We start from the raw sequence: 57,135 nt of genomic DNA, 5'->3' as shown, positions 1-57,135 counted from the left end.
GTTCGGCGCAGGGCCCCCGGCCGACCACGACCCCGGTCGTCGACGGGCGGACCCCCAACGGCCTCAGGATCCCGCCACGGTTCTCCTTCGAGCACCTGGTCGCTTCGCCGCGCTTCCTCCTCCAGCACCAGCTGCTGCACCAGCCCGGCGCGCGCCCGCAGGAGTACGGCGAGCAGGTGGAGGACATCCTCGCGCTCCTGCGCGGCGACTACCGTTCGGCGGAGGGGCTCGAAGCCCACGCCGTCCCCGGGGAGGGCGCCGACGTGCAGGTGTGGATCCTCGGCAGCAGCGGCGGCCCGAGCGCCGACGTCGCCGGCCGCAACGGCCTGCGGTTCGCGACCAATTACCACGTCAGCCCGGCCACCGTACTGGAGGCGGCCGAGGGCTACCGCGCCGCGTTCCAGCCGTCGGACGACCTCGAGAAGCCGTACGTCAGCGTCTCCGCGGACGTCGTCGTCGCCGAGGACGACGAGACCGCCCGCGAGCTGGCCACCGGCTACGGCCTGTGGGTCCGCAGCATCCGCACGGGCGAGGGCGCGATCCCCTTCCCGACACCGGACGAGGCCCTCGACCACGCCTGGACGGAGGAGGACCTGACGCTGGTCGCCGACCGGGTCGACACCCAGTTCATCGGCTCCGCGAGCCGGGTCGCCGACCAGCTCGAACAACTCCAGGAGGCGACGGGCGCGGACGAGCTGATCATCACCACCATCACCCACGCCCATGCCGACCGGGTCCGCTCCTACCGCCTGCTCGCGGAGGAGTGGCACCGCCGCTGAGCCGAGCGCCCTCCTGGACACGAGCGCCGTTCGCCCGGACAGGGCGGACGGCGCTTCGTCGTCGTACCTTCGACCGCCGTACCCCTTGACGCTCCGCCGCAGCCCTTCGATACTGGCGGCCAAATCGATTTGGCCAAATCGATTTGGCTCTCCGTCCAGGGCCGGATCGCGGCTGAAATCCGAGCGTGCACCGACGCCCGAACGGAGCCCGAACGTGTTCCCTCCCCGCAAGACCCAGCCCCAGCGCCGGCCCCAGCCCGGCCCGGACCAGGAACCGCCTGCCCCGGCCCTCGCGCCCGACCCCGAGCACGCGCCCGAGTCGGCCCCCGACCCCGAGTCCGGGCCCGAGTCCGGGCCCGAGTCCGGGCCCGAGTCCGGGCCCGCTACCCCGTCCGATCCCGAGCGTGCGTCCGCCCCCTCGCGTGCGTCCGACCCCGAGCGTGCGTCCGCCCCCGCCCCCGCAGCCGCAGGCGCCGGTGTTGCCGCGCCGCAGCCTCACCCCGTCGACGAGTCCCGCCCCCTCGGCCGGATCCTGCTCTTCGGGATCCAGCACGTCCTCGTCATGGCCGCCACCCCCATCTCGGCGATCTTCCTGATGAGCGCGACCCTCCGCCTCGACCCCGGTCTGACCGTCAACCTGCTCTCCGCGGCCTTCGTACTCTCCGGAGTCGGATCCCTGATCCAGTCGCTCGGCCCCTGGAAGTTCGGCCCCCGACTGCCCTTCGTGATGCTTCCGGGCGGTGCGCCGCTCATCCTCTTCCTCGCCATCGCCGAACAGCACGGAGTGCGCACGGCCACCGGCGCCGTGATCCTCACCGCCGCCTTCTACTTCGTCGTGCTGCCGGTCTTCTCACGGCTGCTGGCCTTCTTCCCGGCCCTCGTCATCGGCACGATGATCGTCATCGTCGGCATCAACCTGGTGAAGGTCGGCGCCGTCCTCGTCACCGGACGCCCGGGCCAACCCGGTTTCGCCGACCCCCTCAACCTCGGCCTCGGCATGGCCACCATCGGCTTCACGGTCGCCTTCTACCTGCTCTTCAGCGGCATCCTGCGCCAACTGGCCGTCATGCTCGGCCTCCTCGCCGGCACCGCGCTCGCCGCGGTCCTCGGCGCCGTCGACCTCGGCCGCGCCGCCGACGGCGGTCTGCTCACCCTGCCGCAGCTGATGCCCTTCGGCTCACCCCAGTTCAACCTGGTCGCCGCCCTGCCGCTGATGCTCTACAGCCTCGCGTCCATGGCGGAGGCCACCGGTCAGACGGTCATCAACGCGGAAGCCGTCGGGAAGAAGATCGACAAGCGCACCGACGTCCCCAAGACCGTCCGGGGTGACGCGCTCACGTCGCTCTTCGGCGGCTTCTTCGGCCTTCCGCTCATGGTCACCAGCGGCGAGAACATCGGGATCGTCCGCGTCACCGGGGTACGCAGCCGTTACGTGACCGCCGCGGCCGGTGCCGTCCTCGTCGCCATCGGCTTCCTGGCACCCGTCGTCCGTGCGATCAGCGTCATCCCGTCCGCCGTCGTCGGCGGCACCGCGATGGTCGTCTTCGCCGTCATCACCGTGCTCGGCGTGCAGATGCTCGGCCGCTCCGACCTCGACAAGCACACGAGCACCTTCGTCTGTGCCGTCGCGCTCGCGCTCGGCCTGCTGCCGATCCTCGTTCCCGGCGTGTACGGCGGCTTCCCGCCGAACGTCCGCATCCTCCTCGAAAGCGGCGTCGCCGTCGGCGCGTTCGTCGCCGCCGTCCTCAACATCCTCTTCCACCACGTCCGTCCGAGCGTCACGGCCCGCATGGCCGGCGCCCCCCGGACCACCCCGACCTCGGTGAGCGCCACCAGCCCCACCGCCTCCAGCGCCACCCCCCGTACGGAAAGCGACCGATGAACCCGCTCACGCGCGACCTCCTCCACGGCTCCGGCCCGCTCCTCCTCGTACCGGACGCCGTCCTGCTGCCCGAAGGACCGGCGGACGGCCACGCGGCCGTCGTCGCCGACGGTGTCTTCCGGGCCGTTGGGGCCGCGGAGGAGCTGATACGCACGCATCAGCATCTCCACCCCGTCCGCCTGCCCGGCCACCTCCTCATGCCCGGCTTCGTCGATGCCCACCACCACCTCACCCAGAGCTTCGGTTCCGCGCTCGCCTTCGGCGAACCGTCGGAGATCTTCCGCAGGGTGTGGGTGCCGCTCGAGGGCGCGCTGGACGAGGAATCCGCGTACGTGGCAGCCAAGTTGGCCGCGTACGAGGCCCTGCGCGGCGGCTTCACCACCGTCGCCGACGCCGGAACCCGCGCCGACGTGGACGTCGACGTGGTCGCGTCCGCCGCACGCGACGCCGGCATCCGCTGCGTGCTGGGGCTCGTCTGCAACGACGCCGAGAACGAGAACCCGTCCGTCCTGGACAGCGCCGAGAAGCACCTCGCGCGCTACGACGGCGACCCGCTCGTCCACCCCTCCCTCGCCGTCTCCATCCCCGAGGCCGCCACCGAGGAGACCCTCCGCCGCACCGCCCGCCTCGCCGCCGAGGCCGGGGCCGTCGTCCAGATCCACGTCAACGAGCACCTCGCCGGCGTCGAACGCTCCCTCGTACGACATGGACGGCGCCCCCTGGAACACCTCCACCACATCGGTGCGCTGGGACCGCAGTTGCTCGCCGCGCACGCCACCCTCCTCACCCCGCGCGAGCTCACCCTGCTCGCCGACACCGGCACGGCGGTCAGCTACAACCCCGTCGCCAGCGCCTGGAAGGGCAACGCCGTCGCTCCCGCCACCGCCATGGCCGAACGCGGTGTCCGCTTCGGACTCGGCACGGACGGCACCCGGGGGGACGGGTTCCGGCTCGCCGAGGCGGCGGAGTTCGCCCAGCGGCTCGCGTACGGACTGGTCACCGGCGACTCGTCCTGCGGCGCCGGCTGGACCTGGCTCGAGCACGCAACCCGCGGCGGCGCCGACGCCGTCGGTCTCGGCGCGCGGACCGGCACGATCGCCGAGGGCCTCGCCGCCGACTTCCTCCTCGTCGACGTCACCAACCCCGAACTCGCGCTCTCCTGGGACCTGCCCTGGGAGCTGGTTCGACGCGGCAACCGCGACCAGATCAGCGCCGTGTTCGTGGCGGGCCGCCTGCGTCTGTGGTGCGGCCGGCCCGTCGACTGGGACGGTCCCGCCCTCGTGGGCCGAGCGGCCGAACTGGCCCGCGCCGCCGTGGGACGGGCCGCCATCACCCGCGTACACCCCACCTCCACGACGGCACGGGAACGGAGCGCGGCACGGTGACCGCCGAGACACTGGCGGTGCTCGCCGTCACGGTCGCCGTCGCCGCGTTCGTCCAGGGCGGCAGCGGGCTGGGCTTCGCCCTGATCGTCGCTCCCGTGGCCGGCATCCTCGACCCCGGCCTGCTCCCGGTGTTCGTCCTGGCGTCGATGATCCCGCTCAACGCGTACGTCGTGTGGCGCGAACGGACCTCGCTCGATCTGCGCGGCGCGAGCTGGATCACGGCCGCGCGCCTCGCCGCCACGCCCGGCGGTCTGGCACTGCTCTGGCTGATACCCGACCGGAGCCTCGGCCTCTTCGTGGGCGTCGCCACCGTGCTGGCCGCCGTGGCGAGCCTGGCCGCACCCGCGTTCACACCGGGCCGCGCCGCCTATGTGGGCGCGGGTGCGGTGACCGGTCTCACGGAGACCGCGACGGGCGTCGGTGGCCCGCCGCTGGCGCTGGTCTACCAGCACCGGCCCCCGGCCGAGCTGCGTTCCACCGTCGCCGCCTGCTTCCTCGTGGGTGAAGTCGCCTCGCTGCTGCTGCTGTTCGCCACGGGTGAGGGGGAGCCCGCGGACCTCGGCTGGGCGGCGGCCCTGCTGCCCGCGATCGCCGCCGGGGCGTGGCTGAGCAAACTCGTGCACCACCGCCTGGACGCGCGGCGGATGCGCCTCTTCGTACTGGTCTTCGCCCTGGTCTCGGGGGTGGTCCTCATGCTCGGCATCTGAACCGGCCCGTACGGGTCGAAGCCGCGTGGGTGAAGCGTCCGGGCCATCGTGGCGCGGCGTGACCCGGCCAGGTGCGGCGACGGGGGGCGGCGACGGGGTGGCAGTACGACGAGGTGTCCGACCTGCTCCGTCACCTGTGGCTGCGCGGCATCGCCTTCGATCCGGCGGCGCCCTCCGACGTGCTGATACGTCTGGTGGATCCAGCGGCCGGTGAGGCCGGCCTGCTGATGCCGGAGGGCCGCGACCTGCCCGACGCCGTCGTCGACGAGGCCCTCCGCCACCCGGCCAGGGGGATCCGCCGCGCGCTCGCCGGCAACGTGCGCGTCGCCCCCTTGCGACTCGCCCCCTTGGCGACGGACCCGTCGGGCATCGTCCGCACGCGGCTCGCCTGCGGCCCCCACCCCGCCTGGCCGGGGCCAGCCCGGCGACGGAATGCCGGCCGTCGTCACCGTCCTTCGGTGTTCCGCAGCGACGAGGCCCGGGCGATCACCCGCGGTTCGGGCACCGTCGCCACAGCCTGCCCCACCTCGGCGGAGTCGCCGTGCAGTCGGGCGAGAAGCAGCTCGACGGCCCCGGCCGCCGCCCGGTCCAGGTGCAGGTCGACGGCGGTCAGCGGCGGTTCGCAGGTGCGGGCGCGCAGGCCGTCGTACCGGGTGACGACCATGACGTCGTCCGGTATGGAGCGCCCGCTGTCCCGGACCGCCCGCACCGCGCCCACCGCGAAGACGTCCACCAGCGCGCAGACCGCGTCGATCCCGGGGTGCTCGGCGAGCAGGGCCGCACACCGGTCGTACCCGGCCTGTTCGCCGCCGGACTCCGGCGCGGTCGCCACGATCGGCGCCCAGCCCTCCTCCTCGGCGACCCGTGCGAAGGCGGCGCGGGCGTCGACCGACGAGTGCCGCGAACCGGAGCCGACGATGAGCGCCGGCTGCCGCGCCCCCTGCTCGCGCAGATGGGCGAGGAGCAGTTCCGCGACGAGCCCGCCGCGCAGATCGACGTACGGCACGTCCTGGTCCGGTGACACGGGCCTGCCGAGCGCGACGTACGGCAGTCCGCGCTCCTTCAGGGTCGCCACGGCCACGTCGTCCACGTCGGGCTCCACGACGATCGCCCCGTCGATGTCGACGGAGTAGAGGGCGGAGCCGGACTGCACGGGAGGCACGAGCACCAGCGCGTAGTCGTGCACGAGGGCGCTCTCGGCCGCGGCCGCCGCGACCTCCATGTAGAAGCCGAGCCGGGACGGGCCTCCGGCCACCGCGAACGGCATGGACGAGGCGAGCGCGATGGCCTTCGCCTCCCCGCGCCTCAGCCGCTGCGCCCGCAGGTTGGGCCGGTAACCGAGGTCCGTGGCAACCTGCTTGATGCGCTCCCGCGTCCGCGGGTCGACCTTGCCGATCCCGTTGAGGGCGTGCGAGACCGTCGTGCGCGACACCCCGGCGACCCGCGCGACGTCGGCGATCGTCGGCGGTCTCGGACCGGCACCGGAAGAGGGCATGTGCGCGAACGCTCCTCGCGTGATGAGGACGGGTGACCCCACCATCTTCGCCGAACAGCGGGTGGCGGTGCCGATCACCCAGCGGACTGGGGAGTATGGGCGGGGCTCACGGGGCTTACAGGGCTTACAGGGCTCACGGGGCTCACGGGGCTCACGGGGCTCACGGGGCTCACGGGGCTTACAGGGGTCACAGGGCTCATGGGGCTCATGGGGTGAGGATGCGCCGGAGCCAGCGGAGCCGGGCCTCGCCCGCGTCCCCGCTGACCGCCGCCGCCGGCGCGAGGGCGTCGAAACCGTGGAAGGCTCCGGGCCATACGTGCAGTTCGGCCTGGCCGCCGGCGCGCCAGATCGCGTCGGCGTAGGCCACGCCCTCGTCCCTGAACGTCTCGACCGACCCGACGTCGATGTACGCCGGGGGCAGCCCGGACAGATCCGTGGCGCGGGCCGGAGCCGCGTACGGAGGCAGGTCCGCATCCCCGTACCGGTCGCCGAGCACCGCCTGCCACGCGGTGGCGTTGGAGGTCCGGTCCCAGATGTCGACGCCGGCCATCTGCCGGCTGGAGAAGGTGTCGTCACGGTCGTCGAGCATCGGACACAGCAGTAGTTGCCCGATCAAAGCGGGCCCGCCCCGGTCACGGATCAGCAGGGCGAGCGCCGCGGCGAGCCCGCCTCCCGCACTCTTCCCTCCGACGATGACACGGTCCGCGTCGATGTCCAGATCGGCCGCGTGCTCGGCAGCCCAGACCAACCCGGCGTAACAGTCCTCCACCGGTCCGGGGTACCGCGCCTGCGGTGCCAGCCGGTACTCGACGGAGACGACGGCCAACTCCAGCGCGAGCGCCCAGTCGTCCAGCAGCCCCGGAAGCACGGACCAGGCGTTGCCCATGACCATCCCGCCACCGTGCATGTAGTACAGCAGCGGCAGCGGTCGCGTGATCCCCGCGGGCCGTGCGCTGACGAGCGTGACGTCCGGCCCGCCGCCCGCCCCCGGGACACGCAGCTCTTCCACCTCGAAGCGGCCGTCGGCCCGGAGCTCCCGGACCGTCGGCCTGGGCCGCGTCGCGGCGTCCTGCTCCTGGTGGGCGGCGAGGTTCTCCGGGGTCAGGGGCTCCCTCCAGGCGTCCCCCAAAGCCGCCAGCACCGTACTCAGTTCGGGGTCGAAGGGGGGCGCTCCCGGGGTAGGGGGTTCTGGCGTGAGGTCCATGCGGGGCAGTCAATCACCTGGTGCCGTCGTCCACCGGCTCCAGCTTCTCCCGTGTCTCCCGCGTCTCCGGAGCCTGCGCCGGGGCTTCGGCCGTCACTTCGGCGTGGGCCGGCTCGATGGCCCGAGCCTTGTGGCGGCGGCCGGTGACGTAGGTGGCGATCGGCTCGGTGTAGCGGGCGGTGAGCGGGCCGAGGACGACCAGGACGAGGACGTACGCGGTCGCGAGAGGGCCGAGGGCCGGTTCGATGCCCGCCGTCACCGCGAGACCGGCGATGACGATGGAGAACTCACCCCGCGCGACCAGGGTCCCGCCGGCCCGCCAGCGGCCCTTCACCGAGATCCCGGCCCGCCGGGCGGCCCAGTAACCGGTGGCGATCTTCGTCGCCGCCGTGACCACGGCCAGGGCCAGCGCGGGCAGGATCACCGGCGGGATGCTCGCCGGGTCGGTGTGCAGACCGAAGAAGACGAAGAACACCGCCGCGAACAGATCCCGCAGCGGGCTGAGCAGATTGTGCGCGCCCTCCGCGACCTCCCCGGAGAGGGCGATGCCGACGAGGAAGGCGCCGACGGCGGCCGAGACCTGGAGCTGCTGGGCGATGCCGGCGACCAGCAGCGTCAGACCGAGGACGACGAGGAGGAGCTTCTCGGGGTCGTCGCTGGAGACGAAGCGGGAGATGACCCGTCCGAAGCGGACGGCGAGGAAGAGGACCGTACCGGCGACACCGAGGGCGATGGCGAGGGTCAGGCTTCCGGCGGCGAGACTCACGCCGGCGAGCAGCGCGGTGAGGATCGGCAGGTAGACGGCCATGGCCAGGTCTTCCAGGACCAGGATGCTCAGGATGGCCGGCGTCTCCCGGTTGCCGAGGCGGCCCAGATCGCCCATCACCTTGGCGATGACACCGGAGGACGAGATCCATGTGACGCCGGCCAGGACGACGGCGGCGACCGGGCCCCACCCCAGCAGAAGGGCCATGCCCGCGCCCGGCAGGGCGTTGAGGGCGAAGTCCACCAGGCCCGCCGGGTACTGCGTCTTGAGGTTGGTCACCAGATCGCTGGCGGTGTACTCCAGTCCCAGCATCAGCAGCAGGAGGATCACGCCGATCTCGGCGCCGATCGCGACGAACTCCTCACTGGTCCCGAGCGGCAGCAGACCGCCCTCGCCGAAGGCGAGGCCGGCCAGGAGGTAGAGGGGTATCGGGGAGAACTGGAAGCGTCCGGCGAACCGGCCCAGCAGGCCGAGCGCGAGAATGATCGCGCCGAACTCGATCAGGAAGATGGCGGAGGAGTGCACGGCGCTCACTCCCGGCCGAGGATCGAGGCGGCCGCCTCGACACCCTCGCGGGTGCCGATCACGATGAGCGTGTCGCCGCCCGCCAGCCGGAAGTCCGGCGCGGGGGAGGGGATGGCATCGGCCCGGCGCAGGACCGCGACGATGGAAGCCCCCGTCTCGGTGCGCATCCGGGTCTCGCCCAGGACGTGCCCGTTCCACTGTGAGTGCGCCGACAGTTCTATTCGCTCGGCGACCAGCCCCAGGTCCGTGGTCGAGAGCAGATTGGGGCTGTGGTGGGACGGCATCAGCGCGTCGATCAACGCCTCCGCCTCCTTGGCTGTCAGCTTGGCCGACAGCGCGCACTCGTCCGGATCGTCCCTGCGGTAGGCGTTCAGCGTCCGGCTGCCGTCCCGGTGGGCGATGACCGAAAGCCGGCGGTGCTCACGGGTGGTCAGGTCGTAGCGGACCCCGATTCCGGGGAGCGGGGTGTTGCTCATGCGTGGAACGGGCATCGAAAATCTCCCCATGTGTGTGCGTTCACCGGAATTGGGAGCGAACGTCATCCGCCTCCGGAAGTCACCTTATCGACACGTGTTCCGCTCGATCCGGTGGTGAAGGGGACGCCGGAGCCGACCAGTTGCGGGGCCAGGTGGCCTGCGAACCGGCTTGTCGCGCATCGCCGACCGTGGTGCATCATTCTTCAGGGCCCCGACGGAGGGGCGGTGCGTGAGGAGGCGCTGCATGATCGAATGGATGCGGATCCGCTCCCGTACGCGCCCTGTGCCGGACCCGGCCGCGACCTCCTCGATCTGGGCCGTGTCGGCGCTCCTGGCCTTCGCCCTGGTCATCGCGTTCAACTTCCTCGACGGACACGGGGACCCCGTCCTCGACCTCATCGCGCTGTCCGTCGCCGTGGCCGCCGTCAGCACGGGAGCCCGGCTCACCGCCGCCCCGGGCACCGCCCTGCTCTGCTGGCTCATCCTGAACGTCTTCGCCACCGCGCCCATCGGGCAGCTCACCTGGGAAGCCGCCTACGATCTCGGACGCATGGCCTGCCTCCTGATCGCGGCGAGCACGGGAACGGTCATCGCCCGGCTCGTCCACGCCCGCGCGGCGCATCGCCGGCTGACCCCCTGGACCGGACCGCCCGGCTCCTGACGGGAGACCGGCGGGCGGCACCGGCCCACACCGACGGTGCGCCCGGCCTCTCCGGCTCCGGCTCTACGCGGGCCCGGGCGCCGTCCTCTCCACGGTCGCCCCGGCCTTCCCGGCGTCTCCCGCCCTGGCCCCTCCCGTCCCGGGCAGTCGCCGGCCGTACGCCGCACAGTAGAATCGCCGGTCGTGAGGGCGCACCGAGCTGCCCGCCGAGGGTCCGACTTCCGCAGGAGAGAGCGTGCGCGAGCCACTGACGCCGACCGCGCCCGCCTGTCCGCGGTGACGCTCCACCCCCGGGCCTGGGGCCTGAGCAGCCCCGGGACCTGAGCAGCCCCGGGACCTGAGCAGCCCCGGCTCCGTCGCCGTCCCGGATCCGTCCTCACCCCTTCGACTTCCGGTCCGCCGCCGCGTGGGCCGATCGCGGAGTGCCGACCCGGCCCTTCCGCTCCCGAACGCCCCGCCCCGCCGAGTGGGCGTGCCCGAGTACGACAGGTCCCCGCTTCCTTGTCCTCATCCGTTGTGTCCCCGGCCAGGTGGTCGCGCGGCCTGCGTCCGGCATGGCTGACCGATCCGAAGGTCTGGCGTACCGAGGTGCTGGCCGGTCTTGTCGTCGGGCTGGCGCTGATCCCCGAGGCGATCGCGTTCTCGATCATCGCCGGGGTCGACCCGGCGATCGGCCTCTTCGCCTCCTTCACCATGGCCGTGACCATCGCGATCTTCGGCGGCCGCCGGGCGATGATCTCCGCGGCGACCGGAGCCGTCGCGCTCGTCATCGCGCCGCTCAACCGGGAGCACGGCCTGGGGTACCTGATCGCCGCCGTCATCCTGGCCGGCGTTTTCCAGGTGATCCTCGGTGTACTCGGCGTGGCGAAGCTGATGCGGTTCATCCCGCGCTCGGTGATGGTCGGCTTCGTCAACTCGCTGTCCATCCTGGTCTTCATGGCCCAGGTGCCCGAGCTGCGGAACGTCCCCTGGGCCGTGTACCCGCTCGTCGCCGCCGGCCTGCTCCTGATGGTGTTCTTCCCGAAGATCACGACGGTGGTCCCGGCCCCGCTCGTCTCCATCGCCGTCCTGACCGCCCTCACGGTCGCCGCCGGGATCGCCGTTCCGACCGTCGGCGACAAGGGCGCCCTGCCGTCCTCGCTGCCGGTGCCCGGTCTGCCCGACGTGCCGTTCACGACGGACACGCTCGTCCTCGTCGCGCCGTACGCCTTCGCCATGGCGCTCGTCGGCCTGATGGAGTCGCTGATGACGGCCAAGCTCGTCGACGACATCACGGACACCCACTCCAGCAAGACGCGCGAGTCGATCGGTCAGGGCATCGCCAACATCGTCACCGGCTTCTTCGGCGGCATGGGCGGCTGCGCCATGATCGGCCAGACGATGATCAACGTGAAGGTCTCGGGCGCCCGCACCCGTCTGTCCACGTTCCTGGCCGGTGTGTTCCTGATGGTGCTGTGCATCGTCTTCGGCCCGGTCGTCTCCGACATCCCCATGGCGGCTCTGGTCGCCGTCATGATCATGGTGTGCTTCGCGACCTTCGACTGGCACTCCGTCGCGCCGAAGACCCTGAGGCGGATGCCCGTCGGGGAGATCGCCGTCATGGTGATCACCGTGCTGTGCGTCGTCGTCACGCACAACCTCGCCGTGGGTGTGGTCGCCGGCTCGGTCACCGCCATGGTGATCTTCGCCAGGAGGGTCGCCCACCACGCCGAGGTCACCGCCGTGAAGGATCCCGACGGTACGACGGTGGTCTACCGGGTGGCCGGCGAGCTGTTCTTCGCCTCCGCCAACGAACTCGTCGGGCGCTTCGACTACGCCGGCGACCCGGACAGGGTCGTCGTCGACCTCTCCGCGGCCCACGTCTGGGACGCCTCGTCCGTGGCCGTCCTCGACACGATCGAGGCGAAGTACGCCCAGCGCGGCAAGACCGTGGAGATCGCGGGCCTGAACGCCCCGAGCGCGGACCTCCACGCCAGACTCACCGGCGAACTCACCGGTCACTGACGAGTGCCGCGCCGCCGGGGCCGGGCGGGGCGGACCGGGCCGCGCCCGGGCGGGGCGGGCCGGGCCGGAGCGGGCCGGGGCGCGCGGGGAGTGGCGCGCCCCCGGACACGGTCAGGCGACCGCCTCGGTGCGGGCGGCGGCGGCATCCACTGCGTCACCCAGCAGCAGCCCGCCGCGTAGACGGCCCCGGGATCACGGTGCGACGGCGTAGACGATCAGGTTGTCCACCGGGTGGCCGGCCGCGTCGAACGCGCCGTCGCACGTGATCAGTCGCAGCGCGCGCTTCTTCGTGGACCCGTAGACCCTCCTGGTGGGGAAGGCGTCCTTGTCGACGGTCTCGGTGCCGGTGACCGTGAAGCGCACGGTGCCGCCCCGGCTGTCGCGTACGTCGACGGTCGCACCCTTGCGTATCCGCTTGAGGTCGTGGAACACGGCCCGGCCGAAGCGGGTGTCGTTGTGACCGATGATCACCGCGGCGCCGGGCTCTCCCGGACGGGGGTTCCCGGCGTACCAGCCCGCCGTCATTCCCTTGTCCGCCGGCGGCACTTCGACGGTGCCGTCCTGGTTGAGGCCGAGCCTCATCAGCTCGCTGTCGATGCCGAGGGAGGGGATGGACACGCGGGTCGGCACCGTCCTCGTGCCGGTGGCTCGGGTCGGGTGAATCGGGTCGGGCTCGGCGGCGGGGGCGGCGGCGCGCGAGGGCGTCGCCGCTGCCGGGGGCGTGCCCTCGACGCCGTCGGTGGCGCAGGCGCCGACGGTCGTGGTCAGGACGGCGCACAGCAGCAGGGGCCGGGCACGCGTCCGCCAGGCGCGTGCGCGTCGGCCGGCGGCGCGGGTCGTTCGGGTCATGGGTGCTCCCGCGACGCGGAGTCGTGGTGCCGCCGTCGCCGACGGCACCACGAACGCGTCGGTCGTCAGTCGTTGCGGTGGGCAGCGCCTCGGCGGCGCAGCATGACGATGCCGGCGCCCGCGAGGAGCGCCGCACCGGCGGCCGAGCCGGCGACGGCGGTGGTGACGTCCTCACCCGTCCGGCCTGCGGGACGCTCACCGGCGGCGACGCCGCCGCGCGGCGCCGCGACCGGGCTGGGGGTCCGCTCGGCGACGGGGCGGGGTTGGCCGTCGGCGCGCTCACCGGCGGCGACACCGCCGCGCGGCGCCGCCACCTCGCTCGGCGTCCGGTCCGGGACGGGACGCGGAGTGACGGAGCCGGACTCGGGCGTGGTGTCGGGGGCGCTCGCCGACGGGGCGGCGGACGGCGCCGACGGCGCCACGGACGGACTGTCGTCCGCGAACGCCGACGTCGCGGGCAGGATCACCCCGCCGATCACGGCGGTGGTGAAGGCTGCGGCGCGCAGGCTGCGACGGCGCCGGGACGGACTGCGGTGAGACGGCATGGCTGTGGCTCCCCTTCGGTACGGAAACGGCCGGCGCCCTCACCTCTGTTCGCTCGGGCGCCCGGTGATCGCCATGCTCACGGGAACGTGTCAGAAAGCTGTCAGCTCCCTGTGGCTTTGCCGTCAGAGCTTCGCGACCCGGTCCGAGCGGCCCGCCCCCTCCCGTACATCCGCCGGAAGGCGCAGCGTGAACGTCGAGCCGACGCCCTCGGTCGAAGCGGCGGTGGCCGAACCGCCGTGGGCCTCGGTGAGTTTGCGTACGATCGCGAGGCCCAGTCCGCTGCCGCCGGTGCGCCGGCTGCGCGACCTCTCCGCGCGCCAGAACCGGTCGAACACGTACGGCAGATCGTCGGAGGCGATCCCGCTGCCCGTGTCGGCGACCTCCACGACGACCTCCGCCACCGACCCGTCGCGGGCACCGTAGCGCCCCTCGTCAGCCGCGCCACCCGCGCCACCCGCGCCACCCGTCCGATCCTCGCCGTACGCGCGCAGGTCGACGCGTCCGCCGCGTGGGGTGTGGCGTACCGCGTTCGAGACCAGGTTGCCGATGACCTGCCGCAGCCGTACCGGGTCCGCGGTCAGCGCGGGCGTCGGCCCGGACGCCTCGACGCCCAGGGTGACACCGGCGCGCTCGGCCTCGGCCTGGTGGGCGGCGGCGACCTGGCCGAGGAGCTCCACCACGTCGACGGGCTCCCGGTGCAGCCGCAGTGCACCGGCGTCCGCCTGCGCGAGGTCCTGAAGATCGTCGATGATGTGCTGAAGCTGTACGGCCTCCTCCAGGAGCGAGGCGATCAGTGCCGGATCGGTGTCGGCCACACCGTCCTGCGCGGCCTCCAGCCACCCCCGGATATTGCTCAGTGGCGTACGCAGTTCATGGGCGACATCGCTGACCATCGCCTTGCGCTGTGCCTCCAGACGGGCCCGATGCTCCGTCAGTTCATTGAAAGCTGCGGCGAGTTGACCTATCTCATGGTCGGCGGGCACCGCGATGGGGGCGGCTTCGCCACCTTCCTTCATGCGCTGCGCCGCACCGGTGAGCGCGCGCAGCGGACGGACGAGCCGGCGTCCGGTGAGGATCGAGACGCCGATGGTGAGGGCGAGGACGAGGGCCGCCACGCCCGCGATACGGGCGGTGCTCGCGGCGGAGAGGTCGAAGCCGGGGACGCTGCCCCGGTCGGGGTCGCCGATGAACAGCAGCGCCGGCTGGGCGACGTACGAGCTCAGCTGCTCGCGCCGTGCCGTGTTCACGCAGGAGCCGATGGCCTCGTCGGCCGATCGGTCGATCTCGCTCGGCGCGGGAACCGGTGCGGCATCGGGCACGGGCACCGTCGGACGCCCGGGCTCGGCCACCGGCCACGCCGGGCGCCGTGGTCCGTCGTACCAGGTCAGATCCGCGTTCAGGGTGATGGCCGGACGGTCCTGGCGGCTCAAGCAGGCGTTGGCGAGCTTGGTGAGGGTTTCGAGGGCCTTGGCCTCCGTCGCCGTGGGGGTGTCGAGACTGGCGGTGGAGCAGTCGTCCGACTCCACGAAGCCGGTGGAGGCGGTGCCTTGACTGACGCGGGGGCGCCCCGACGGGCCGTCCGCCACCTCGGCGTTCTGGCCCTGGCGGTGCAGACAGGTCACCAGGCGATCCGCCTTCGCACGCAGCTCACGGCGTTCCGCGGGCGGCAGCCGGAAGGGGCCGACGGCCCGCGCGTCGATGCGATCCGTCGACGCCTTCGCGTCGTCGCGCGCGCTCACGGCGCCGGAGAGCGCGCTGTCCACGGACAGCGGATCGACGACCGCCGAGGGCCGGGTGGGCAGCTGCGGACCCGAGCTGCCGGCCGAGTCGGCGAGGGGCCCGCGGTCGTGGGTGGTGACGGCGACACGGCGCCCGAACCGGGAGGCCAGTTCCTCGACCTCCTGGTCCACACCGTCCCACCGCGGGTGGGTCGCCGCGTACCCGAGCAGGGCGTCGTAGATACGGGCGTCGTCGGCGAGGGCCTGACCCTGTTCCTGCTTCAGCGCCCCCGAGGTGGTCTGGGAGGCAAGCCATGCCGTCGCCGCGACCGAGCAGGCCGCGACCAGGGCGAAGACCCCGAGGAAGCGCCCGAGCAGGCTCTTGCGCAGCGGCAGCCGCGAGCGCGCCCCGCGGTCACGACGACGCACGCCGTGCGCCCTTCGCGGGGTCGGTCAGCTTGTATCCGACGCCGAAGACGGTGAGCAGGCGGGCCGGAGTACGAGGCTCGGGCTCGATCTTCCTGCGCAGGTTCATGATGTGCATGTCCACGGTGCGATCGCTGACGTAGCGGTCGAAGCCGTGCAGTTCCTCGAGGAGCCGTGGCCGGGTGAAGACACGGTCCGGCTCGGCGGCCATCGCGGCGATGATCCGGAACTCCCCGGGCGTGCACTCCACGGGCGCCCCGTCGACGGTCACCTCGTGCCGGTCGGCGTCGACCCGCAGCGTGCCCACGGACAGCACCCGCCCGTCGTCGGCGGCGTCAGGCGTCCCGGCCCGGCCCGTGCGGCGCAGCAGCGTCCGCACGCGTGCCATCAGTTCGCGCGGGCTGTACGGCTTCGTCATGTAGTCGTCGGCGCCGAGGTCGAGACCGAGCAGCAGGTCGTCCTCGGTGGACCGCGCGGTGAGCATCAGGACGGGCAGCTCCCGGGCTTCGCCGCGCAGCACCCGTACGACGTCCAGCCCGTCGGTGCGCGGCATCATCACGTCGAGCACCAGCAGATCGGGCTCCCGCTCCCGGACCCTGTCCAGCGCCGCCCGACCGTCGGCCACGACCGTGACCGAGTGCCCTTCGCGTTCGAGATAGCGCCTGACCAGCTCGGCCTGCTTCTCGTCGTCCTCTGCAACCATCACGTCAGCGCACACGCGGCCGATCGTAGGCGATCCGTTCGAAGCATCCGTACGAAGGCGAGGCAGGAACGAATGCCGTGCGCGCTACCGGTTGATCAGCGGCAGCGCGGGAAACGGGTGGTCCTGCCAGATCAGGCGGGAGGACTCCTCCGGGTAGGCGGTGACAGCGGACTCGGTGCCGAAGAGCTGAACGAGTCGCCGCTCGGTGTCGTACGGCGGCCAGCCGGGGTCGCCATGGGCGGCGAACGACGTCCATGCGGCGCGCATGCGCTCCGACAGGGCCTCCGCTTCCGGGGAGGGTGCTTCACCGATGAGCATGGCGGGCTGGCCGCGGTCCAGGTTGCCGAAGACGAGCGGTACGTCGAGGCCGTGGCAGGCGCCGAGCGCACCGCCCATGCCAGGGGCGGGCCAGGTCAGTTCGTAGACGTGCGCGCGACCGCCGGCGACGGTCTGGGCCTCGGCGAGGTGGAGCGTGGGCATGCGGAACAGCCAGTCGGAGTGCACCAGTTCGTACAGCGTCTCGGGGCCGGCCTCCGGGAAGGCTTCGCGATACCGGCGGGCGCCGTCCGGGCTCGGGGCGAGGAGACGGAGGGCGGCTGCCGCCTGATCCTCGCTCACCGCGCCGAGCAGGCCGCTGATCGCCGCGAAGAGACGGTGCTCGTCGCGGGTGTGGCCGACGAGGAGCTCGACGTCGCGGCCGGCGCCGACGGCCAGGGCCTGCCACGGTGTGACGGGCAGGATGTCGCCGTCCACGACAGGGGAGACGGGGATCGTTCTGTACGCGGGCTGCCCCCAGCGTTCGGCCCACCGGTCCATCGTGGCGCCGAGTGCGTCGCTCGCGGCGGGCAGCTCGTGCGGGGGAACGCCGGACAGATCGGTCACCGTGGGCCGTAGCCCCAGTTCGGCGGCGCAGGCCGTGGCGATGTCCGCGGCGAGGCCGGGCGAGAAGAACGTGCCCTGCGCACTCTGCACGACGGCCCGGTGGAAGAGCCCGGCCGCCCGGTCCATCGCAAGCAGCGCGGCGATCGACCCCCCACCCGCCGACTGGCCGAAGACCGTGACCCGCTCGGGGTCGCCGCCGAAGGCTCGGATGTTGTCGCGCACCCATTCCAGAGCGGCGACCTGGTCGAGCAGCCCCCGGTTGGGCGGAGCCCCCTCGATCTGGCCGAAGCCCTCGATGCCGACACGGTAGTTGAAGGTCACCACGACCACGTCGCCGTCCCGGGCGAGGCGGCCGCCGTCGTACTCGGGGAGTCCGGACATGCCGAACACGAAGGCGCCGCCCTGGATCCAGACCATCACGGGCAGCCCGGCGCCCGCCGTCGGTTCGGGCGACCAGACGTTGACCGTCAGCCAGTCGTCCCCCGGCGCGTCCTGCGACAGCGCGTCCATGCCGAACATGCCGGCCTGCGGGGGCGGCGGCCCGTACGCGACAGCCTCCCGCACCTCGCTCCGGCCCCTTACCGGCCGCGGCGCGGCGAACCGCAGCGCGCCGACCGGCGGCTCGGCGAACGGGATGCCCAGGAAAACCGCCATTCCCGCCTCCCAGCTGCCCCGCAGCACCCCGCCCGCCGCGCGGACTTCGGGCCGGGATGCGGAGGCGGGCGGGGGCGCAGAGGCAGAGGCGGAGGCGGAGGCGGAGGAGGATCGGGACGGCTCGGGCGGCCCGGACGCGGCAGTGGTCATCACGACTTCCCCAGCTGGGTGGAGCGGGCTCGCAGCGAGCGCGGACTCTTCCGATGATCCGCCGCGTCCGGACGGCACGCGAATCATTTTCACCCCAGGCCCCGTCGCCCCCTAGGTCCCCTACCCCCAAACCCCGTTTCCCGCGGGTCCCGTACCCCCAGGCCCCGTTCCCCACAGGCAGTAGCCTGCGAGCCGGTCGAGGCGTCCTCGGCCGCTCGCGTACCAGGTGAAGGACGGGGGTCGTTCCCATGGCCGGCAGGACCCGCACGCTCGCTCAGGTGTACCGGCACTTCGGTGAGGTCGAAGCAGCCAAGGCATCGCCGCTGTACGAGCGCGTCGCCGTCGCCCTCAGCGAGTCCGACGACGCGCTGCGCGCGATCGAGGCGGCGCCCGCGCGCAAGCGGAACCCCACGCTGATCCTCGCCGCGCTGCACGACCTGGCCCTCGCCGGCCGCGCCCCGGAGCTGGCCGCGGCCTACGCCGCCGCGGACGGCGATGCCGCCGCCGACGCGGCGATCGACACGCTGCTGCGTATGACGGACGCCATCGTGGCCGTCGCCACCTGCCGTCAGCCACGGCCCGATGAGACGGGTCGCGGGGCTGTGCTGTACCCGGCCATCGCCGAGGTGGCACGTCGGGCGGGCGCGCACCAGGTGGGGCTGATCGACGTGGGCTGTTCGGCCGGGCTGAATCTCACCGTCGATCGCGTCGGGATCAGGTACGGCAACGGGCAGTCGCTGGGTGATCCGTCCTCGCCCGTGCAGGTGTCGGCTTCGATCGTGGGAGACCGGGCCCTCCCGACGCGGGCGCTGCCCGAGGTCGTCGCCCGGGTCGGCATCGACGTCGATCCGGTCGACGTCACGGACGCGGATGACGCCCGGTGGTTGCGTGCCTGCGTGTGGCCGGATCAGCCGGAGCGGATCGCGAGGCTGGAGGCGGAGACGGCGCTGGCCGCGTCGGCGCCTCCGCTGCTGTTGCGAGGTGACGCGATCGAGCTGATGCGCGACGCCTTCGCGCACGTGCCGGCGGACGCCCTGCCCGTCGTCACGACGACGTGGGCGCTGTCGCGCTTCCCGCTCGAGAGCCGCCTGCGCTTCCTGCACCGCCTCGACGAGGAGGCGGCCGGCCGGGCGGTGGCCTGGGTGCCGGCGGAGGGCGTGGGCGTGGCGCCGACGATCCCGACGCTGGGCGATCGCCGCGCATCGGGCCACAGCATCATCGGCCTGGCGCTGTTCGACGGGCCGACCCTGCGCACCGAAGCCGTCGGGCGCTGCTGGTCGCAGGGCCGCCTGCTGTCGTGGCTGGGTGACTCCTAGGGCCTCTCGTTCGGATCTTGCCGGGCTCGCGTGCCCTGGTGCCGCACCTCGCCGCGTTGTCGTCGGTCGGCATGGTCCCCCGTAGCCCTACGGGCACGGGAGGTGCCCCCACCGCCATGCCTCCCTCCTCCGCCTTGCGAGGGGAGGTCCTGGCGCCGGGTGCCGACCCGGTCGCCCCACTGCGGGAATCGGGAACGCGGTGGGGCGATCGGAGGCCGGCCTCGTCACAGGGACGGGGTCACCAGGAGGACTTCGTCACGCCGGGGAGGAAGCCGGCGTGTGCCTGCTGCCTGGCGCGGACCCGGGAGAGCCCGAACCTGCGCAGGTAGCCGCGCGGGCGGCCGTCCACGGCGTCGCGGTTGCGTACCCGCGTGGCGCTGGCGTCACGCGGCTGACGGCGCAGCTCCGCGAGCGCGGTCTCCCGTTCCGTCGCGGTGGAGGACGGGCGGCGGATGACCGCCTTGAGCTCGGCCCGGCGGGCCGCGTACCGCTCGACGATCACCTTGCGCTTCTCGTTCTGCGCGATCTTGCTCCTCTTCGCCATCAGACCTTCACTCCCCGCGCGCGGATCCTGGCCACCGCGGCCTCGACGCCGATCACGTCCACCGTCTTGATCGCCCTGGCGCTCAGCGTCAGACGGACGTGCTTCCCCTCGCTCGCCAGCCAGTAGCGCTTGCGCTGGATGTTCGGGTCGAAGCGGCGCGAGGTGCGCCGGTGCGAGTGGGAGATGGAGTTGCCGAATCCCGGCTTGGCGCCGGTCAGCTGGCAGTGGGCGGACATGAGTGGTGCACCTCTCTCGATGAGCTGAGCATCGATGCGCATCGCGTATCGATAATGAAAACCATTGCCATATACTAGCCTCATGGCACGCAACGAGATCCGCCCGATCATCAAGCTCCGCTCCACCGCCGGAACCGGGTTCACCTATGTCACCCGCAAGAACCGGCGCAACGACCCCGATCGGCTGGTGCTCCGCAAGTACGACCCCGTCGCCGGCCGTCACGTCGACTTCCGCGAGGAGCGCTGACGGCCCCCGTCATCCCCGCATCCACCCCGTCCCACCCCGGCCCTGACCGACCCCGAAAGATCCCGCCATGAAGCCTGGAATCCACCCCGCCTACGGGCCCGTCGTCTTCCGCGACTCCGCCTCCGGCACCGCGTTCCTCACCCGGTCCACCATGACCAGCGACAAGACCGTCGAATGGGAGGACGGCGCGACGTACCCCGTCGTCGACGTCGAGATCTCCTCCGCGAGCCACCCCTTCTACACGGGCACCGCGCGCGTCATGGACACCGCCGGACGGGTCGAACGCTTCGAGCGCCGTTACGGAGCCCGTTGATGGACCACGCACACCAGCTCCCCGTCGTGATCGTCGCCGGGCTCCACGCCGACGCCCGTAAGGAGGTGGTCGAACACCTCCTGCGGGCCGTCCCGGCGAGCGCGGCGCTGCACCACGACCTGACCGGAGCGGCCGACGGCACCGTGCTCCGTACCGTCCGCGACGCCTCGGGCACCCTCTCCCGAGGCGAGACACCGCTGGTCAACGACTGTGCCTGCTGCGCACTGCGCGAGGACCTCGTCCCGGAGCTGCACCGCATGGCGGACAGCGGGGCGACCCGTCTCGCCGTCGTCGAGCTGTGGGACTCCGTCGAACCCAAGGCCATGGCGGAGGTCGTCGCCGCGCACGGCGGGGGCCGCCTGACGGTGGCGAGCGTGATGACCGCCGTGGACCCCGCGCTCGTCCTGCCGTACCTGGCCAACGGCGACGACCTCGCCGAGACCGGCCTCGCCGCCGCCCCCACCGACCGGCGCACCGTCGGCGACACATGGGCCCGCCAACTGGAGTACGCGCCCGTCCTCGCCCTCGTCGACAGCGAGGAGGCCGACGAGGAGGACCGCGCCCTCCTCGCCCAACTGCACCCCACCGCACGTCGGGTACGGGCCGATTCCGTCGAACTCGCCCGCGCGGCGTTCGCCGGCTTCGACGTCGAGGCCGCCGCGGCCGCGCAGCACCCCGCGTGCGCACTCCTGCCCCAGGAAGCGGACGAGGCGGGCGTCGCCACGTTCGTCTGGCACCGCCGACGGCCGTTCCACCCCGAACGCCTCTACCAGGCACTCGAGGACCTGTGCTGCGCCGCTGCCCGCAGCCGCGGTCGCTTCTGGCTGGCCGACCGCCCGGACACGCTGCTCGCCTGGGACGCGGCCGGCGGCGCCCTGTGCGTGGAGAGCGCGGGGCCGTGGCTGGCCTCGTTGCCCGACGCGGCCTGGGAGATGGTCCCGCCGGTACGCCGGGCAGCCGCAGCGCTGGACTGGCACCCCGACCACGGCGACTGCTGCCAGCACCTGGTCTTCACGTCACCCGGCCTCGACCGGGACGGCCTGGAGCGGCTCCTCGACTCCTGCCTGCTGACGGACGCGGAGTACGCGTCGGGCCGAGAGGCCTGGAAGCGTCTGCCCGCGGCCTTCGACTCCCTCCTGGACGCGGCCTGACCCCGTACGGCTGCCGCCTGGCCACCGTACGGCCGCAGGCTGTCCGCTCGACCGCCGTCCGGCCGCCGTTGCCGGACCCGCCCACACCGCACCGATCACCGATCACGACCTATAGCCGATCGCCGACCGCACGAGGAGAGCCGCCATGGCCCGCCGCCCCGACCCCCGCAAGCCCACCAAGCCGCGCCCCAACCCGCTCGACGCGGCCGGGATCACGTACATCGACTACAAGGACACCGACCTGCTCAGGAAGTTCGTCTCCGACCGGGGGAAGATCCGAAGCCGTCGCGTCACCCGCGTCTCGGCCCGACAGCAGCGCCGACTCGCCGCCGCGATCAAGAACGCCCGCGAAATGGCCCTGCTGCCCTACGGCGGCCGACAGCACCAACGGGGCCCGGTGGCGGGCGTGTCCGCCGCGGCCTGAACACGCCTCACCCGAACGGCAGTTCTCTACACTTGGTCATGCGCCTGACACGGGGGCGCTGCAAAACTCCCATAACGGCAGCAACCCGAAGGGGGCGATCAGCGCATGACCAGGCCTGAGAGCGCGGGACACGACTACGACGTCGTCATCAGCGGTGCCAGCCTCGCGGGCAGTGCGGCGGCGACCTTGCTGGCCCGGCGCGGCGCCCGCGTCGCCCTGCTGGAACGCCGCTCGGACCCCGAGGCGTACAAGGTGCTGTGCACCCACTCCATGACCGCCGGCGCCTACCCGGTGCTGGACGAACTCGGCCTCGTCCCCGCTCTGGAGAAGGCGGGAGCCGTCCGCAGCGAGGCCCGCTGGTACACGCGCTGGGGATGGATCGAGCCGAGGGCCGCGCCCGCGGGCCCCGAGCTCCCGTACGCGTACAACATCCGGCGCAGCGTCCTCGATCCGTTGATCAGGTCTCATGCGGCCGGGACCCCGGGCGTCGACCTGCTCCTCGGGCATCGTGTGACCGGGCTGGTCGGGGAGGCCGGGCGAACCGTAGGGGTGCGCGCGACGACACCGGAGGGCGAGCGCGAGATCCGGGCCCGCCTGGTGGTCGGCGCCGACGGCAAGGACTCGACTGTCGCGAAGCTCGCCGGGGTTCCTGAACGGCAGCACGAGAACACACGGTTCGGTTACCTCGCGCACTTCCGGAACCTGCCGCTGCCCGGCGGGATCGGACAGACGTGGTTCCTCGAGCCCGACATGGCGTACGCGTTCCCGAACGACGACGGGGTGACGGTCCTCGCGGTGCTCCCGGACAAGAAGCGGATGCCCGCTTTCCGGGAGGACCTGGAGGGCAGCTTCACCGAGTTCGTACGCGCCCTGCCCGAGGCGCCGGCCATCGACTCCGCCGAGCGCGTCTCGAAGATCATCGGCCTGGTCGACTACCCGCTGCACAGCCGCAGGCCGACCGCACCGGGCGTCGCGCTCATCGGCGACGCCGCCCTGACCGGTGATCCCCTGTGGGGAGTGGGATGCGGCTGGGCTCTGCAGTCCGCGCGATGGCTGGCCGAGGCGGTCGCCCCGGCCGCGACGGGGCGGGGTGACCTCGACAAGTCGCTCGCGGTGTACGCCCGCCGACACGCTCGCCGGCTGCGCGGCCACCAGTACCTGGCCGCCGACTTCGCCAAGGCCCGTCCGTTCAACCCCATGGAGCGGCTGATGTTCTCGGCGGCGGCGCGGGACGAATCGGTGGCGCGGCACATGCACCTCTTCGCCAACCGCCTGATCGGCCCGCTGCGCTTCCTGAACCCCCTGGCGGTGGCCAAGGCTTCGACGGTGAACCTCAAGCACCGCAGGGCGACCGCGGCACCCACGCGCTGAGGGGCACGCACACGCGGAGCGGGCACCCTCAGGCTGAGCGGGTGGCACCCGCGCGCTGAGGACGCGGATCAGGGAACCGACAGGATTCCGGCCGGACCTCGCCCCGGCGGCGGTCCGGCGACATGCTCGTACGGTGGTCTCCTTCTGGTACACCGACGGCGGGGTACGCCGGGCTGCCCGCACCCTCGGGGCCGTGGGCGTGGCCCTGGCCACCGCCGGCGTCGCCCTCGGCTCCCTGTGGCTGCTGGGGGCCGCGGCCTGGCTCCTGATGGCGGCGATCGGCATCGAACTGCTGCGATGAGCGGGGGCCGATCGGCTCCACGCCCGGTGAGTGCGGACCTCGCGGCCGGTCGTCACGCGCCCAGCTGTGCGCGGATGAGTGCGTCGAGTCGCCGCCAGGCCGGGGAGGAGGCGTTGACCATGCCCTGGACGAGGGCGGGGATCTCGGAGGCCGGGTCGAGGCCGGGCAGCTCGTCCGCCCCGTAGCGGTTCCGGGTCGCCGCGACGGCCCTGTTGGCGAGGTCGTCGATACGGGGATCGGCGGGGTCGAGGTCGTGCGCGCGGTCGTAGTCGAGGAAGAGCTGCCGTAGCGCGGGGTCGGACAGGCTGTCGGCCTGGTCGTGGAAGAGCGTGTTCGCCTGTTCCGGGCGGGTGGCGAAGACGAGGATCCACAGGTCGCGCTGCAGCTCCACCCAGCGAGGCGTGAACCCCCACTGGGCGAGCTGCTCCAGAAAGGCACCGGCCTCGGAGGGCAGCGGGTCCACGTGCCCGTCGGCGAGCCGGCGCAGACGCGCTTGCGTCGCCCGCAGGCGGTCGATGCGCGCGGTGAGCTCGGCGTCGACCTCGCGCAGAGCCTGCCGGAACTCCTCGTCGGTCGCGGATCTCAGGGCCCGGATACGGGCCAGGGGGACACCGGATTCGGCGAGGGTACGGATCTTGATCAGTTCGATGGCGTCGTCGGCGCCGTAGCGACGGTAGCCGGACGCGTCACGGTCGGGCTCGGGGAGCAGCCCCTTGTCGTGGTAGACGCGGATGGCCTTGATCGACACCCCGACGTACCCCGCCAACTGCCCGATGGTGATCACCCTGCCATCGTGCCACTTGACCCTTCCCCTGGGGCAGGGTCGCACCATGGCGCCATGACCGAGATGAAGATCGACCGCGACACTCTGCGCGAGCTCGCCGACGCGGGCAACGAATCCGCCCTGGACCGACTGGCGGACCTCGCCGATGCGGCCGGTGACCTCGAAGAGCTGAGCGAGCTGCTGGACGAGGGATCCCCGCGCGCCGGGTCCCTGCTCACTCGACGCGCGTCCGCGACCGGCGACGTGCGCGAACTGCAGCGCATCTGCGACGCGGGGTACGAGGAGGCGGGGGAGGAGCTGGACCGACTTCTGAAGGCGCGGGCGGAGGGCCCTCGGGCCGGCTGAGGCCGGGGCCGGGAAGCCTGCCCGGCCGGGGGTACTCGGGGCTTGACCTTCGAGTCGGGTGGAAGGTCTACCGTCGGAGGTGTGACGACCTACCGCATCTCGCAGCTGGCCGAGCGTTCCGGCGTTCCGGCCACCACGCTGCGCTTCTACGAGACCGCGGGGTTGCTGCGCGCCGGGCGGACCGCCTCGGGGTACCGGGTGTACGGCGAGGACGCGGTGGACCGGTTGGTGTTCATCACGTCGGCGAAGCGGCTGGGCCTGGTGCTGGCGGAGATCCGCGACCTGCTGGAGGTCCGGGAGGAAGGCGTGTGCGCCTCGGTCCGGGCCCGGATGCTGTCCCTGGTGGCCGACCGGATCAGGGAGACGGACGGCAGGGTCGCCGAGTTGCGCGCCTTCTCCGACCGGCTGGGCGGGGTCCACGCGGTACTGGGGGAGCCGGCACCGGACGGTGCGTGCGGACCGGACTGCGGCTGCACGTCCGCCCCGCCGGCGACGGCGGCTGGGCCGGTACCGGTCACGCTCTCCCCGACGCGCCCCGGGACCACCGGTCCGGCTGCGACCGACTCGGCTGCGGACGGTCCGGTCGCGGGAGGTCCGGCTGCGGCCGATGCGGCTGCGGGCGATCCGGTAGCGGGCGGGGAGGTGTGGCGGGAGGCTCCGGTGGCCTGCACACTCGGCCGCACCGAGCTGAGTGAGCGCACGGAACAGTGGCGGGCGCTCGTCGCCCGAGCTGGGCGGCGCGAGGACATCGACGACGGCCTGCGACTGTCCTTCCCGCCGGACGCCGACCTCGCCGGGCGGATCGCAGCCCTCGCGGCGACCGAGCAGGGATGCTGCGCGTTCTTCGACTTCACCCTGCGCCTGACCCCCGACTCCCTCCAGCTCAGTGTGCGCGCGCCTGAGAGCGCCGCCGGGATGCTCGCCGGCCTGTTCGGAGCGCCCGCATGACAGCGTGGCGGGCGAACAGGCCCGGCGCGCGGGAGCCGTCGCGGAGGTGGAGCCGGTCCGCGCCTCCGGTCGGATGCGGACCGCGCTCCTCGCCGCCGTCAGCCATGAACTGAGCGCCCTGCCCGCCGCCCGATGGGCGGCTGCTTCGAGCGGGCCTCGTGGTCCGCGGCGGACGCACGCGACCGACGGGTGCGGGCGCCCAGACGTCTACGGGGTCTGCGTCGGGGTGAACTTCGTGAGGATCAGCAGGGTGTCGACGAGGTCCTCGGCGGGGGCGCCGGTGGCCAGGCGGCGCAGCTGCTGCCCGAAGACCAGGGCGACGGCCACGCCCGCCAGGCGTTCGGCGTCCGCCGCGCCGAGGTGGGTCAGGATCCGGGTGGCCAGCAGGTCGTAGGCGGCGAAGCACTCGGCCGCGGCGGAACGCAGCCGCTCGTCGCGACCGGCCTGGACGTACAGCTCGAACGGCGCGATGTGGCGGCTGTCGAAGGCGTTGCCGCCCGCGACCTGCGCCACCACCTCGGCAGCCTGCCCGATGTCGAAGCGCTCGTCGGAGCAGGCGTCGGCGAGCTCCGTGAAGTGCCGGGTCTCCTCGGCCACGAAGTGCAGCAGGCTCTCGCGCAACAGCTCGTGCTGGGTGGCGAAGTGGTACGTGACGGAGCCGAGGGAGACTCCGGCCTCCTTGGCGATCCGCCGGTTGGTGAGGGCGGCGATGCCGTCCTGCCCGATGATCCGCAGTACGGCGTCGATGATGCTCTGGCGAGTGTCGGAGGCATGGGGCATGTCGACATTCTGCCCCATGGGCCGCCGCGACCGCCCGTGCGTGGGTGGGCAGTTGGGGATGTCCGGGGTGTGGACAGGTCGCAGAGCGATCTCTACTGTTCGTTCGAACGAACAGTAGGGGGCGGCCGTGCGGGAGTCATCATGGACATATCCGGATCGAACGTTCTGCTCACCGGGGCTTCCGGAGGCATCGGCTCAGCCCTTGCGGCGCGCCTGGCGGCCCAGGGTGCCCGTCTTACGGTCACCGGGCGCAGGGAGGATGCCCTCAAGGTCACCGCGGACGCCTGTGGCGCCCGTACCGTGGTCGCGGATCTGGCCGTGCGGTCGGACATCGTCCGGCTCGCCGAGACGTGCGCCGAAGCGGACGTCCTCGTCGCGAACGCCGCCCTCCCCGCCAGCGGCGATCTTCTGGACTACACCGAGGAGCAGTTGGACCGCGCCCTCGACGTGAACCTGCGCGCGCCCGTCCTGCTCTCCCGGCTGCTCGCGGCGCACATGGTGAGCCGCCGCCGCGGCCACATCGTGCTCGTCGGTTCCATCTCCGGCAAGGCTGCGACCAAGTCGACCTCCCTCTACAACGCCACGAAGTTCGGGCTGCGCGGATTCGCTCTGGCCCTGCGCCAGGAACTGCGAGGGACGGGGGTGGGGGTGTCCCTCGTCCAGCCCGGCTTCGTCCGCGACGCGGGGATGTTCGCGGCCACGGGCGCCACCCCGCCGAGGGGCATCAGGACCGTGACTCCCGGACAGGTCGCCGACGGCGTCGTACGAGCGGTCCGCCGCGACCGGTGCGAGGTCAACGTGGCACCGCTGGAGCTGCGGTTGCTCAGCGCCGTCGCCGGGCAGTTCCCCGGGTTCGCCGAGCGGGTCCAGGCCCGAGCGGACGTCGACGGCTCCGTGCGACAGATCGTCGAGGCCCAGCGCGCACACCGTTAGGCGCGGGTGGCTCCCTGCCGCCGGGCGGGACCTCCGCTCCCCGCCCGTCTCCGCCCGCGCGGGACCTCCGCTCCCCGCCCGTTCGCACCCGGGCGGGACCCCCGGCTCTCCCCGCCGAGCGGGACGGCGACCGTTCCCCGTCCCTCCTCGCCCCCGCTGATCCGCCCTCGCCCCCGCTGATCCGCCCTCGCCCCCGCGGATCCGTCCGCGCCGCCCGCGTCCGAAGGCACCGCCCCCGCACGTCCCCGCAACGCCCCCGCACGCCCCCGCACGTCCTCGCACCCGAACGCCCTTCCACGCCACCCCACGTGAACGGAGAGCACGACTGTGCCGAGTCAACACCTCCCGAACGCCGTGCCCGGCCCGCCTCCCGGCCAGGACGTCGAGCGCAGGTCCCTGCTCCGCTTAGGGACCCTGCTGGCCGCGGGCGGAGCCGCCGCGCTGGTTCCCGCACCGATCGCCCACGCCTCGACCAGGGGCACGGGCACGGACACGGTGACGACCACCTACAAGGGCCGCGCCCCGTACGGCAACGACCAGTGGGCGTACGTCGCCTTCGACGTCCCCGCCGGCGTGCAACGGATCTCCGTCTCCACCACCCACGACGCCACCGCCGGCATCCTGGACCTCGGAATCTTCGATCCGTCCCGCTTCCGCGGCTGGTCGGGCGGCGCACGGTCGGGGTTCACCCTCTCCGCGGCGGACGCCACGCCCGGCTACATACCCGGGCCCGTCGCGCCGGGGAGATGGTCCGTCGTCCTGGGGCCGATCGTCGGCGCCACCGGCGGCATGGCCTGGCAGGTCGACGTCACCCTGCACCGCGGAGACCAACTGCCCTCGACTCCGTACGACATCCTGCCCGGATCCGTGGCCGGACGGGGACCCGGCTGGTACCGGGGCGATCTGCACCTGCACAGCGTGCACTCCGACGGGCAGCGCACAGTGGACGAGATCGTCGCGGCCGCCCGCCAGGAGGGGCTGGACTTCATCGCCACGTCCGACCACAACACCAGCTCCACCGGCGTGACATGGCGCGGCAACATCCCGACCGATCTGCTGGTCGTCAACGCCGAGGAGGTCACCACGCGCCACGGCCACTGGCTGGCCGTCGGCCTGCCCCAGGGCGAATGGGTGGACTGGCGCTACGGCGACCAGGGGGCGTTCGAGGGCCACGCCCGGCGCGTGCACAGTCTGGGCGGCCTCACGATCGCAGCCCACCCGCTCACCCCGGCGCCGGGATCCTTCTGGGAGTTCGGCCTCGACCGCGTGGACGCGCTGGAGGTGTGGAACGGGCCGTGGACCCTGGACGACGCGGCCAACATCGCCGCCTGGCACGTCATGCTCTGCCTCGGCAAGCGGGTCGCCGCCGTGGGCAACAGCGACGCCCACAGTCCCGCGGACGCCGTCGGCCGGCCCCACAACGTGGTGTACGCCGACAGCCTGTCGACCCCCGCCGTGCTGGACGCGCTGCGCCGAGGCCGGTCGTACGCCGTCGAATCGACCGCCGTGGCCCTGGACTTCACCGCCCGCGGCGGAGGGAGAGCGGCGGGACCGGGTGAGGAGCTGCCCCTGTCGTTCTTCGACACGGTCGACGTGACCTTGAACGTGACGGGCGCTCCGGACAGCATCGCCACGCTGTACACGGAGTGGGGCATCATGGCCGCGACCTGCATCGACGGCACCGGCAGGGGGCAGTTGCGCTGGCGCGGCTGGGGCAAGGCATCCCTGTTCGCCCGGGCCGAGGTGCGCCGGCTCAAGCCCGCCTCCACCACACTGGACCAACTCGTGGCCATCACCAACCCGGTGTGGTTCCACTCCGCTCAACTGCCCCCGTACGACGTCGAGCGGCGCGCGCTCTTCCACAGCGAGCGCCGCCCCGACGGGTCGTGGAGCAGCATGCGTCCGCTGCCGGGAGCCTCGGCCGGCGAAGCGTCGTTCGCGGGGGTCCAGAGCGCCTCGGCCGGTATGGCGGACGGCTCCGTCGTGGTGCTGGGCATCGCGCCCGACAACGGGCTCTGGCTGACCACCGTACGGGGTTCGACCACGCTCCAGCCGTGGCAGCGCGTCGCAGGTCCGGACGGCTCGACCGGCTTCACCGTCCGGGAGGCGGACATCGCCGCCTTCCCGGACGGCACGTGCCAGATCGTGGTGACGACCATGGACGGCACCACCTACCACCAGCAGCGTCGCGCCGACGGCGGGCTGCCCGGCTTCCGTACGGTGCGAGGCTTCACGGCGAACAGTCGCTGGGGCGCGACGAAGGTGTCGATCACCGCCATGCCCGACGGGTCCGCCCAGTTGCTCAGCTACGGCACGGACGGTTCCATGTACCACTGCGTCCGCGGGCGGGACGGTGTCTGGACGGCCTGGGGGCGTCTGGCCGGCTACGGCGGGGCCTCGTCGTTCGCCGGACCCGCTTTGGCGATCACCGGAATGCCCGACGGTTCCTCCCAGGTCCTCGCGATCGGCCTCGACGGGAAGGTCTACCACCAGCTGCGACGGCCCGACGGCTCCTGGACCGGATTCCGGCCCCCGCGGGGCGTCACCACCGCCACCATGGGGGCCAGCGCCATCGGCATCACGGGGACACCTGACGGCTCCGCCCAGGTGGTGGCGGTCGGACTCGACGGCCGGATCTGGCACAACATGCGGAAGCCGGACGGCTCCTGGACACCGTTCGCCCAGATACCCGGCCCGAACGGGAGGGACGCCTTCCCCGCGGGACAGGTCCGCATCACCGCACTGCGTGACGGCACGACGCACGTGACGGCCATCAGCGCCGGCTAGACGCGGGCGCAGGGCCGGTGGCTCACAGGGCCTGCGTCGCGTAGAGGGCGCCGATCGCCGTGGCCAGCGTGCCGAGCAGCAGGCGCAGGGCCCGGTCGGGCAGGTGGGGCTGGAGGCGGGCGCCGAGGTACCCGCCGACCAGTCCGCCCAGGCCGCAGGCCAGCCCGAGCCACCAGTCGGGGGCGACATCACCGGAACTGGCCAGGGACAGCGCCACGTACGCGGCGGCGCCGACGACCGAGGTGGCGAACGTGGCGGCGAGCGCCGCCGGTGCCACCCGGGCCATCGGCAGGCCGCGGGCGGCCAGGATCGGCCCGAGCAGCGAGCCGCCGCCGATGCCGTAGATCCCGCCGACCACTCCCACCCCCACCGCCAGCGTGGTGAGGACGACCGGCGACGGCTCCGCCGCGGACAGCGGCCGGTCGCGGGCCGGGGCGAGCGTGCGGGCGCACAGCCAGAGCCCGAGCGGCAGGAGCAGAGCGGCGATCAGCAACCGGAAGACCCCCGGGCCGGGGAGGGCGTAGACGCGGATGGCGGCGCCGAGCACCACCCCCGGCAGAGTGCCGGCGGTCAGCCGCCGTGCCAGGGGGCCCCGCAGCGCGCCGTCACGGCGGTACCGCCACAGGGCGCCCGGCCCGGCCACCACGTTGAACAGCAGGTTCGTCGGGGTGATCGCCGGGCTCGGCACCCCGAAGACGCTCAGGTGGACCGGCAGCAGGAACACCGCCCCGGACACGCCGACCGGCGCGGTCACCACCGCGATGAGCAGCCCGGCGGCCAGCCCCGCGCACACCGTCCACTCCACCCGGCTCCCCGCCCCTCAGCCACCGCCCGGACAGTATCCGCACACCGGCCGCCCGACGGGGCACCGGCAACGAGATGTTCACGAACACGACCAGGAGGGAGCGGTGACAAGGCCGGTGGGGTACCACGACCCGGGGTGCACGCGGCCCTCGTGAACGCCCGGGCGGCGGGTCGCGTCCTGCCGGTCAGGCCCTGAGACACCACTCGACGAACCCAGTGACGCTGGCGTCCACGCCCGCCTCGTCGTTCGCCACGGCGGCTGTGCGGAAGAAGCGGACCTCCCGGAAGTGCAGATCCATGGCCTGGACGAGGGTGCGCAGGCCGAGGACCTCGCAGAGCCAGGTCCGGGTGTCGTCGCTGTCCCCGGCGCGGGCCGGTGCCAGGCCGTGCTCGGTGAGGAGGTCCGTCTTGCTCACGGCGACCGCCAGGCGGGACCGGTCCAGCGGCGCGCCCATCGCGGCCACCGCCTGGACCGAGCGGGCGAAGACCTCCTCCGGATCGACCGTGGAGCCGAGGGTGCGGTCGAGCAGGGGACCCGGAGCGGGTTCCATGGTGGTCCAGAAGGCCTTGACCGCCATCGGGTCCAGGACGAAGACGAAGGTGCGCGCCGCTCGCGCGTACCGCAGCGCGTCCGTGTCGTCGCGATCGACGAACCTCTCGCCGGCCGTGTCGAAGAGGTGGACCAGTCGCTGGGAGCGGTTGCGGCCGAGGACGAAGGAGTGGGCTCGGGGCAGAGCCTTCTGCGTGGCGCGGGTGTGGCCCCGCATGTGCAGCACCTCGCGGAGCACCTGGTAGTTGGCGTCCGACTCCTCGTCGGCGAGGGTCAGCGCCGGGCCGCCGTTCGCCGCGGCGTGCTCCAGGGACAGGAGCATGGCCGCCATCAGCTGCGTCTTGCCCGCAGCCTGCCCGCCGATCAGCGGGATCACCACCTCGCGCATGTGGCCCGCGTCGGTGTTCATCGGTTTCCCGCAGTGCGGGTGGACACAGTACGCCTGGAGCCGCGAGTTCCGGCTCATCAGCATCAGCAGCGTCGGCATGCGCCGTCCGCACTCGCAGCGACGCCGGAAGATGCCGTACCGCCCCGGACGGATGTCCATGTGCCGGCGGCGGCACGTGGAGCTGGGGCAGTCGTACGCCGGGTAGGGCACGCGTTCGAAGCAATGGGGGCAGAGCATTCCGGTGCGCAGACGTCTCATCGCCAGGAACGCCCGGTCGACCGTCCGGAGGATCCCCGCCACGAGGCGGGCTCCGACCGTGAGGAGCGCCAGTACCGACGCGTGCAGGATCAGGAGCAGGCCGATCAGCGGCGGCGCCAGCACGGCGCCCAGGCAGAGCCCCAGATACAGCGCCACGCCGTACGGCACGGTCACCGCGCGGGAGCGCGTCGGAGCGGCGAACTGCCGTGACGTCACAGCTCGGAACGCGTCGCCGACCGTGGTGGCGTACGACCGCCGCGCCAGTGTGAGGAGCTGGCGCAGGTCGCGGAAGCCGGGCCCGAAGAAGTAGTTGCGGTACGCCTTCACCTCCTCGTCCTGCGGGCGGTAGGGCGGCAGCGTCTGGAACTCGGGGGTGCGCCGGTACAGGACGCCGAACACCGTGGTTCCGTACCGGGCGAGCAGCTGGCTCACGAGGGCGAGGCCCCGCAGGGCGGCGATGGCCGGGACGAAGGGGATGAACGCGCCGAGCGCGACGAGGTAGACGGCGGGGATGAGGACGAACGTGATGATCTCAGCCATGGTCGGTCACCGCCCCTTCTCCTTCCGGGAGTTCTCGGTTGCCTGGGAGCCGGGAGATTTCCCGGTGTCAGGAGTGGGTGGGGCGGGCGACTTCGTACGGCGGCCGGGAAACGGGAAGCTGCGCGGCAGGCTCCATGGGCCGCGTCGCCGGGCCTCGACGTCCTCGGCATACCGCTCGGCGAGGTCGGCCCGGTAGGGCCGGACCGCTCGCTCCAGCCGTTCCAGGTCCGCGACAGGCCAGCGCCCCATGGGGCGGGTCCGGATCGCCTCGACCCACTCCGCGTGGGTCTGGGAGAGCGCCGCACCCTTGGGCAGGGTGACGACGGCGGCGACATGGCCGAGCGCGATGTCGTCGATCTGCCCGCCGCGTGTCACGGTCCGGCCGACGGCCGACAGGTACAGGGCCAGCTCGCGGTTGCTCAATGCCGTCAGTCGCATGCGGAGGCGGCCGAAGTCGGCGGGCAGGCGCAGCATGGCGGGCACCAGGCGGAGGCGCGTGAGGGCGGCCGGGGCCGCCCACGAGCCGGCCTTCGGGACGGCGAACGCGTCGACGAGTTCCGTGGCTTCGCGGAGATCATGAAGACTGTCGTCCAGCCCGAGGGTGATCTGCACGTACTCTCCCGCTGCCTCCGGCAGCCAGGCGAAGCGGCTCGGACGGGTGAGCAGCCGGCACAGGTGGAGACAGGACTCGAGTGCGTCGTCGTCCTCCACGGGCTGACGCAGGGCGCGTTCCAGCCACTTCCCGACGGCCTCGTCCACCGGGCCTTCGGTGGGCAGCCCCTCGGCGATACGCACCGCCTCCAGATGGGTCCAGGCGCGCGTGGACTGCCGCCACAGGCTGCGCAGCAGCTCTTCGTCGGGTGATGACTGTCCTCGGATCCGGAGGATCTTGAACATGATCGGAACCGTGTGAGAGGGCTCGCGCTCGGCCCGCGCCCGCAGGCGGTGTTCCTGGAGCAGGGGGCGGCCTTCCAGGTCGGCCTCCCGGAGCAGTTCGGCGGGGAACTGGGAGAACAGCTGCTCCTGCCCCGCGCGTTGCTCCAGTACCTCCTCCACCGCCGTGGCCAGGGATCTCCGCATCACCGGAAGGACGGCGAGGAGATCGATCACCTCCGAACGGAGCTTCGGGGCGGGGGAGAGGGCGCCGAGCAGCGCGCGGGCCAAGGTGAGCGTCTCCTCCGCCAGAACCTCCGACGGCACCGGGAGCTCGGCGCCGAGGGCCCAGAGCAGCAGCCGCGTCCGCTCGCGCGGGTTCCTTGTCCCGTCGCGCAGCAGCCGCGTCCAGAGGGCGGTGGCCCGCTCACGTGCCACCGGGTCGGTGATCGGCACGGGCGCGACGGCGTCGGCGGAGGCCGCCGCGTAGGCCCGCATCCGCGACGCGTGGAGCTTGCCCTCGATCTCCTGATGCACCGCAAGGTCGCCACCGGCCTTCGCGGCGGCGCTCAGCGCGGCGAGCCGGCGGTCGTCCAGGTCGCGGTGCTCGCGATGGATGTCCCCCGCGACGGCCGCCCGCCGCGCCCCCAGGTGCTCGGCGTCGGCAAGCCAGTCGATCACCGCGTGGGCGTCGACCGCCGTGAGCGGGATGCTCCCCGAGGCCGCCGCGGCGGCGACGGGGGCGTGCCAGTCCTCCGGTGTCTCCTCCCCGCCCCGGGCGTAGTCCGCCGTCCACGACCAGACGGGCCGTACGGAGCCGACGCCGACCCTGGTGAGGAGAGCGGCCAGGGGGCCGACGGGGACCTCGGGAAACATGCCCCGGGCGAAGTCGAACACCGTGTACGCCGCTTCGTCGTCCGGCCCGAACGTGAGCTGGGCCTCGGGCACCGTGCCGATCAGGTGGAGTCGGCTGCGGGCCGGCCGGAAGACGTAGGTGGCGAAGGAGAGGCCACGGGCCAGCGGGGGAGGCAGCAGGTAGGAGACCGCGGCGAACCAGTGCGCGATCCGCTCGGTCGAATGGTCGACCACCACCACCGAGCCGTGGTCGGTGAGCGCGCCGAAGACGGCGGCCAGCAGCTCCGGCAGCCGGTCCGCGTGGGGATGGGCGCGCAGGAACTCGCTCACGGCCCGGACGCCCATCGGCCCCGGCACCGGCGCCGCCAGCGCCGGGATCTCCGTGCTCGGCGACACCTGGCTGGTCCAGGCCGGCGAGTTCCACCACTCGATCGGGAGCATTCCCTCCGCCGCCGCGGTGAAGTCCTCACTGTGCAGGGCGTGGGCGAAGTAGTTGCCGAAGCGGCGGGCCGAGTCACGGCCCACGTACCGGACGCACACCGCCGTGGCGCGACGACCTGCCCGGTCGTAGGGCCGGTAGCAGAGGTTGACCGGGCAGCGCTCCAGTGACTCCGGGGTGTCCGACTCGACCAGGGCGCGGGGTGGCTCGTACCCGGACAGTGCCTCCACGGCCTGCCGGGTCTCGGCGGTGACACCCGCGCTGACGGCGTTGAACTGGAACCCGGAGTATCCGCTGAGCCCCTGCTCGCAGGAGGTGTAGTAGAGCTGCTCGAACCGCGTCATCCCCGGCCCGCCTTCGGCACCGAACCGAACTCGCTCAGCAGCCAGAGCAGGGGGTCGGCCACACGGTACGGCTGGATGCCGGTGGGGGCCACCCGGGCGTCGGGGGTGGGGTTGCGGCCCAGGGCGGAGACCCCGAAGTACCGGTAGCGGGTGAAGTGGTTGTCCAGCAGATGGTCGATCGCCACGCCGTCCCAGTCCTTGAGGAGCCTGCGTACCTCCTCGTGGACGTTGAGGCTGTCACCCACGTCGAAGCGGCCGCGTGGGGGCGCGTAGTCGCGCAGCGGGCTCCCGGAGTCGAGCAGGTGCCAGAAGGCGTCCATCTTGGAGAAGACGACGGAGATCGGGGTGTCGATCTTCTGTGCCGACCGACCGGAGCGGGGAGCCAGCAGGAGGTTGGTGACCCGGGAGAGGACGTTGATCGGGGTGTCCAGGCCCTCGGTGCCCGGCAGTGGAGTCCCGGGCAGCGCGTTGTCGCGGGCGCCTGGCATCTGGAGCGGGTCGAGCAGCAGCACGATGCCGTCGGCGCCCGCCAGATAGCGGGTGTTCAGCTCCACGTTCTCCCGGGAGCTGAAGTCCTCACCGGCGGTGTCGAAGAACGAGAGGACGGTGTGCTGCGGCCGCTCCCCGAGCAGAGTGCGCCGTCGCATCCCGAAGCGGAAGACGAGCGGGTCCACCCGGTTGAGCGTGGTGGAGGCGGTCTGGGTGCCGGGGAACATCTGGTTGTCGCGGTAGAGACGGTCCTCGTAGTCGGAGCCGAAGCGTCGCATGGTGTCGTCGTCCGAACCCATCAGGGCGGCACCGAACGCCTCGCCGACCCGGTTCCGCATCTCGTGGAGCAGCACCGTCATGTAGACGGTCTTGCCGGACGCCTTGGGGCCGACCATGGCGATCAGCCGGTTGTCCACCATGCCGAACTGGACGGGCAGGTCGGAGTGGCACACCGGGCAGATCCGGTACGTGGTCTCGCCGTCGCAGTCCGCGCAGGTCGCCGTCGGCCTGCGCCCGTCCGCCGCGAAGACGGGGCCGAGGTCGTGGCTGCGGCGCGGACCCTTGCGCTGGTCGAGAACCTGGTCGCGGCTGCGCTCGCACTGCTTGCCCGTCCGGCTCAGCCGGGTGTTGCAGCGGAAGCGGATCTCGCGCGGGGCGAAGTGCTCGTAGCAGTAGGGGCAGGTGAGGCGTTTGGCCATCAGGTGACTCGCAGTCTGTGCAGCGCCGTCGGGCGGATGTCGATGCCGGTGTCGGTGCCCGCGTCCGCCGGGAAGCAGACCAGCCAGGACGGGCCGCGCGTGGCGGGCAGCGGGAACTCCACGGTCAGGGGCGTGCCGGCGGGGAGACGTTGGGCGGGCACCTCGTGCACGACGGTGCCCTCGGTCGTGCTGGTGGGGCGGAACCGGCCGAGGCTGTGGACGATGCGGACCTCGGGCAGGTCGCAGCCGGTCTCCGAGGAGAAGGTGACCGACGCCGACCGGCCCGTGAGCCGGCGGCGCACGCTGGGCTCGTACGAGACGAGCGCCGGCGCGGGCGGGACGAGCAGCGACGAGGCTCCTTCGCACCCGTCGCCGAGCTCGGCGACGAGGGCCTCCACCGTGACGGTGACGGCCCCCCGGCCGACGGCCAGGTCGTATCCCCCGTCGTGCTCGTACACCCGGCGTCGGCAGACGTCGTCGCCGTGGCCGGGACCCGCGCCGGCGACGCCTCCCTCACGGCGCCAGCGGACCCGTGCGCTCAGGGCCCCGGCGGGCCATGCCCACAGGACGAGCAGGTGGTCGCCGCGCCGGATGGCCTGGAGTTGGTCGACGGGGAGCGCGAAGACGGTCTGCGGATCGAGGGGAGAGCCCGTCGGGGGCGTGGCCGGAGGATCGTACGGTTCGCTGCTGCTGCTGCTGCTGCTGCTGCTGCTGGTGCTCGTGCTCGTGCTGGTGCTGCTGCCGCTGGTGCTCGTGCGATCGGTGTCGGTTTCGGTGTACGAGGGCGGTGGCGAGGCGCGCGGGGCATCGGTGTACGAGGGCGGCGTGGACGGCGGCTCGGCGGCCGGTGCGCCGGGGCGCGGGGCATCGGTGCGTGGCGGGCCCAGGGGTCCGGCGTACGGCGCTGCGGGGGACGGCCTCTCGTCCGTGGCCGTCCCCGGGGTCGGCCCGGTCGGTGTGGCCGGGGCGGCCTGTCCGGTGTCCGCATCGGCCGGCGAGGTGTTCTGTCGCGCCAGGGGCTCGGGGTCCTCGACCCGGGAGCGCCCGGCACCGGGCTCCGGGTCGGCCACGGTGCTGCCCGGTTCGGGGTCCGAGAGGGTGTCCCCGTGGTGCCCGATGCCTCCGCGAGCGTAGGGGTCGCCCCAGCCGGCGAATCCGGCCTCGGCCCGCGCCGGCCGTGCGGCGGGCCCGGCGACGACACGGAGGATGCCGAAGTCGCGCAGCGTCAACAGACCAAGAACGACGGCCTGTTCGGCGCGGTCGCAGCGCACTGTCAGCCCCTGCGCGACGGGCAGCTCCTCGATCTCGGCCCGCACACGGGGAGAGGCACACATGCCACCGGCCAGCAACACCGTGTCCACGGCCGGTTCCGCGGTGGTCAGTTGGTCGGCGACGGCGGCGAGCATGCGCTCCCGCAGCGGAGCCACCGCCCGCTCGAAGTCGGCCCGGTCCAGGGTCACCTGGTGGCGGGCGCCCGCTGGGTCCTCGAAGGACTCGGTGGCCCGGTCGGCGCCGTCCAGCCCCTTACGGAGGGACTCCGCCGCACGCATCGGATCGACCCCCTCCGGCAGGCGTCCGGCGAGACCGACGGCGACCGCCTCGTCCCAGTGGTCCCCGCCGAGCGGGAGGCTGACGGCGCGGACCAGGTGCACGGTCAGGTCGGGGGAGATCGCCAGCACGCTCAGGTCCAGCGTCGTCGCCCCCTGGTCGCAGACCAGGACCGTGTGGTCCACGCCCTCCGCGACCGCCCGGTAGTGCAGGGCCACGGCCACCGGCTCCGGTACGACGCGGGCGACGTCGAGCCCGGCGTGCTCCACCGCGTACCGGAGCTCGTCCTCCCGGCCGCCCGACGCCGGGATGCCGAGCACCGCCGAGCGGTCCGGCTCCACCGCGAGGGCGCCCGCATCGGCCGGTCCGGCCGGGACGAGCCGGGGCAGCGCCCGGCCAGGGTCGAGGACACCGTCCACACCGGCGAGTTCGGTCGTGGTCACCACCGGTCCTCCGTCGGGGCCGACCCGCGCGAGGCGCCCGAAGCGGTGCCCGAGATGGATGGCGATCATGCTCGTCCGGTCCCTTCGCTCGCGGACGGCGCCGCGCCGTCCGGGGAGACCCGTACCGTTCCGTCGGCCCCGACACCGACCCGGATCCGGCTGCCCGGCTCCGGGCGGTGCGCCAGCAGATGGCTGACGAGGGCCGACCGCACCAGCTCCAGTTCGTTACGGATCTGCCGGCCTCCGTACGCCTGGTGCTCGGGGTCCGCCATCCGCTCCGCGATCCACGGGTGGAGGGTGTCCGTGTCGGGAACCAGCTCCACCCGGTGACGCTCCCGGACCGACTCGGCGAGCTGGCGCAGCAGCCGGTCGGCGATCCGCACCACGTGCTCGTGGCGCAGCATGTCGAAGACCACCACCCCGGGCTTGAGCCGGCCGTAGATCTCCGGCCTGCCGATCTGCCGGAACTTCTCCTCCACCGCCCGGGTGAAGTGCGCCTCCAGCTGCGGGTACGAGAGCTCGTCCCGCTCCTCCAGCAGACTCCGGACCTGCTCCGCGCCCGTGTTGGACGTGAAGATGATCAGGCACTGGGAGAAGTACGCCGTCTGGCCGCGTCCGTCGGTGAGCCGGCCGTCCTCCAGGATCTGCAGGAACTTGTCCAGCACCTTGGGGTGGGCCTTCTCGATCTCGTCGAAGAGCAGGACGCTGAACGGCCGTTCCTGTACCCGACGCGTCAACTCGCCACCCTGCTCGTGCCCGATGAAGCCGGGCGGCGCCCCGGCAAGGCGCTCGGCGGCATGCTCCTGCTGGTACTCGCTCATGTCGAACCGGGCGTACGCGCTCTGGTCGCCGAACATCAGCTCGGCGACGGCCTTGGCGAGTTCGGTCTTTCCGACACCGGTAGGCCCCACGAAGAAGAAGGCGCCCCGGGGGCGGGCGTTGCCCGAGCTGCCGAAGTCGACTCCGACGAAGGCGGACTGGAGGGCGGAGGCGACGGCGCGCACGGCCGTGGACTGGCCGACCACGCGGGTTCCGAGGACCTCGGCGGCGCCGGCGACGGTCTCCCGGTCGAGCTGGGTCCACGGGTCGACGCTCACGTTGAGCCGGTGCAGCTCCAGCAGCTTGTCCGGCTTCCGCAAGGGCGCGTTGCGCAGCCAAGACGTCCTGGCCAGGGATTCGATGTCCCAGGCGGCCATGCCGTCGGTGGCCCCGACAAGAGCTTCGAGCTCGGCGCGGGAGGACTCCTGGGCTCCGTTGAAGTACCGGCGCAGCCAGGCGAGCCACAGTCGGCGCTCGCTCGGGTCGGGCGGGCCGATGTGCAGCGCGGCGATCCTCGGGTCCTCCAGATGGAACCAGCCGGGCAGCCGGCCCACATCGCCGACGGCGCACAGGACCGCGTTGCGCGCGTGCGGGGTCGGTCCCGTCGCCGAGCGAGGGGTCACGGCGTCCGTCATCGCGGCGCGCAGCCTCAGGTAGCCCAGCTGTGATTCGGGCTGTCCGGGCGGGAGGTGGTGGTCGACGTCCTCGAAGACGAACGCGGTGGCCGCGTCGGGTGAGGCCGCCATGCGGTGCACGGTGGCGACCACGTCCTCGAAGGCACGCGGCCTGCCCGACTGGCGAGGAGCCAGCAGACGGTCCCGGCCGCGTTCCCGTTCGCCGCCGCGACGGCCATGCGCCGTCGAGCCGGGCCCGTCGGCGGGGGGCGTTTCCGTGTTCCCCACGTCGCGCGTGTCCCCCGCCTCGCGCGCGTCCTCCGAGGTGTGCGGCGGCCGGGCGCCGCCCGAGCCCTCCGCCGGCGCTCCACCGGCTCCCGCCCGCGTTCCCGGCCGCTCCGCCGGTCGCCCCTCCCGGAGCTCGTCGAAGCGCTCCGCGTGGCCCGTCAGCGGGAAGGTGAGCCCGCCCACCGGGTCCCACCACCCGACGACCTCCGCGCCCCGTGTCTCCAGAAGGCCCGCGACCACCTCGCGGAACGAGGCGGGGCGGTCGGCGAACCACCAGCGGTCCCTGATCTGCCCGTTCAGAATCACCTGGCGCCCGCGCCGCAGCTCCCAGCCGAGGGACACCGCCCAGAGCGGCATCATGCCGTCCGCGGTGACCGGCTCCCCGTCCCGGGCCGACCCGTCGCGACGGTCCCCGTGCGGGCGGCCCTCCGCGCCGCCCGCGCCGGCGCCGTTAGCCCGCTTGGCCCAGTCGACCGTGCTCACCGGGTCCACCTCCACTCCTCCGCGCCGGAACGCCGCTTGCCCCGCTGCCCCGGCGGCTTGCCCTGCCAGGTGAGTTCGCCGGGGACGAAGCCGTCCCGTTCGACGATCGCCTCGTGCACCCGCTCCAGCAGATCCTCGGTGTGGTCGCAGACCGCGCCGTCCGGATCCGGACGGAGGGTGACATCGGGCTCGCCGTCGACCTGATAGACGAGGACCGGGGTGCCGCCCTCATCGGTGGCGATCGTGGTCCGGTACGTCGCGCCGCTCGGCCGTTCGAAGCTGAGCAGCAGGCGACCGTCCCCTTCGGCGCCGCCGGTGAAGGCGAAGCCCTCGCCGAGCATGGCGTCCTGCAGGGCCTGCGCCAGGTCGATCCGGCGGGTGTACGCCAGCTGCAGTTCGTCCAGGCGGGCTTCGACGCCGACGAGCAGCTCCTCCAGCGCCGCGACCGCCGTCAGCGCCTCGGCCGCCGCGCCGGCCGCGAGCGGCTCCGTGACGGCGGTCAGCGCTGCCTCGATCCGCTCGGCCAGCGCCGGATCGGCGAGCTCCCGGGCCTCGTCTGCCGCGGCCTTGACGGACGGCCGTACGACGTGGAGCCGGTCAGCCGCCTCGGTCGACGTCGCCTCGTGGGCCTCCCGCTCGGCCTCCAGTGCTGCCTGCCGGTCCGCCTCCTCACGGGCGGCGCGTTCCTCCGCCTGCCGCTCGGCCTCGCGCGCCCGCTCGGCCCGGCGGAGCTCCTCGGCGGCCCGGTCCCCGGCGGTCGTGGCATGGCGGCCGAGGGCGTGTTCCACGGTGCCGAGCAAGGCCCGGAAGCGTGTCTCCGTACCGGGGCCGGCGGCGGCGCGCAGCTCGTCGAGCAGGTCGACACAGCTCCGGTGCCCCTCGGGGTCCCGAACCCGGGCCTCCGCCCCGATCGCGGCCAGCCGTGACTCCAGACCCGCCAGTACGGCCCCCTGGTCGGTGTCCCGGCCGGACGCCTCCCCCTCCCGGCCGAGCACGACGACCCGGCCGCGCAACTCCTCGATCGCCCCGCCCAGGTCCTCGGCCCGGTCGACGCCGGCCTGGAGAGCATCCAGACGCTGCCGCAGGGTGCGTACCTCGGACGCGTCCGCGCGCACCTTGTCCAGCAGCTCCCGCACCTCGGCCAGCCGACGCGCGTCGGCGCCGGCCCGCTCCTGGCGCATCCGGTGCGCGTGCGCCTGCTCGCGCGCGGCCCGGCGGTTCGCCGACTCGGCCTCCCTGCGCTCGGCCTCCGCCCTGGCCCGTTCCCGGCGCGCCGCCGTCTCCCGGGCCCGTCGGGCGGCCTGCTCGGCGCGTTCCCTGGCGCGCTGCGCCTGTTGACGCCGCCGTTCCGCCTCCCGGGCCCGGCGCCGCTCCGCCTCCAGGCGCGCGTAGGCCGGCGCGACCGTGACGGTGCTGTACTTCGGTGATCCGCTCATGCTTCCCTCCGTGCCTCGGCGCGCAGGACGAACCCCCGAGCCGCGAGTCGTTCCTCAAACCCCTCCCGGAAGCCGGGGGTCGGCGGGACCCCCGCCCAGGACAGTGATCCGTCGGCCTCCAAGGACACTTCGACGCCCGCGCTCGCGTCGGGCTCGGTCGCCACATGCGCGTAGCGGTCGGTCAACGCGATGAGGCGCTGGTTCGCCGAGCCGCGCCAGCGCAGGCCGTGCTGCGCGGAGGCCACGTAGGGGCCGTCCACGAGCAGGTCGAGGCGCCGCAGCAGGGCGCGTCGGTCCCACTCGCCCCGACGCAGGGTCTCGTACCGGAACCCCGAGTAGGCCATCGCGGTGAACTCCGGCCGCCGCGAACGGACATGGTCGAGCAGGGCGGCCAGAGCGGACGCCTGGGCGAAGGGCTCGCCACCGGAGAGGGTCACGCCCTCGATGCCGGGCAGCTCGCACAGCCAGTCGGCGAGTTCGGACACCTCGTGTGCGGTGCCGCCCTCGAAGGGCAGCGTCTCCGCCGCCACACATCCCCGGCAGCGCAGCGGGCAGCCCTGCACCCAGATCACGGCCCGGGCCCCCGGCCCGAGGACGGTGCAGCGGTCGAGTATGCGCGCCACCGAGAGCGCAGCCACCTCTGTCATCCGGCCTTCCCCTTCCTGCCCGTCGCGTCCGTCGCGTCCGTCGTGTTCGAGGGGTCGCCGGCGCCCTGCGGCTCCTGCGGGCCCTTCGCGTCATGGGGTGCCCGGGAGTCCGGCAGAGCGTGTTCCTGCCGTGGCCGAGGGGCGGGGTAGCCGTCGGCGCCCCGTTCGGCCAGGTCGCACCACGGGCACCAGGGCCGCTCGGCGGTGTGCACATGCAGGGGATTGCGTCGGCACGTCCGCAGACGGGCCGGGTCCGCCTCCGCGGCGAGCGCCTCCGCCCAGGCCGAGGCAGCGGGTCGCACCCCGCCGAACGCGGCCCGGAAGAGGGCGGCGAGACGGCGCGGGAGCAGATCGACGGGCGGGGCGGAACGGGGCAGGATGACCGAGGTACGGTCGAGGAGGCGGCAGCGGCGGTGCAGGACGTTGTCGTCGTACGACAGATAGCCGCCGCCGGAAGCGGGATGCCCGGCGAAGGGGTGGAGCCCGCACATCAGCAACTGGTGGACGAGGACGGCGAGGACGAACTCGTCGGACGCCCGGTCCGGGGCGGTGCCCGCCGGGGCGCCGATCCGTTCGGGCGCTGTGTGGCCCGGGCTGCCCATCCGGCCGGGGAACACCTCGCCGCCGTCGGTGAACTGCCAGGAGTCCACGTCCGCGATGCCGACCCTGCCGAGCGCGTCGACCCAGAGGTTGTCCGGCTTCAGATCGCCCACCACGTAGCCCTCGACATGCAGGTCGGCGACGAGACGGGCGAGCGAGAGGGAAGCGGCGAGCGCGGTGGCCCACGTCGCGTCCGGGAGGAGCCGCGCGCGGGCCTCGGGGGTCAGCAGATGCGCGAACGGCTGGTGGGCGTGGCGCATGTCGGCCATCACGTAGCCGTCCACGCCGTCGGCACCGGGGCCGCCGGCCCGGACCCCCGCCAGGGGCCACGCCACACGCGTGGGTGTCGTGGACACCAGCCGGACGGCACGCGGCTCGCGGCGCTGCCGCACGAGCCGGGCGATGCGGCGCCGGTAGGCGGCCGGGTCGGGCGGGGCGGGGACGAGCTTGGCCACCAAGGGGCGCGCGTCGTCCACGCCGTAGACGATTCCTTCGGAGCCCGTACCGATCGGCTCGGTGAGCCGCCATGTGTGTCCGCTGCCGGACACCACCGTGAGGGCCATCGTCAGCTGCCCTCCGTCAGGGCGCAGACCACGGTCAGGTCGTCGCCCGTCCGAGCCGCGTCGGGACCGGAGAGCAGGGCGCGTAACGGCTCGGCGTCACCGCCGTTGGCGCGGAGCGTCGCGGCGAGCCCGCAGAAGAACAGCTCGGCGGGCAACGGGCCCGCCTCGGGCGGCAGTTCATGTAGGGAGGGATGGTCGAGGGTGAGGGGCGCGCAGCCGTCGGTCGCGAGGACGACGCCACTGAGCCGCGGCTCCCACAGCGCGAACGACCGCAGGCGAAGGGTGGCCCCGGGCGAGGAGAGAAACACGGTCTCCGGTGCGCCGGGCGGAGGAGGCGGCAGCACCAGATGGCACCGCTCGCCGAACGTGTGCGTCAGGCCGGAGGCGGAGGAGTCGCCCGACGCGGGGGGCTCGCCTGACGCGGGGGGCTCGCCGGGCGTGCTGGGCTCGCCGGGCGCGCCGGGATCGCCGACGGCGATCGGCTCGCCACGCGCTGAGGAGTCGCCGGAGGCGGAGGGGTCACCTGCCGCGGGGGGCTCGCCGGACGTGCCGGGATCGCCGGAGTCGCCGCACGCGGAAGGCTCGTGGGGCCCGTCGAACCCGTCGGGTCCTGCTCGCTCCTCGGGCCTGCGGAATGCCGCTCGCTCGTCGGGCCTGCCGGACCCTTCACGGTCGCCGGGCCTGCCTGACCCGTCCTGCGGGTCGGGCTCGTCCGGCTCGCGGGTCAGGACGGTGCCGAAGCAGTCGCCGATCGAGAGGAACGCCACCCAGGGAGGCCGTACGACCGCAGCGGCCAGCGTGGCGGCCAGGGCGCCCGTGTCGACCGGCTCCGCCGGACCGGCCACCGCCGACAGCGCCCCTTCCACCGCCCGCCGGTAGTCCTCGACCACGCGGGCGCCCGCCGCCGCGATCCACTCCGACCACGCCTCCGGGGAGTCCTCCGCCTCCGGTACGTTCTCGGCCAGCACCCGGCAGGCGGCGTCCACCGCGATGTGCGCGCCGAGCGCGCTGCGCTCCCGGCCGCCGGCGCCGTCGGCTACGGCGAGCACGGCCGCCGTCCCCAGGTCGACCGCCTTGAAGGCGTCCTGGCAGCACTGCGCGCGGGCCAGGTGCGCGGTTCCCTGGACCGCCGCTCCCGCCACGATCACTGGACCTTCTCCTCAAGGAGACGCATGCGCCGCTGCCGCTCCACGCGGTCGGCCACCTGCCCGTGGATCTCGTCGGCGGCCTGCCTCCCGTCGACGACGTCCGAGCTCTGGAACAGGAGATCGAGGATCCGCCCGAAGTCCAGCCCCTCCAGCATCAGGGCGCCCTTGGGCGTCAGGGCCCGCAGCAGCTCCAGATCCGCGCCGCTCACGCCGATCGCCTGGAGCACGCATTCGCCCCGCTCCTCGCCGAGGCGCACCTTCGCCGCCGTACCGGCAAGGGCGGCGGGGTCCATGGCCTCCCCGTTCGCGTCGCTGGGCGCGCCGTCCGTCAGCACCCACAGGAACGGCCTGCGCACCTGGACGTGTTGCTCCTGCAAGGTCCGGTAGCGCGAGCGCGCCAGGTCGAGCGCCGTCTCGACGGCCTCGGTCATCCGGGTCAGGCCCGACGCCTCCAGCCGGGGCGGGCGCATCCGGTCCACCGGCACGAAGAGCCGGTCCGGCACTGCCTCCTCCACCGGCACAAGCCGGTCCGGCCCCGGATCGAAGACCCTGACCCGCGAGTCGAAGGTGATCAGGCACACTTCCACCCGCGCGCGCAGCCTCGGCTCCGCCCGCACCCCGTCGAACCAGCGGGTCAGTGCCTCGCTGAGCTCGTCGATCCGGGGGTTCTCCGCCGGACGTCCCATGGAGGCCGACGTGTCGAGGAGCAGCACCACGGGCTGCCGCTCGTCGTACCCCTGCGCCAGCCCGAAGCCGTACTCACTCATCCCCGGCCGCCCCGCCCTCGTCCGTCCGATCCACTGCCTGTGCGAGGAGCCGCCGCCGCTCCGGGTCGTAGCGCACGACGACCTCCGTACCCGGAGCCATCCCCGGGGTCTCCGGGAGCATCCGCAGCAGCACCCCGTCGACCAGGACGTACGCGTCGGGAGCGGGCCAGGTGATGATCCGCCCCGGCGCCCCATGACCCCACTGCTCCATCCCACCACTCATGCGCCCACGCTAGGTGACTCGACGTCAAGTCCGGGTGCACCAGCAGAGATTACCCACATCAAGATCCCCCTCACCTCCCCTGCGCGGCGCACCCGCGCGCTCTCCCGCGCGCCTGTGCGCCCTTCCATTCCACCGGGTCAGCCGGTCGGCCTCCGGGCGTGCGCCGGGCGAATTCCGGCCGGGATGCGCTCCACCAGTGCCGCCGCCTCCTGCGTACGCACCACGAAGTGCACGTCCCAGCTCGCCCCGCGCGCCAACTCCGCCTCCACAGCAGCCCATATGGCGCTCAGGCTGACGTCGTACGGCAGTCCGCCCCGGCCCGAGCCGAGGAGCGGGAAGCACACCGAGCGCAGCGGGGGTCTGTGGTGCTCCTGTTCCTCGGCGAGTACCGCCAGGGCCCGGGACACGGCCCGGGTGACATCGGCCGGCAGGACGTCGTAGTCGTTGGTCCCGGACCGGGGCACGGCGATCGCCGCGTGGTAGAGCCGCCGGATGCCCTGACCGGTCAAGGCCCCCGCACTCGTGGTCGCCACCGTGCCGGGCCGCACCGGCCGACCCGACGTGCCGTGCAGCTCGGCCCACCGGCGCAGCTCCGCCGGGAGCGGGTCCGCCAGTACGTCTCCGGTCACGCCGAGCACGGCCGCCGCCCGCCGCAGCGACGCGGCGACGGACGACTTGTACACCTCGGGCAGCGCGAAGTAGACGTTGGACGGGGAGACGACCACATCCACGTCGCGCAGCAGGTCCACGGGGTGAACGTGCAGCGTGACCCGGACGGGCCGGTCCCCGGCCCGGATCTCCACGACCCGATGCGTACCCGCCCCGCTCTCGTCCTCGGCGGCGCCCGGGTCCCGGCTGGCCGCCTCCGCCGTGAGCCGCACGATGTGCTCGGCGACCTGCTCGAGGACCATCACCTCCTGGTCCTTGCGGAACCGCTCGACGCTCACCCCGTAGACCGAGGCCGCCCTGGCGCGCCGGGAGGACGCCGGCCAGTCCCGGGTTCCCTGCGCGATCCCCAGGGTGTACTCGGCGGCCGTGCGGAGGGTCCCCGCGTCCAGGCGCCCCACGGCGCTCCGCAGCAACGCCTCGACGGCAGCGCCGGGTGTCCGGGCGGCGTCGGACGCCATCGCCTCGGCCGCCGCCTCGAGGGCGGGCAGCGCACGCCCCCGCAACCGGATCAGTCCGGCGCGCCTGACCTCCTTCAACTCGGCGAGCAGTGCGACGTCGTCAGGGAGCGGTAAGGCCATGCGCCCACGATGGCATCCCCCGTCACAGCCGGACAAGCCGGTGCCGGGCAGCCCGGGCAGGCGTCATCTCACGGGCTTCGACACCTCCGCCGCGAGCGGGTCGAGGAGCCGGTTCACCTCCTCGATGCCCTCGGGGGAGCCGAGGTCCGCGAAGCCACGCTCCGGCACGACCTCCAGCGCCCCGCAGTGGCAACCGTCGAAGCGGTCGTGGAACAGCACGAAGGAGTTCTCGGGCCGATTCCGGCGCGACTGCCACGCCAGCCCCATGGCCTCGGGCGCCTGAGCCCGGATCTCGCTCGCCCACCGCCGCGCCTTCGCGTAACTGCGCTCGTCGTCGAGGAGGTCGGCGGTCCGATGGACGGCCGCCAGGTCCTTCTCCTCGATCAGCGAGACCACCGTCAGTTCGCACGTCGTACGCAGCACGCTCAGCGATCTGCCATGGGCGGCGGCGTAAGGGATCGTCCGCTTCGAGCCGTTCCATGCCACGGAGCGCAGCATGCTCTCCGCGACGGCCGTCAGGGCGCTGTCGGCCACGTACAGGCTGTGGTACGGGTCCAGAGGGGTGCCCTCGAAGCGGCCGCCGTCGAAGTGGATGTCGGCGAGGAGCGGGTTGAACTGGTCAGGCCGGTACTTGGACTTGTGCACCCGCCACAACTCCGTGCCGGCCGGGATCACCTTGAAGTTGGGGCGGAGTTCCTCCCCGGTCATCGGGAAGAACGTGATCGGGCGCGTGTGGAGGCTCATCACTCTCCCTCCACGAGGGTGGTGGCGGCGCCGACGAGTTCGTGGTCGGGCAGCCGTCCCAGGAGCGACGCGGGAGTCCCGCCCAGCCAACTGTTGCCGCCGAGCCACCAGGACGCGGCGCCCCGGGGGTCGATGTCCGCCAGGAGCAGCCGGTTGACCTTGAGGACGACCGGGTGCGGTGTGCCGCCACCCACGGGGAACTGGAACTCCAGGAAGCGGTCGCCGCGCGGTGGGTCCGGCAGTCTGATCAGTTCGGGTGGCGGCGCGCCACCGCAACGGGCCGTCGCCTCGGCCGTCGACAGGGCGGGCTCCCGGAGCAACGGATCGGCGGCCGTGCGGTCGTCGCCGGACGTCACATCGCCGAGCGTCACACCGAGCGTCGGGTCGGCTGTCGGGGCGGGCTCCGGCGCCGCCGCCAGCAGATCGACCAGCGCCAGCGCCTCCGTCACGGTCGCCGGCCCCGGGGGCGCGGCGACCAGCCGCACACCGTCCAGCGCGGCGCGCGCCGGATGGTCGAACGGCAACGGTCGCAGAGCGTGCCTCACCCCCTGGAGCGCCCTGCGGACGGCCATGTCCTTGTCCGGCGGCGCCTCGGCGAGGGCGCGCAGCCGGGTGAGCAGCAGCGCGTGCTGTTCGTCGTCCAGCGCCGCCCGAATGGACTCCCGGTGCTCGCCGATCAGGGCGAGCAGCGACTCCGCGGACGGTCCGCGGCCCTCCTCGTTCATGATGTCCCTTCTGCCGTGTGCGTGGTGCTCGCGCCTGGGTGCCCCTGATGGATGAAGGCGGCCCAGAGCGAGGTCCGTTCCAGTCCCTGCCGTTCCGACTCCCGGAGCAGGTCGCCGTGGAGAGAGCCCGGATTCTCACGGTGCGGGTCGAGCATCCACATCTGCGCGGCCCGCAGGGCGTCCACGGGGCTCAGCCCGTCGACGGCCACGTAGTGGTGGAACACCGCCATCAGCAACGCCGACGCGCCGTCCGGGGCCAGCCATCGCGAGCCCACGACATCCCGCGCTCCGGCGGCGACGAACGCCGTGGTGAGGGTCAGCGCCTCGTCGTGGTCCCGCTTGCTCAGATCGGTCTGGCAGGCACTCAGCACGACCAACGGCCCGTCCTGAGCACCCTGTTGACCTTCACGGTCGAGCAGCCGTGTCACGGTCAGCGGAGCCGGTGTGCCCTCCACGTCGGCCGCGAGGTCCAGAGCCGAGACCGTCGGGCGGGTCCCCGCCTTTCCGTGCGAGACCACGTGCAACAGGGAGGTGTCGTCGGCGAGACACCCCAGGACGGCGTCGGGCGTGCCGGGCGGCAGTTCGCCGGTCTCCACCTCGTAGAGCGCGCCGTACACCCGGGCGCGGGGATAGAAGGCGTCCCGCAGGGCGGTGACCTCGGCGTCGGCGAAGGACATGCTCATGGTCGGGTCGGCCACCAGTACGGGCGCGGCGGCCGGGTCCCGCGGCGCCCGTCCCACCGTGCGCAGGAACTGGCTGCCGGAGGCCGCGTAGCTGATGACCGCGGCCTGACAGAGGCGGTCGTGCGCGGCGTCGGCGGGGAAGCGCGCGGCGTGCCACGGGACGATGCCCAGGCGCCCGCAGGGGACGAGGACGACGCGGAGCGGCCGGTCCTCCCAGGTGTCGTCCTCCGCCTCCAGCCGCTTCTCGATGCCGGCGAGGACCGGGCCGAGCGCTTGGAACGCCCAGCCGCACAACTCCTCCAGGGCCTCCTCCCAGGACCGGGCGAGGGAGGCGTCGCCCGGGTCGAGGTCGCGAGCCGCTGCCGCTTCCACATACCGCGCCAGCGGGCCGTCCTCGACGTCGGAGAGCAGGGGCAGGGCGCCCGCGCCCGCCCCGAGCCGCGGTCCCACCGCGATCACGAGCCCCGGGCCCTGGTGGTCGCCCGCCACCAGATAGAGCAGGACGTCCGCACCCGCCTCTGCCAGCCCGTCCGCGAGCTCGCCGAGCGTGGGCGTGCCCAGCAGGCCGCCCTCCTGGCGGTAGCCGAGGGCATCGAGGGCCTGACGGCGCAGCGTGCTGGGCAGGAGGCCCGGAACCTCGCCCGCGTCCTCCGTGCCGAGGCGCGCGCCGGCCGCCTCCCGCCAGGCTCGCGCGAGATCCTGGCGCCCGGCGGCCTCCAGCCGTTCGGGCACGGTCGACGAGGCTGCGGCGCCCTGGAGGACCAGGGCCCGGCCCAGCTCCAGGGCGGCAACGGCCCGCGGCAGCATGCCGTACGAGGCCGCCATCCTCGCCGCCTGTACGCCGCGGCTCGCCCCGGTACGCGCGGCAAGCAGGCCGTGCTCGGCCCCCGACTGGAGGAGAACATCGGCGGCGAGCGCGGACAGCGCCTCCTCGGCGGCGTCCAGGCAGCCGGTGTCGGCCTCGCCGGGGGAGTCTCGGGTGAGGCGGTTGCGCAGATGGTACGAATCCGCCAGGTGCCACAGCGCGTCCGCGGCGACGCGCGGTGCCCTGCCCTCCCGTACGCCCTCCCGGAGCCGTTCGAGTTCCTCGATCCGGGCGTCGAGCACCGTGAGGTCCCCGTCGCGGTCGAAGCGAACGCCGAGCGAGAGGGCCGAGGAGTAGAGATCGTCCATCGAGGCGTCCGGGGGCGGTGGAACGTGGTCGGGGACAGGGGTCTTCTGTCCGGTGAGGACGTCCTGGAGCAGACGGATGTCCTGTACGCGGGGTGGAGCCGCCCCCTCGGCGAACGGCAGGCCGCTCTCCCCGGCAAGGGTCGACGCCCGCTCCATGTACGGCAGGGACCGCGCCAGCATCTCCTTGTCCCGGGTCAGCATGCCGAGTGATCCGAGGACCGCGCCGCGTACCGCGTCGACCGCGAACCGGAGCGGATCGCCCTCGGGAGCCGCGGTGTCCAGGGCCTCGGCCTCGGCCAGGAGACCCTGGAGCGTGGCGACGTCCTCGGCCTCTCTCGCGGCCGTCGCCCGGAAGCAGATGTCCATCGCGCGGCCCAGGACAGCGGGGTCACCCACGCCGGGGGGCAGCGATCCGCGGATGTTCTCCAGGTGCCCGATGACCGTGTTCATATGGGCGTGGCCCGCGGCCGTGTCCTGGTAGGTGCCGCCGACGGCCGGACTGACGGTGAGCAGCGTCGCCCGCAGGCTCTCCAGCGCGGCCGTCGACATCAGGCTCTCCGGAAGCGGCAGGTCCTGCGCCGAACGCAGCCTGCCGAGAAGCTCGTTGAGAGCCTGCGGGTCACCACTGCGCAGCAGGGAGTCGAGCCCGTCGGAGGTCGCGTTGACGGTGTCCAGGGCGGCGACCATGTTCCGTAGCGCCTCGGGGGTGAGCGGGGGCTGCGGCCCGGGCCCGGGCGTCGCCTCTGGGTCCGGTCGGGGTGTCGGCTCCGGTCGTGGCGCCGGTTCGGGCTCGGGGTCACGTTCGAGCTCGGACTTCGGTGCCCCCTCCAGCTCGGAGCCCGGCGTCGGCGACGGGCCCGGGTCCCGCTCCCACACGGGTCCCGAAGACGCAGTGGGCGACGGGCCGGGAGGCGTCATCGCCCCGAACATCCGGTCCATCATCTGGCGCATCTGATCCGCGAAGGGACCACCACCGGGCGGCATCATGCCCGCCATCAGGTCCGACAACCCCTGCGGGGACGGGGCGACGAGAAGCTCCTGCGCCTGACGCAGCGAGGCGAGCAGTTCCGGCGGCAACGGCAGCTCGGCCGCGTCGTCCATCAGGGTGCCCAGCTCCGACGCCACGGACATCATCCCGGCGGGGCCGACCCGTTGTACCCAGTCGAGAAAGCCGGAGAGGTCGGGGGCCCCTCCGGTGACCCCTTGCTGCGACTGGATCGGTGAGATGCAGGTGATCAGGAACAGCGCCGCCCACCGCCGGTCCTCCTCGGTCACGAGGGCTCCGAGAGGCGTGGTTCCGTCCCGGGCGTCCCGCAGCAGTCCTTCGGCACGCTCCCGGTCCGCCGCCGAGCCGCCACCGACCGTGTGCCGTAAGGTCAGCGCACCCGCCAGCCAGACAGTGACCGAGCTGCGCAGAGCGGCGTCGTGGTCCAACAGGCTTGCAAGTTGCTCCAGTTCGGCGACCGATGCGTCGTACGCCCGTGGTGTCGGGGAGCCGCCTCCCATGCCGGGGAGCTGCGTCTTCACCCGCCCGACGGCGTCCGACACCCAGGCGCGCAGGCCCTGAACGCCACCGCTCTCCTCCCGATTCACCGAACACCCACCTTCCCGGGCCGCGAGCGGCCGGCACCGGGCCGCCTCGACCTCAGCGACCCTCGACACCTTCTGGATCAATCCCACTATGCCGATCCGTGACGGACGCCGCCCCGACCTCCCCCCGTTCTCCCCGCCGACGACCGTGGTCCGGCCGGGAGACACCCAGATCGGCTCGCATCTCCCGTCGCATGTCCCGTAGTTGGACCCACAGGGATTCCACGGCATCGTGTGCCGCGGCCGATGAGTCGCCGGGACGTGCCAGACCGTCGTCCAGACGGCGGACCATGCCGTAGACCGCCCCCAGGCCGTGGCTGACGGCGCCGGCGTGGTCGAGCACCTGCTCAGGAAGCCGCATCTGCGCCTCCGCGTACACCTCCCGATGCTGGTCACGCGCGGCGGTGAGCCGTTTGCGCACCGAGGGCAGCTCGGCCTCTCGGCCCAGCGCGTACAACAGGTCGGTGAGTGCGGCGAGATAGTGCCGACCGGAGGTGTTGAGCGCCACGTAGCACGACCACAGCTCCCGCGCCTCGGTGCGCCGGTCCCACACCTCCCCGGCCCGCTCCAGGTCGCGCTGTCGGCTGCGGTCGGCCGCCCGCTGGGTCAGCAGCGCGGACATCAGCGTCCCGACGACGCCGACGACTGCCACCAGCAGAGCGGTCAGCACGCCGATGTCCACGCCGCCTCCCTCCTCGCTCCCCCGTGTTCCCCCGTGAGGTCAGCGAAGCAGGGGCGGGTACGCCGGGTGAAGGGCGGGCCCGGAGATCGCCCGGCCTTCGCCCTGTTGCCGACCACCGACGCCGGGAACCGTGGGGGAGGGTGGGGGGGGCACGGGGGACGCGCGCAGGTCGATTTCCGGGCAACGGACGGGGGTTGACCGGCCATCGGGTGCCGGGGAGGCCGTGCTGTGGTCATCATGGGCCGCGGTGCGACGGGACGGGTTTCACCGTGACGGACGGGGGCGTGAAGACATGGCGGGAGACGAGGAGAACGGGGGCGTCCGGGCCCTTCGGGCCTGGGCCGCGGAGGCGACCGAGCGGGGAGCCCGGTTGATCAGCCGAGGGAAGGAGGGGGGTTCGGCCTCGGCCGGGGAGTTCGAGGGCGTTGCCGCCGAACTCCGGCAGCTGCGGGACCTCCTGGACCACGACCGGATGATGCTCGGCAAGGTCACCCTCGTCCTGGGCGGCGTGCTCGCCATGCGGCACGCCACCGGGCACGGCGCGCCGGACGGCCCGGAAGAGGCCCGGCGTCTGCTCGAGGAGGTGAGGGACGGGACGACGGCCGCCGGGGAACGGATGGCGGAGGAGGACAGGCAGTGGGCGGCGATGTTCCTGATGATGGCCGCGGCGCCGGCGCCATCAACGGGACCGAACCGCTCTGTCGAGCCGCACGGGGACATCTGGTCCGTGATCGACCACGCGACGCGGGGGGAAGCTGCCGCCGAGGTGGCTCGGATCGCGGGACTGGCCGCAGAGATCCAGCGGATGCCGGTGCCACGCGAACTCCAGGAGCAGTTGCTGCGCATGCAGGACGCTTGGTCGTACATGTCGGGGAGTGACTTCTCCGACCCCGACAGGCTGCTTTCCCTGCTGCCCCCCGACCTGCCGATGAGTGATCACCTGCGGACCCTGGTGAGCATGATGCAACATGAAGCCGACACGCAGGTCCCGGACCCGGCTGAGGATCCGGTTCCCCGGCCGGGCTCCGAACCGAAGACGTTCGCCGCTGCCGAGGGCGAGGACGAGACCGAGGACGAGACCGACACCGTCGTCGTAGGCGCGTGGCTGGCCTCCTTGCTGGGTGTGCAGGAAGCCCTGCGCACCGGCGACCCGGAGGACCTCGGCCGGGTGCTCCGGCAGCTGGGGGCGCAGCACGACAGCCTTCCGCCGGGGCACGAGCGGGCCCCCGAGATCGAGGCCCTCATGCGTATGGTTCTCCAGTTGGCGGGGCCCCTGGGAGGCAGCCGGGTGGACGTCGAGGAGGCCCGCCGTCACCTGCACCCGATCGGCGAGTACTTCACGGGGTGGGCGGCGGATCATCCTGGAGCGGATCACCTCGCCGTCGCGTTCCGCGCCAACGAGCTGCTCCTGAGAGTCCTGGCGGAGGAGGAGGTGGAGAGCGACGAGGAGTACCGGCGCCTGATGGGCGAACTGGACGCACTCGAACGTTCCACGCCGCCCGATCACCCCTTCCGCCGTCTGGTGCTGCTCGCCCACGGCACCGCGGTCAGATCCCTCGGTGACCGCACCGGCGACACCGAGATGGTCGTGCGTGGCCTGGCACAGCAGGAGGAGGCACTCATGGCCGGTTCCGCGACGGACTTCGGGATTCCCGAGGCACAACTCGGCGCCGTCCGGGAGGCGTTCCGAGCCTCGCGGGCCGTGCTCGCCGAGGATCCGGAGTTGATGCCCGCCCCCGCGACGCCCGGTCCTCACGCCTCGACGGGCACCCGGTACCTCGCCGCGCTCACGGCGACCCTGCGGCACTCCACCACCCAGGACCCGGCCGATCTGGACGCCGCGATCAGCGGACTGGAACAGGTCCGCGACGAGGTCCGGAGGGGCGGGTCGCCGCAGCTCGCCTTCCCCACCCTGTGGCAGCTCGCCGAGAACTACCGCCTCCGACTCGGCCGCACCGACGACCCGGCGGACCGGACCGCCTCCACGGACGCGGCCCTGGAATCGCTACAGGCTCTCGCCGCCGACGTCGTCCTCCAGGTGGGCCCCGACCACGGCCTGTTGGCCGCCCGTTCCGGGGCCGACCGTGGCGTGACGGCCGCCCGATGGGCCGCCGCCGAAGGCCGGGTCGAGGACGCCGTCGCCGCGCTGGAACTGGGCCGGGCCCTGGTGCTCCAGGCCGCGGCCACCTCGCGGGCGGTGCCCGACCTGCTGGAATCCCGCGGCCACCACGGCCTCGCGGAGGAATGGCGTGCGGCGGAGCGCGGAGGGGACGGGACCGAGTCGGCTGAGTACGGAGCGGAAACCCTGGCCGGACCGGGAGCCCCGAGCGGTGCGCCCCCCGGCTTCGTCACCAGGGAACTGCCCAGTTCTCTGCGGCGCCGTGCCCTGGAGGCGCTGGCACACCGGGAGCCGGGTGGAGTCCTCTTCCGTACGCCCACGGTCGACGAGCTCACGGCCGGGGTGGCCGCCGCCGACGCGGACGCGCTGGTCTACCTGATCGCCGGCGAGGGCACCACGCCCGGAATGGCGGTCGTCATGGGCCCTGACATGGGCACGGGCGTACGGGCGTTGCCGCTGCTGTCGCGGGAGGAGAGCGGGCCCCTGGAGCGCTATCTCGACGCGGCGGCCGCGTCCCAGGAGCGGCCCGGCGATCCCACGGCCGCGCGGGACTGGGAGGAGGCGCTCTCCGAACTCTGCGACTGGTCGACGCAGGCGGTGATCATCCCGGTGATGAGCGGTATCGCGGAACGGCTCGCCGCCAACGAGGACCGGCGCAAGCGTCCCGGCCCTCCCAGGATCGTGCTCGTGCCCTGCGGCCGCCTGGGGATCGTTCCCTGGCACGCCGGGCGCCTGCCGGCCGAAGCCCCTCATGACTACGTCTGCCAGATCGTCGTGGTCAGCTACGCGGCGTCCGGCCGCCAGTTCCTGAACACGGTCCGGCGGGCCCGGCGAGCCCCGGCAGCCTGCCCGGTCATGGTCGCCGACCCCACCATGACCCTGCCGTACGTGGAACTGGAGGTGGCGGGGCTTCAGCAGGCTCTGTATCCGGAAGCCCGTCTGTACGGGGAGTTCTACGAACCGCCCGTCCAGCCGGTGGCGGTCGGCACGCCGGACGACGTCCTCGACGCCCTGGCCGCCGGCCCCTCCCTCCTCCACGTGGCGTGCCACGGCTCGGCCGGCACCAACCCGACCGCGTCCGCGCTTCGCCTTGCGCCGGAGGAGGGCGGGACGGCGGAACGGCCGAACGCGGGGCTGCTGACCGTCACGCGGCTGCTCGACCGTTCGGCGGGCGAACAGGACGCCGCGGACGGGCCGTTGGTCGTGCTCAGTGCATGTGAGACGGATCTGACCAAGCGGGACCACGACGAGGCGCTCACCCTGACGACCGCCTTCGTGGCGAGCGGCGCGCGGGACGTCGTGGGCTCGCGTTGGGCCACTCGGGACTCGGCCGCGGCGCTGATGATGGCCGTCTTCCACCACTACGTGGCGATCGAGGGGCTGACCCCCGTCGACGCGCTCCAGGGCGCGCAGCGGTGGATGCTCGACCCGGAGCGCGTGAACCCGGGGTCGCTCAGTGCCGACCTGCTCGAAGCGCTGGCCGGCGTCGGCCCGGAGTTGCACCGCCCGGCGGCCTGGGCCGCCTTCATCCACCAGGGCCACCCGGGGCCGACGGTCACGGTGCGCAGGTGCCGGTGCGCCGAGAGGTAACGCGGTGGCACCCGGCCCCGCCCGGTGCCACCGCAGGACGCCTACAGCCAGTCCTTCTTCTTGAAGACCACGTACAGACTCGTGCACACCACCGCCATCAGCACCACCGCGAACGGATACCCGCCCGCCCAGTGGAGCTCCGGCATGTTGTCGAAGTTCATGCCGTAGATCGTTCCCACCAGCGTGGGGGCGAAGAGGATGGCCGCCCACGAGGAGATCTTCTTGAAGTCGTCGCCCACAACGCGCTGACCTGCGCAGATTGCTGTGTGAGCCGGGCTGACCTGCGAATTTGCTCGTTTCCGGGGCTTTCACCGTGACGCCGTCCTGCGCGGTCGATTCTCCCCAGCCGCTCCCCGAGGCGGCTTCATTCTCCCCGGATTCTCCCCAGCGGCGGCCCGTTCCTGGTGGTGTTTCCGCTGGTGAGGCGGCTCTTCGTTGGGTTGGGGTGTGGTTACGCACCATTTCGGAGGAGT

The 57,135-nt window shown here is 73.1% G+C and carries 48 protein-coding genes and 1 pseudogene (1 of these 49 running past the window's edge); 18 read left to right on the top strand and 31 right to left on the bottom strand.

Annotation, left to right across the window (positions count from 1 at the left end):
* From ACFY8U_RS05755 to ACFY8U_RS05740, 4 genes are all read left to right on the top strand, one after another.
* A protein-coding gene (locus ACFY8U_RS05755; RefSeq protein WP_389566028.1) for an LLM class flavin-dependent oxidoreductase crosses the window boundary here: on the top strand, positions 1-779 show its 3' portion. The gene continues 349 nt to the left of window position 1, outside the view; only the last 779 of its 1,128 coding nucleotides appear in the window; the start codon falls outside the window, past its left edge; its stop codon occupies positions 777-779.
* Positions 780-1,308: 529 nt separating this feature from the next.
* The gene (locus ACFY8U_RS05750) at positions 1,309-2,661 is read left to right on the top strand and encodes a uracil-xanthine permease family protein (RefSeq protein ID WP_389566192.1); all 1,353 of its coding nucleotides are present in this window, start codon (positions 1,309-1,311) and stop codon (positions 2,659-2,661) included.
* Complete coding sequence (locus ACFY8U_RS05745) at positions 2,658-4,046, top strand: amidohydrolase family protein (RefSeq protein ID WP_389566025.1); 1,389 nt, start codon at positions 2,658-2,660, stop codon at positions 4,044-4,046. Before ACFY8U_RS05750 ends, ACFY8U_RS05745 begins: the two co-directional genes overlap by 4 nt.
* On the top strand, positions 4,043-4,753 hold the full coding sequence (locus tag ACFY8U_RS05740; protein ID WP_389566022.1) for a sulfite exporter TauE/SafE family protein: 711 nt from the start codon (positions 4,043-4,045) through the stop codon (positions 4,751-4,753). Before ACFY8U_RS05745 ends, ACFY8U_RS05740 begins: the two co-directional genes overlap by 4 nt.
* A 445-nt stretch (positions 4,754-5,198) precedes the next feature.
* Here ACFY8U_RS05740 and ACFY8U_RS05735 read toward each other — a convergent pair whose 3' ends face one another.
* The 4 genes from ACFY8U_RS05735 to ACFY8U_RS05720 all read right to left on the bottom strand — a co-directional run bounded on the left by ACFY8U_RS05735 (position 5,199) and on the right by ACFY8U_RS05720 (position 9,234).
* A complete protein-coding gene (locus ACFY8U_RS05735; protein WP_389566019.1) occupies positions 5,199-6,248 on the bottom strand; it encodes a LacI family DNA-binding transcriptional regulator in 1,050 nt (349 codons plus the stop codon).
* 205 nt (positions 6,249-6,453) lie between these two features.
* A complete protein-coding gene (locus tag ACFY8U_RS05730; RefSeq protein ID WP_389566017.1) occupies positions 6,454-7,452 on the bottom strand; it encodes an alpha/beta hydrolase in 999 nt (332 codons plus the stop codon).
* Positions 7,453-7,465: 13 nt separating this feature from the next.
* Positions 7,466-8,743 (bottom strand): cation:proton antiporter, encoded by a 1,278-nt coding sequence (locus ACFY8U_RS05725; RefSeq protein WP_389566014.1) that lies wholly within the window; start codon positions 8,741-8,743, stop codon positions 7,466-7,468.
* Between the two features lie 5 nt (positions 8,744-8,748).
* Complete coding sequence (locus ACFY8U_RS05720; protein ID WP_389566011.1) at positions 8,749-9,234, bottom strand: cation:proton antiporter regulatory subunit; 486 nt, start codon at positions 9,232-9,234, stop codon at positions 8,749-8,751.
* 229 nt (positions 9,235-9,463) lie between these two features.
* On the opposite strand from ACFY8U_RS05720, the gene ACFY8U_RS05715 reads away from it, so the two are divergent.
* Together ACFY8U_RS05715 and ACFY8U_RS05710 are read left to right on the top strand one after the other, a co-directional pair.
* A complete protein-coding gene (locus ACFY8U_RS05715; protein ID WP_389566009.1) occupies positions 9,464-9,880 on the top strand; it encodes a hypothetical protein in 417 nt (138 codons plus the stop codon).
* Between the two features lie 516 nt (positions 9,881-10,396).
* A complete protein-coding gene (locus tag ACFY8U_RS05710; protein WP_361443503.1) occupies positions 10,397-11,884 on the top strand; it encodes a SulP family inorganic anion transporter in 1,488 nt (495 codons plus the stop codon).
* 192 nt (positions 11,885-12,076) lie between these two features.
* Here ACFY8U_RS05710 and ACFY8U_RS05705 read toward each other — a convergent pair whose 3' ends face one another.
* The 5 genes from ACFY8U_RS05705 to ACFY8U_RS05685 form a co-directional block, all read right to left on the bottom strand.
* The gene (locus tag ACFY8U_RS05705; protein WP_389566006.1) at positions 12,077-12,733 is read right to left on the bottom strand and encodes a class F sortase; all 657 of its coding nucleotides are present in this window, start codon (positions 12,731-12,733) and stop codon (positions 12,077-12,079) included.
* A 65-nt stretch (positions 12,734-12,798) separates the two neighbouring features.
* Positions 12,799-13,278: a hypothetical protein gene (locus ACFY8U_RS05700; protein ID WP_389566004.1), complete on the bottom strand. Its 480-nt coding sequence runs from the start codon at positions 13,276-13,278 to the stop codon at positions 12,799-12,801.
* Positions 13,279-13,401: 123 nt separating this feature from the next.
* The gene (locus ACFY8U_RS05695) at positions 13,402-15,426 is read right to left on the bottom strand and encodes a sensor histidine kinase (protein ID WP_389566002.1); all 2,025 of its coding nucleotides are present in this window, start codon (positions 15,424-15,426) and stop codon (positions 13,402-13,404) included.
* Positions 15,413-16,126, bottom strand: coding sequence for a response regulator transcription factor (locus tag ACFY8U_RS05690; protein WP_389566190.1), 714 nt, complete (start codon positions 16,124-16,126; stop codon positions 15,413-15,415). Before ACFY8U_RS05690 ends, ACFY8U_RS05695 begins: the two co-directional genes overlap by 14 nt.
* Positions 16,127-16,210: 84 nt before the next feature.
* Entirely contained in the window at positions 16,211-17,812 is a 1,602-nt protein-coding gene (locus tag ACFY8U_RS05685) for a carboxylesterase/lipase family protein (protein ID WP_389565999.1), read from the bottom strand.
* A 248-nt stretch (positions 17,813-18,060) separates the two neighbouring features.
* Between ACFY8U_RS05685 and ACFY8U_RS05680 the strand changes: the two genes are divergently transcribed.
* Positions 18,061-19,128, top strand: coding sequence for a DUF2332 domain-containing protein (locus ACFY8U_RS05680; RefSeq protein WP_389565996.1), 1,068 nt, complete (start codon positions 18,061-18,063; stop codon positions 19,126-19,128).
* Between the two features lie 238 nt (positions 19,129-19,366).
* Here ACFY8U_RS05680 and rpsN read toward each other — a convergent pair whose 3' ends face one another.
* Positions 19,367-19,672 (bottom strand): 30S ribosomal protein S14, encoded by a 306-nt coding sequence (gene rpsN, locus ACFY8U_RS05675; RefSeq protein ID WP_389565993.1) that lies wholly within the window; start codon positions 19,670-19,672, stop codon positions 19,367-19,369.
* The gene (rpmB, locus tag ACFY8U_RS05670; protein ID WP_389565990.1) at positions 19,672-19,908 is read right to left on the bottom strand and encodes a 50S ribosomal protein L28; all 237 of its coding nucleotides are present in this window, start codon (positions 19,906-19,908) and stop codon (positions 19,672-19,674) included. The genes rpsN and rpmB overlap by 1 nt, the downstream gene beginning before the upstream one ends.
* An 82-nt stretch (positions 19,909-19,990) precedes the next feature.
* Between rpmB and rpmG the strand changes: the two genes are divergently transcribed.
* The 6 genes from rpmG to ACFY8U_RS05640 all read left to right on the top strand — a co-directional run bounded on the left by rpmG (position 19,991) and on the right by ACFY8U_RS05640 (position 23,715).
* Positions 19,991-20,155, top strand: coding sequence for a 50S ribosomal protein L33 (gene rpmG, locus ACFY8U_RS05665; protein WP_318101116.1), 165 nt, complete (start codon positions 19,991-19,993; stop codon positions 20,153-20,155).
* 67 nt (positions 20,156-20,222) lie between these two features.
* Positions 20,223-20,468, top strand: a complete 246-nt coding sequence (locus ACFY8U_RS05660; protein ID WP_361443476.1) for a type B 50S ribosomal protein L31 — start codon at positions 20,223-20,225, stop codon at positions 20,466-20,468.
* The gene (locus ACFY8U_RS05655; RefSeq protein ID WP_389565986.1) at positions 20,468-21,619 is read left to right on the top strand and encodes a CobW family GTP-binding protein; all 1,152 of its coding nucleotides are present in this window, start codon (positions 20,468-20,470) and stop codon (positions 21,617-21,619) included. Before ACFY8U_RS05660 ends, ACFY8U_RS05655 begins: the two co-directional genes overlap by 1 nt.
* A 145-nt stretch (positions 21,620-21,764) precedes the next feature.
* On the top strand, positions 21,765-22,043 hold the full coding sequence (gene rpsR / locus ACFY8U_RS05650; RefSeq protein ID WP_389565983.1) for a 30S ribosomal protein S18: 279 nt from the start codon (positions 21,765-21,767) through the stop codon (positions 22,041-22,043).
* 105 nt (positions 22,044-22,148) lie between these two features.
* A complete protein-coding gene (locus tag ACFY8U_RS05645) occupies positions 22,149-23,414 on the top strand; it encodes an NAD(P)/FAD-dependent oxidoreductase (protein WP_389565980.1) in 1,266 nt (421 codons plus the stop codon).
* A gap of 133 nt (positions 23,415-23,547) precedes the next feature.
* The gene (locus tag ACFY8U_RS05640; protein ID WP_389565978.1) at positions 23,548-23,715 is read left to right on the top strand and encodes a hypothetical protein; all 168 of its coding nucleotides are present in this window, start codon (positions 23,548-23,550) and stop codon (positions 23,713-23,715) included.
* 52 nt (positions 23,716-23,767) lie between these two features.
* On the opposite strand, the gene ACFY8U_RS05635 is transcribed toward ACFY8U_RS05640, so the two are convergent.
* Entirely contained in the window at positions 23,768-24,499 is a 732-nt protein-coding gene (locus ACFY8U_RS05635) for a MerR family transcriptional regulator (RefSeq protein ID WP_389565976.1), read from the bottom strand.
* Positions 24,500-24,553: 54 nt separating this feature from the next.
* On the opposite strand from ACFY8U_RS05635, the gene ACFY8U_RS05630 reads away from it, so the two are divergent.
* Positions 24,554-24,844 (top strand): hypothetical protein, encoded by a 291-nt coding sequence (locus ACFY8U_RS05630; protein ID WP_389565973.1) that lies wholly within the window; start codon positions 24,554-24,556, stop codon positions 24,842-24,844.
* 81 nt (positions 24,845-24,925) lie between these two features.
* Positions 24,926-25,792, top strand: a complete 867-nt coding sequence (locus ACFY8U_RS05625; RefSeq protein WP_389565971.1) for a heavy metal-responsive transcriptional regulator — start codon at positions 24,926-24,928, stop codon at positions 25,790-25,792.
* A 207-nt stretch (positions 25,793-25,999) separates the two neighbouring features.
* Here ACFY8U_RS05625 and ACFY8U_RS05620 read toward each other — a convergent pair whose 3' ends face one another.
* Positions 26,000-26,572, bottom strand: coding sequence for a TetR/AcrR family transcriptional regulator (locus ACFY8U_RS05620; protein WP_389565969.1), 573 nt, complete (start codon positions 26,570-26,572; stop codon positions 26,000-26,002).
* Positions 26,573-26,713: 141 nt separating this feature from the next.
* On the opposite strand from ACFY8U_RS05620, the gene ACFY8U_RS05615 reads away from it, so the two are divergent.
* Complete coding sequence (locus ACFY8U_RS05615; protein WP_389565966.1) at positions 26,714-27,505, top strand: SDR family NAD(P)-dependent oxidoreductase; 792 nt, start codon at positions 26,714-26,716, stop codon at positions 27,503-27,505.
* A 327-nt stretch (positions 27,506-27,832) separates the two neighbouring features.
* Complete coding sequence (locus ACFY8U_RS05610; RefSeq protein WP_389565963.1) at positions 27,833-30,292, top strand: CehA/McbA family metallohydrolase; 2,460 nt, start codon at positions 27,833-27,835, stop codon at positions 30,290-30,292.
* A gap of 22 nt (positions 30,293-30,314) precedes the next feature.
* On the opposite strand, the gene ACFY8U_RS05605 is transcribed toward ACFY8U_RS05610, so the two are convergent.
* The 17 genes from ACFY8U_RS05605 to ACFY8U_RS05525 all read right to left on the bottom strand — a co-directional run bounded on the left by ACFY8U_RS05605 (position 30,315) and on the right by ACFY8U_RS05525 (position 52,953).
* Entirely contained in the window at positions 30,315-31,097 is a 783-nt protein-coding gene (locus ACFY8U_RS05605) for a TSUP family transporter (RefSeq protein WP_389565960.1), read from the bottom strand.
* Positions 31,098-31,281: 184 nt separating this feature from the next.
* Positions 31,282-32,832: a hypothetical protein gene (locus ACFY8U_RS05600; RefSeq protein WP_389565957.1), complete on the bottom strand. Its 1,551-nt coding sequence runs from the start codon at positions 32,830-32,832 to the stop codon at positions 31,282-31,284.
* Between the two features lie 6 nt (positions 32,833-32,838).
* Positions 32,839-35,343, bottom strand: a complete 2,505-nt coding sequence (locus tag ACFY8U_RS05595; RefSeq protein ID WP_389565955.1) for a GTPase-associated protein 1-related protein — start codon at positions 35,341-35,343, stop codon at positions 32,839-32,841.
* Complete coding sequence (locus ACFY8U_RS05590; protein WP_389565952.1) at positions 35,340-36,530, bottom strand: hypothetical protein; 1,191 nt, start codon at positions 36,528-36,530, stop codon at positions 35,340-35,342. The genes ACFY8U_RS05595 and ACFY8U_RS05590 overlap by 4 nt, the downstream gene beginning before the upstream one ends.
* Complete coding sequence (locus ACFY8U_RS05585; RefSeq protein WP_389565949.1) at positions 36,530-38,590, bottom strand: Hsp70 family protein; 2,061 nt, start codon at positions 38,588-38,590, stop codon at positions 36,530-36,532. The genes ACFY8U_RS05590 and ACFY8U_RS05585 overlap by 1 nt, the downstream gene beginning before the upstream one ends.
* Complete coding sequence (locus ACFY8U_RS05580) at positions 38,587-40,725, bottom strand: AAA family ATPase (RefSeq protein ID WP_389565947.1); 2,139 nt, start codon at positions 40,723-40,725, stop codon at positions 38,587-38,589. The genes ACFY8U_RS05585 and ACFY8U_RS05580 overlap by 4 nt, the downstream gene beginning before the upstream one ends.
* Entirely contained in the window at positions 40,722-42,161 is a 1,440-nt protein-coding gene (locus ACFY8U_RS05575) for a hypothetical protein (RefSeq protein WP_389565944.1), read from the bottom strand. The genes ACFY8U_RS05580 and ACFY8U_RS05575 overlap by 4 nt, the downstream gene beginning before the upstream one ends.
* Positions 42,158-42,808: a 4Fe-4S single cluster domain-containing protein gene (locus tag ACFY8U_RS05570; protein WP_389565941.1), complete on the bottom strand. Its 651-nt coding sequence runs from the start codon at positions 42,806-42,808 to the stop codon at positions 42,158-42,160. The genes ACFY8U_RS05575 and ACFY8U_RS05570 overlap by 4 nt, the downstream gene beginning before the upstream one ends.
* Positions 42,805-43,971, bottom strand: coding sequence for a hypothetical protein (locus ACFY8U_RS05565; protein WP_389565938.1), 1,167 nt, complete (start codon positions 43,969-43,971; stop codon positions 42,805-42,807). Before ACFY8U_RS05565 ends, ACFY8U_RS05570 begins: the two co-directional genes overlap by 4 nt.
* A 2-nt stretch (positions 43,972-43,973) precedes the next feature.
* On the bottom strand, positions 43,974-45,119 hold the full coding sequence (locus ACFY8U_RS05560; protein WP_389565936.1) for a protein phosphatase 2C domain-containing protein: 1,146 nt from the start codon (positions 45,117-45,119) through the stop codon (positions 43,974-43,976).
* Positions 45,116-45,886 carry a hypothetical protein gene (locus tag ACFY8U_RS05555; RefSeq protein ID WP_389565934.1) on the bottom strand — a complete coding sequence of 257 codons (771 nt, stop codon included), beginning with the start codon at positions 45,884-45,886 and terminating at the stop codon, positions 45,116-45,118. The genes ACFY8U_RS05560 and ACFY8U_RS05555 overlap by 4 nt, the downstream gene beginning before the upstream one ends.
* A complete protein-coding gene (locus ACFY8U_RS05550) occupies positions 45,879-46,109 on the bottom strand; it encodes a hypothetical protein (protein ID WP_389565932.1) in 231 nt (76 codons plus the stop codon). The genes ACFY8U_RS05555 and ACFY8U_RS05550 overlap by 8 nt, the downstream gene beginning before the upstream one ends.
* A gap of 137 nt (positions 46,110-46,246) precedes the next feature.
* Positions 46,247-47,356: a macro domain-containing protein gene (locus ACFY8U_RS05545; protein WP_389565929.1), complete on the bottom strand. Its 1,110-nt coding sequence runs from the start codon at positions 47,354-47,356 to the stop codon at positions 46,247-46,249.
* A 63-nt stretch (positions 47,357-47,419) separates the two neighbouring features.
* Positions 47,420-48,100, bottom strand: a complete 681-nt coding sequence (locus tag ACFY8U_RS05540; protein ID WP_361594289.1) for an RES family NAD+ phosphorylase — start codon at positions 48,098-48,100, stop codon at positions 47,420-47,422.
* Complete coding sequence (locus tag ACFY8U_RS05535; RefSeq protein ID WP_389565925.1) at positions 48,100-48,825, bottom strand: hypothetical protein; 726 nt, start codon at positions 48,823-48,825, stop codon at positions 48,100-48,102. Before ACFY8U_RS05535 ends, ACFY8U_RS05540 begins: the two co-directional genes overlap by 1 nt.
* Entirely contained in the window at positions 48,822-52,274 is a 3,453-nt protein-coding gene (locus tag ACFY8U_RS05530; protein ID WP_389565923.1) for a CHAT domain-containing protein, read from the bottom strand. The genes ACFY8U_RS05535 and ACFY8U_RS05530 overlap by 4 nt, the downstream gene beginning before the upstream one ends.
* Positions 52,275-52,326: 52 nt before the next feature.
* Positions 52,327-52,953 (bottom strand): hypothetical protein, encoded by a 627-nt coding sequence (locus ACFY8U_RS05525; RefSeq protein ID WP_389565920.1) that lies wholly within the window; start codon positions 52,951-52,953, stop codon positions 52,327-52,329.
* A gap of 292 nt (positions 52,954-53,245) precedes the next feature.
* Here ACFY8U_RS05525 and ACFY8U_RS05520 point away from each other — a divergent pair, with 292 nt between their 5' ends.
* Positions 53,246-56,662 carry a CHAT domain-containing protein gene (locus ACFY8U_RS05520; RefSeq protein ID WP_389565918.1) on the top strand — a complete coding sequence of 1,139 codons (3,417 nt, stop codon included), beginning with the start codon at positions 53,246-53,248 and terminating at the stop codon, positions 56,660-56,662.
* Between the two features lie 41 nt (positions 56,663-56,703).
* Here ACFY8U_RS05520 and ACFY8U_RS05515 read toward each other — a convergent pair.
* Positions 56,704-56,895 (bottom strand): annotated as a pseudogene (locus ACFY8U_RS05515) (CorA family divalent cation transporter); the annotation flags it as partial.
* Positions 56,896-57,135 lie beyond the last annotated feature (240 nt).

The organism is Streptomyces sp. NPDC012508, from assembly GCF_042902595.1.
GTDB lineage: Bacteria > Actinomycetota > Actinomycetes > Streptomycetales > Streptomycetaceae > Streptomyces.
This window is presented reverse-complemented; position numbering and strand designations above follow the sequence as displayed.

What these genes read in the sequence shown, in the direction of transcription:
- ACFY8U_RS05745 (WP_389566025.1), top strand. Translation starts at nt 2,658, where the DNA reads ATGAACCCGCTCACGCGCGACCTCCTCCACGGCTCCGGCCCGCTCCTC.
- ACFY8U_RS05735 (WP_389566019.1), bottom strand. Translation starts at nt 6,248, where the DNA reads ATGCCCTCTTCCGGTGCCGGTCCGAGACCGCCGACGATCGCCGACGTC.
- ACFY8U_RS05730 (WP_389566017.1), bottom strand. Translation starts at nt 7,452, where the DNA reads ATGGACCTCACGCCAGAACCCCCTACCCCGGGAGCGCCCCCCTTCGAC.
- ACFY8U_RS05720 (WP_389566011.1), bottom strand. Translation starts at nt 9,234, where the DNA reads ATGCCCGTTCCACGCATGAGCAACACCCCGCTCCCCGGAATCGGGGTC.
- ACFY8U_RS05715 (WP_389566009.1), top strand. Translation starts at nt 9,464, where the DNA reads ATGATCGAATGGATGCGGATCCGCTCCCGTACGCGCCCTGTGCCGGAC.
- ACFY8U_RS05705 (WP_389566006.1), bottom strand. Translation starts at nt 12,733, where the DNA reads ATGACCCGAACGACCCGCGCCGCCGGCCGACGCGCACGCGCCTGGCGG.
- ACFY8U_RS05700 (WP_389566004.1), bottom strand. Translation starts at nt 13,278, where the DNA reads ATGCCGTCTCACCGCAGTCCGTCCCGGCGCCGTCGCAGCCTGCGCGCC.
- ACFY8U_RS05690 (WP_389566190.1), bottom strand. Translation starts at nt 16,126, where the DNA reads ATGGTTGCAGAGGACGACGAGAAGCAGGCCGAGCTGGTCAGGCGCTAT.
- ACFY8U_RS05685 (WP_389565999.1), bottom strand. Translation starts at nt 17,812, where the DNA reads ATGACCACTGCCGCGTCCGGGCCGCCCGAGCCGTCCCGATCCTCCTCC.
- ACFY8U_RS05680 (WP_389565996.1), top strand. Translation starts at nt 18,061, where the DNA reads ATGGCCGGCAGGACCCGCACGCTCGCTCAGGTGTACCGGCACTTCGGT.
- rpsN (WP_389565993.1), bottom strand. Translation starts at nt 19,672, where the DNA reads ATGGCGAAGAGGAGCAAGATCGCGCAGAACGAGAAGCGCAAGGTGATC.
- rpmB (WP_389565990.1), bottom strand. Translation starts at nt 19,908, where the DNA reads ATGTCCGCCCACTGCCAGCTGACCGGCGCCAAGCCGGGATTCGGCAAC.
- rpmG (WP_318101116.1), top strand. Translation starts at nt 19,991, where the DNA reads ATGGCACGCAACGAGATCCGCCCGATCATCAAGCTCCGCTCCACCGCC.
- ACFY8U_RS05660 (WP_361443476.1), top strand. Translation starts at nt 20,223, where the DNA reads ATGAAGCCTGGAATCCACCCCGCCTACGGGCCCGTCGTCTTCCGCGAC.
- ACFY8U_RS05655 (WP_389565986.1), top strand. Translation starts at nt 20,468, where the DNA reads ATGGACCACGCACACCAGCTCCCCGTCGTGATCGTCGCCGGGCTCCAC.
- rpsR (WP_389565983.1), top strand. Translation starts at nt 21,765, where the DNA reads ATGGCCCGCCGCCCCGACCCCCGCAAGCCCACCAAGCCGCGCCCCAAC.
- ACFY8U_RS05645 (WP_389565980.1), top strand. Translation starts at nt 22,149, where the DNA reads ATGACCAGGCCTGAGAGCGCGGGACACGACTACGACGTCGTCATCAGC.
- ACFY8U_RS05630 (WP_389565973.1), top strand. Translation starts at nt 24,554, where the DNA reads ATGACCGAGATGAAGATCGACCGCGACACTCTGCGCGAGCTCGCCGAC.
- ACFY8U_RS05620 (WP_389565969.1), bottom strand. Translation starts at nt 26,572, where the DNA reads ATGCCCCATGCCTCCGACACTCGCCAGAGCATCATCGACGCCGTACTG.
- ACFY8U_RS05615 (WP_389565966.1), top strand. Translation starts at nt 26,714, where the DNA reads ATGGACATATCCGGATCGAACGTTCTGCTCACCGGGGCTTCCGGAGGC.
- ACFY8U_RS05600 (WP_389565957.1), bottom strand. Translation starts at nt 32,832, where the DNA reads ATGGCTGAGATCATCACGTTCGTCCTCATCCCCGCCGTCTACCTCGTC.
- ACFY8U_RS05595 (WP_389565955.1), bottom strand. Translation starts at nt 35,343, where the DNA reads ATGACGCGGTTCGAGCAGCTCTACTACACCTCCTGCGAGCAGGGGCTC.
- ACFY8U_RS05590 (WP_389565952.1), bottom strand. Translation starts at nt 36,530, where the DNA reads ATGGCCAAACGCCTCACCTGCCCCTACTGCTACGAGCACTTCGCCCCG.
- ACFY8U_RS05585 (WP_389565949.1), bottom strand. Translation starts at nt 38,590, where the DNA reads ATGATCGCCATCCATCTCGGGCACCGCTTCGGGCGCCTCGCGCGGGTC.
- ACFY8U_RS05575 (WP_389565944.1), bottom strand. Translation starts at nt 42,161, where the DNA reads ATGAGCGGATCACCGAAGTACAGCACCGTCACGGTCGCGCCGGCCTAC.
- ACFY8U_RS05570 (WP_389565941.1), bottom strand. Translation starts at nt 42,808, where the DNA reads ATGACAGAGGTGGCTGCGCTCTCGGTGGCGCGCATACTCGACCGCTGC.
- ACFY8U_RS05565 (WP_389565938.1), bottom strand. Translation starts at nt 43,971, where the DNA reads ATGGCCCTCACGGTGGTGTCCGGCAGCGGACACACATGGCGGCTCACC.
- ACFY8U_RS05555 (WP_389565934.1), bottom strand. Translation starts at nt 45,886, where the DNA reads ATGAGTGAGTACGGCTTCGGGCTGGCGCAGGGGTACGACGAGCGGCAG.
- ACFY8U_RS05550 (WP_389565932.1), bottom strand. Translation starts at nt 46,109, where the DNA reads ATGAGTGGTGGGATGGAGCAGTGGGGTCATGGGGCGCCGGGGCGGATC.
- ACFY8U_RS05545 (WP_389565929.1), bottom strand. Translation starts at nt 47,356, where the DNA reads ATGGCCTTACCGCTCCCTGACGACGTCGCACTGCTCGCCGAGTTGAAG.
- ACFY8U_RS05540 (WP_361594289.1), bottom strand. Translation starts at nt 48,100, where the DNA reads ATGAGCCTCCACACGCGCCCGATCACGTTCTTCCCGATGACCGGGGAG.
- ACFY8U_RS05535 (WP_389565925.1), bottom strand. Translation starts at nt 48,825, where the DNA reads ATGAACGAGGAGGGCCGCGGACCGTCCGCGGAGTCGCTGCTCGCCCTG.
- ACFY8U_RS05520 (WP_389565918.1), top strand. Translation starts at nt 53,246, where the DNA reads ATGGCGGGAGACGAGGAGAACGGGGGCGTCCGGGCCCTTCGGGCCTGG.